This is a genomic window from Salmonella sp. SAL04202, from assembly GCF_046550775.1.
GTDB classification, from domain to species: Bacteria; Pseudomonadota; Gammaproteobacteria; order Enterobacterales; family Enterobacteriaceae; genus Salmonella; species Salmonella enterica.
In genome coordinates this window covers 1-42,392 of the sequence record NZ_JBGDXK010000010.1, presented here as the reverse complement: position 1 = coordinate 42,392, position 42,392 = coordinate 1, and the positions used below count along the sequence as shown (strand labels likewise).

Here is a 42,392-nt window from a genome sequence, read left to right as displayed (position 1 = left end):
GAGCGGTAGTTCAGTTGGTTAGAATACCTGCCTGTCACGCAGGGGGTCGCGGGTTCGAGTCCCGTCCGTTCCGCCACTTATTAAGAGCCCTGAGCATTAGCTCAGGGCTTTTTCTTTGCATGTCATTTAATTATTGCTCAATTCGCAAAAATCCTCTGCATTTCTCGCTCTTCTTCTGCAAAGCGCTGAAGGTCATAATTCCCTCAGTTAACGAACATAGTGATTAAAAAGAGGAATTCTATGACTATCCCTGCATTCGGTTTAGGTACTTTTCGCCTGAAAGACGACGTGGTTATCGCTTCTGTTAAAACGGCGCTTGAACTGGGCTACCGTGCTGTCGACACTGCGCAAATCTATGATAATGAAGCGGCTGTTGGACAGGCGATTGCTGAGAGCGGCGTACCGCGTAGCGAGCTGTACATCACCACCAAGATCTGGATTGAAAACCTTAGCAAAGACAAGCTAATCCCAAGCCTGAAAGAGAGCCTGAAAAAACTGCGTACCGATTATGTCGATCTGACGCTGATCCACTGGCCATCTCCGGGTGATGCCGTGTCTGTCGAAGAATTTATGCTGGCATTGCTGGAAGCTAAAAAACAAGGGCTGACTCGCGAAATTGGCATCTCAAACTTCACCATTCCGTTGATGGAAAAGGCTATTGCCGCGGTGGGCGCAGACCATATCGCCACCAACCAGATTGAGCTATCTCCGTATCTGCAGAATCGTAAGGTGGTTGACTGGGCGAAAGCGCACGGTATCCATATCACCTCTTACATGACGCTGGCATACGGTAAAGCGCTGAAAGATGAAGTGGTTGCACGCATTGCGGCTAAACATAATGCGACCCCGGCGCAGGTTATTCTGGCATGGGCAATGGGGGAAGGTTACTCCGTGATCCCTTCATCCACCAGGCGTGAAAACCTGGCAAGCAACCTGCTGGCACTGGAACTGCATCTGGATGTCGAAGATAAAAATGCGATCGCGGCACTGGACTGCAACGATCGTCTGGTTAGCCCGGAAGGTCTGGCCCCTGCCTGGGATTAATTACCCGATCCTTTGTACCTTTAACCCTCTTTCACAGCTCCTGCGGGGGCTGTTCTTATATATTCGCTCAAAAAGTCGATAAATGCCCGAATGCGTGTGCTGACGGCGCGATCGCTGTAGTAAACGGCGCTGAAAGGCATTTCTACCGGCAGACGTTTATCGGCCAGCAGTTCCACCAGTTCTCCCCGTGCGATCTCTTTATCAATCATATAATCTGAAAGACATGCAATGCCGTTACCGTTCAGGCAAAGCTGTTTTAACGTTTCTCCGCTGTTGGAAGAAATCCCACATTCGATCTCATGGAGCTGCCCGTCGCTACAGGCAATCGGCCAGGTATTGAGCGAAACAGGTTCTGAGAACCCCAGGCACAGATGCCGTTTTAACTCTTCAACGCTCTCAGGCTTGCCAAAGCGGGCAATATAGTCAGGTGAAGCGATAATCTTGCGATAGCTGGTAAATAACGGGCGCGCGCGCAGACTTGAATCTGTCAACGTGCCTGCGCGTATCGCAACATCCACTTTTCGTTCAATAAGATTGATGAACGTTTCTGAGGAGACAAGAGACAACGTTATTTCAGGATACCGTTCACGAAAAGGTTTAATCAGCGGCATCAGGAAATGCAGCATTACCGGCGTTGCCGCATCGATACGCAGTAAGCCGCGCGGGGTATTACGCGACTCCATGATTTCCGTTTCTGCGGCGGCCATTTCTTGCAGTATCTGCTGCACGCGCCTGAAGTATCGCTCTCCTTCTTCAGTCAGGCTCAGCTGTCGGGTCGTACGATTAAGCAGACTGACGCCGAGCTTCATCTCCAGCTTTTTAACTGCCCGGCTGACAGCGGAATTGGCCTGTCCAAGCTGCTCTGCCGCCCGGCTGAAGCTGCCGCTTTCCACGACAGCGACAAAAATTGCAAGTTCTTCGGAGGTGGCTTTCATCTTTGCTCCTGAAGCAAAATTAAATTGATATTTTGGCTATTTTTGTCATTAAAACATCCAGGCATACTGCGTGTCATCTGATTACTGCTGTTATGGAGTTATGTATGCCTCTCGCTTTATTTGCACTGACAATAAGTGCTTTCGCTATCGGTACGACTGAGTTTGTGATTGTCGGCCTGGTGCCGACCATTGCTCAACAACTGGCTATCTCGTTACCTTCCGCCGGAATGCTGGTTTCAATCTATGCGCTGGGTGTGGCTATTGGCGCGCCGGTGCTAACCGCGCTGACCGGACGCCTGCCGCGTAAACAGTTACTGGTCGCGCTGATGGTCTTGTTTACGGCGGGGAATTTGCTGGCATGGCAGGCACCGGGCTATATGACATTAATCGTCGCCCGTCTGCTGACGGGCCTGGCGCACGGCGTGTTCTTCTCGATTGGATCTACCATCGCGACAAGTCTGGTGCCAAAAGAGAAAGCGGCTTCTGCGATCGCTATTATGTTTGGTGGTTTAACGGTAGCTCTGGTCACGGGCGTGCCGCTGGGAACATTTATCGGTCAGCATTTTGGCTGGCGTGAGACCTTCCTTGCGGTATCACTGTTAGGCGTGATTGCGCTGATGAGCAGTCAACTGCTGATCCCGGCCAACATTCCCGGTCGGGCGGCCGCCAGCATTCGTGACCAGGTGAAAGTACTGACTCATCCTCGTCTGTTGCTGATTTACGCCGTTACGGCGCTGGGCTACGGCGGGGTATTCACGGCATTCACCTTCCTGGCGCCAATGATGCAGGATCTGGCGGGATTCTCCCCGGCAGCGGTAAGCTGGATCTTACTGGGGTATGGCGTATCAGTGGCTATCGGCAATATCTGGGGCGGTAAACTGGCGGATAAGCATGGCGCCGTGCCGGCGCTGAAATTCATTTTCGCCGCGCTGTTTGTTCTGCTTATGGTCTTCCAGGTGACGGCCTCCACGCAGTATGCCGCGCTGGCTACCATTCTGGGGATGGGGGTCTTTGCCTTCGGTAACGTACCGGGTTTGCAGGTCTACGTGGTACAGAAAGCGGAACAATTCACGCCTAATGCGGTAGATGTGGCGTCAGGTCTGAACATTGCGGCGTTTAACATTGGTATTGCGCTGGGCTCCGTGATTGGCGGGCAAACGGTGGAGCATTACGGTTTGGCGCAGACGCCGTGGATTGGCGCCCTCATTGTTCTGGTGGCTTTCCTGCTGATGGGTGTCAGCGGACGTCTTGATAAACCTGTACGCATTGCTCTGGAGTAAATTATTGATGTAAGCGCCTACTTACAAAACAAACTGCAATTGTTCGTTGAAAGTGAGTGCTAAAATCCCTATAACAGAAGAACCAGTCCGGTTGAGGACTGGTTGACGTTACAGAGGTTTGAAAGTCAAAAGTGCGAAAAAATACCTATGCGATGCGCTATGTTGCCGGACAGCCCGCCGAGCGGATTTTGCCGCCAGGGTCGTTTGCGAGCATCGGCCAGGCATTGCCCGCCGGGGAACCGCTAAGCAGTGAAGAGCGGATCCGTATCCTCGTGTGGAATATATTCAAGCAGCAGCGAGCCGAATGGTTATCGGTGCTGAAGAACTACGGCAAAGATGCGCATCTGGTCCTGTTGCAGGAGGCACAGACGACGCCTGAACTGGTACAGTTTGCCACCGCTAACTATCTTGCCGCCGACCAGGTTCCCGCTTTTGTACTACCTCAGCATCCGTCTGGCGTCATGACGCTTTCTGCCGCCCATCCTGTTTACTGCTGCCCTTTACGGGAAAGAGAACCGATTTTACGTTTGGCGAAATCAGCCCTGGTGACGGTATATCCCTTGCCGGATACCCGTTTATTAATGGTAGTAAATGTTCATGCGGTAAATTTTAGTCTGGGCGTGGACGTATACAGTAAGCAGTTACTTCCGATCGGCGACCAGATTGCGCACCATAGCGGCCCTGTCATTATGGCGGGTGATTTTAATGCCTGGAGCCGTCCACGTATGAATGCGTTGTACCGCTTTGCACGTGAGATGTCGCTGCGCCAGGTGCGTTTCACTGACGATCAGCGCCGTCGTGCGTTTGGACGACCGCTGGATTTTGTTTTTTATCGTGGGTTAAACGTGAATGAAGCCTCCGTACTGGTGACGCGCGCTTCCGATCACAATCCGCTACTCGTTGAATTCAGTCCCGGCAAACCTGAGCAATAAAGGTGCGTCAGGTCTGCCGTGGGGCAGGCCTCTGCGGGTGCTGCCCTCTATTTTTCTCATAACAGAAGGGCACTACCATGACAACGCATTCCCATCATGACAATGTTGAAAAGCAGTTTGGTTCACAGGCGAACGCCTATTTACATAGCGCCGTTCACGCATCGGGTCGTGACTTAGCGCGGCTGGCGCAAAGGCTGTCTGATTTTTCCCACGCGAACGTACTGGATATGGGATGTGGGGCTGGACACGCGAGTTTTGTCGCTGCGCAACATGCCAACTCGGTCGTGGCATACGATTTATCCGCCAGCATGCTTGAGGTTGTCGCTGGAGCGGCGGAAGAAAGACATTTAAGTAATATTACTCTCCGCCAGGGCTATGCCGAAAAACTGCCCTTTGAAGATGCATCGTTTGAGGTGGTGATTAGCCGCTATTCCGCGCATCACTGGCACGACGTTGGTCAGGCATTGCGTGAGGTTTATCGTGTATTAAAACCCGGCGGCGTGCTGATTATCATGGATGTCATGTCGCCTGGACATCCTGTACGCGATATCTGGCTGCAAACGGTGGAGGCGTTACGCGACACGTCGCATGTCCGTAACTATTCCAGTGGCGAATGGCTGACGATGGTCAATAACGCGATGCTGGTAACGAATACCGTGATAACCGATCGTTTATCTCTGGAGTTTCGCTCATGGGTAACGCGGATGCGTACGCCAGCGCCGTTGGTTGAGGCGATTCGATTATATCAGGCGAGCGCCCCGGTAGAGGTGAAGCGTTATTTTGAGTTGCAGGATGACGGCTCGTTTAGCAGCGATACTATCATGCTGGAAGCGCATAAAGCGGTATAGCAATTTAAAAGGCGCCGGGGGAAGCGGCGCCTTTTGGCTTTTTCGTCGGACAATATCAGGAGTCTGGCGTGCTATTGTCCTTCACAAACAACGTAAGCTGATCGCCCGGTTGTAGATTATCCGTATCATGGTTCCAGCGCATCACATCTTTGATATTCACCCCGTGACGTCTGGCGATACTGGAAAGCGAATCGCCTTTACGGACACGATAGGTAATGCTATCGCTATTGTTTGCCAGTCGTTGTGCGCTGCTGCCAGCGCCCACGGTCAGGCTTTGCCCGATTTTCAGGCGCGAACCACGCAGGTTGTTCCACTGCTGCAAGTCCTTCGTGCTTACGCCAAGCCGCGAAGCAATACCGGAAAGCGTATCGCCAGAGCGCACCTTATAGCTACGGCTATTCAACGGCGTATTGTCGGCGATCAGTTGGGACTGAACGGCGTCAATCTCACCGGAAGCCAGCGACTCACGCAACTGCTCGGCATGCTTTTTGGGCACCATAACATATTGCGGACCGCTTACGCCTAAGGTAGACCCTTTTACACCGGCATTAAACGTCTTCAGCTTGCTGATAGACATGCCCGCCATATCCGCAACCTGGGCCATTTCAACTGGACTGTTTAAACGAACTCGTGCCAGCGCTCGGCTTTCATCTGTTGTTGGCAGACGTACGCCATAGCGTTTGCTGTTTTTGAGAATTTCACTCAATGCCAGCATCTTAGGTACGTAGAGTTTTGTTTCTCTGGGCAAAGAAAGCGACCAGAAATCCGTCGGTTTTCCACGCGCTTTGTTTGCTTTAATTGCCCGCATAACACGGCCTTCGCCGCTGTTATACGCTGCAACGGTTAACAGCCAGTCGCCGTCAAACATTTTGTTCAGACGCTGCATCATGTCTAACGCGGCGGTCGTAGAGGCTACAACATCGCGACGCGCGTCATAATTACGGGTCTGCTTTAAACCATAATTGCGCCCTGTGCTCGGTATGATCTGCCAGATGCCTGCGGCATTGGCGCCAGACGTTGCGTGAGGATCAAAAGCGCTCTCCACTATGGGTAGTAGTACCAGCTCCATAGGCATGTTACGTTTCTTAACCTGCCCCGCTATCCAGTACATATACGGCTCTGCCCGTAAAGTTACATCGTGGAGATAGCTCTTATTGCGTAAATACTTCTGTTTCTGTTCGCGAATCCGGCTGTTTTCCGGAATTCCCATCTTTAGCTCGTCGCCAATGAAAGCCCACAAGTCCTGATCTGGCGCGATAGACGTTCCGTCGTCCATCCATCGTGCCTGACTCGTAAACTTTCCTGCTTCCCCTTGACCAGCTGCAGAAAGGCTCTGTGCGTGCTGTTGGACGTTGCCAGTGTTCTGAGACGTCTGGCACCCCACAAGCAGGACAGAGGCGAGTAATATCGCTTTTGCCTTCATGTGTGTGTCAATAGTTGCTTAAAAGACGACCGATCATAACGGCGAAGTTAGCGAATGACAAGTAAGAATTATCAGAACGTGTCTTTCTTTGACCTTAACCATGCAAAACGCGCTTCTGGTTGTTGCAATATTGTTTCTTTGTTTATTTCGTTAATTAAATCAATATCTTCAGTTCTTAAAAAAAGATTAATCTTACGCTCATTTTTAAGAATAACGGGTAATGTCATTTGTTTTTTTACACGTAACTCTTTAACTTTACGATAATATTCATTTATGAACGAATCGTGCGGAAGTATGCTCAATGCGAACTTAATGTTAGCTAAAGTGTATTCGTGAGCGCAGCAAATGAGCGTGTCGTCAGGCAGAGAATTAATTTTCATAAGTGACTGATACATCTGTGATGGCGTGCCTTCAAACAGTCGACCACAGCCGCCAGAGAACAGCGTGTCGCCGCAGAATAAGTAAGGATGGTTAAAGTAACAGACGTGTCCTAACGTGTGGCCCGGCGTGGCAAAAAGAGTAAATTTCTCGCCTAAAACGCGAATAGTATCGCCATCGCCAACAAGATGGGTTGCTCCCTTGTCTTGCGTTTCCGCCGGTCCATAAACCGTCATTTGCGGGAAGTGTTGCAACAGCTCTTTGACTCCGCCAACATGGTCGTGATGGTGATGCGTCAGAAAAATCGCCTCCGGCATCCACTTATGTTCAGCAATGGCCTTTAAGACGGGGGCCGCTTCGCCGGGATCAACAATCACACAGCGGCCTTCATCATTGGTCAGCACCCAGATGTAATTGTCCTGAAACGCGGGAATACTGTTAAGATTCATATATTACCTCTCAAATAATTAGCGGAAGGTTGCGATGAAACCGGCAAGGCTCTCTCAAACTGTCGTTGCGCCCGGATGTTGGGGTGAGTTGCCCTGGGGCAATTACTACCGTGAGGCGCTGGAACAGCAGCTCAATCCGTGGTTTGCAAAAATGTATGGTTTCCATTTGCTTAAAATCGGTAATTTAAGCGCAGAAATCAATTCCGAAGCGTGCGCGGTCTCTCATCAGGTGAATGTTTCGTCGCAGGGGTCGCCGATGCAGGTTCTGGCCGATCCGCTACACCTTCCTTTTGCAGATAAATCCGTCGATGTTTGTCTGCTGGCGCATACTTTGCCGTGGTGTACCGACCCGCACCGTTTATTGCGGGAAGCCGACCGCGTATTGATTGATGACGGTTGGCTGGTCATCAGTGGATTTAACCCGCTGAGTTTGATGGGGTTACGTAAACTGGTACCCGTTTTACGTAAAACACCGCCCTATAATAGTCGGATGTTTACCCTTATGCGGCAACTGGACTGGCTGTCTTTACTCAATTTCGAAGTGCTACATTATAGCCGTTTTCATGTCTTACCCTGGAAAAAGCAGGGAGGGCGGCTTTTAAATACGCATATCCCGGCGCTGGGCTGTTTACAGCTTATTGTGGCCCGTAAGCGGACCATCCCGCTTACGCTTAATCCGCTGCGACATAATAAAAGTAAAACCCCTATCCGCCAGACCGTTGGCGCCACCCGGCAATATCGCAAACCGGATGGCTAAGCCTCCGTCTGGTAGCCACTATCTTCCTGCGTGGGGTTCATTGCCGCGGCGCGCGCCAGTTCATCACAACGCTCGTTTTCGGGATGGCCTGCATGGCCTTTGACCCATACCCATTTGATCTGATGCTGACCTAACGCAGCATCGAGACGTTTCCACAGATCGACATTTTTTACGGGTTTCTTTTCCGCAGTTTTCCAGCCGCGTTTCTTCCAGTTATGAATCCATTGGGTAATTCCTTGCCGCACATATTGGCTGTCGGTGCTCAATGTCACTTCGCAATGTTCTTTTAACGCTTCAAGCGCGACGATCGCCGCCATCAGTTCCATACGGTTATTGGTGGTCAGCGTGTAACCTTCACTAAACGTTTTTTCATGACCGCGATAGCGTAAGATAGCGCCATAACCACCAGGCCCTGGATTCCCCAGGCAAGAGCCATCGGTGAAAATTTCTACCTGTTTAAGCATCTCTGGTAGACTTCCTGTAATTGAAATCGATAACAAAACGCAAGTCTGACATAAATGACCGATATGAGCACTGCAATTACACGACAGATTGTCCTCGATACCGAAACCACCGGTATGAACCAGATAGGCGCGCACTATGAAGGTCACAAGATTATTGAGATCGGTGCGGTTGAGGTGATAAACCGTCGTCTGACCGGCAACAATTTTCATGTTTACCTGAAGCCGGATCGGCTGGTGGATCCGGAAGCGTTTGGCGTACACGGTATTGCCGATGAGTTTCTGCTGGATAAGCCGGTTTTTGCTGATGTGGTCGATGAGTTTCTCGATTATATCCGCGGCGCGGAGCTGGTCATCCATAACGCATCGTTCGATATCGGCTTTATGGATTATGAGTTTGGTCTGCTTAAACGCGATATTCCTAAAACCAATACTTTCTGCAAAGTTACCGATAGCCTGGCGTTGGCGCGGAAAATGTTCCCCGGCAAGCGTAACAGCCTTGATGCGCTGTGTTCGCGTTATGAGATAGATAATAGCAAACGTACTTTGCACGGCGCATTGCTCGATGCCCAGATCCTTGCCGAAGTGTATCTGGCGATGACGGGCGGACAAACGTCCATGACGTTTGCGATGGAAGGAGAGACGCAACGGCAGCAAGGTGAGGCGACCATTCAGCGAATCGTTCGCCAGGCCAGCCGGTTACGGGTCGTTTTTGCCTCTGAGGAAGAGCTGGCTGCGCATGAATCGCGGCTTGATCTGGTGCAGAAAAAGGGCGGAAGTTGCCTTTGGCGGGCGTAATTTATTCCTTTTTAGGCTATAAAAATCATCCTTCGGGCGATTTTTGCAGCAACTGATTCAAAAGGTGAGAAAAAGCGTTGACGGGCGACACCGCAAACCGTAATATTCGCCTCGTTCCCAGCGGGAACATCACGGAGCGGTAGTTCAGTTGGTTAGAATACCTGCCTGTCACGCAGGGGGTCGCGGGTTCGAGTCCCGTCCGTTCCGCCAGATACAAATCTCAGGGTGTTTTTATACATCCTGTGAAGTAAAAAAAACCGTATCACTGTAAAAGGGATACGGTTTTTTTTTCGTCTTCAAGAAGTTCCACCGCCTATCGTGGAATCTAATGCAAATGGGCCTACGCCTGGATGACGAACAGGATATTACCGCCACTTCTTTCACTGTCATGGCTATTTTGATCCCACTGACATTTAAGGCGCGGCCTCATGGCGGTGCTTAACCGGGATCGGGACATGTTCAGCGCAGTAGCAGACTGCGTAATGTTGATGTCACTCAGATAATTACGGAGAACCGCCAGACATGCGCATCATCACTCCAGGGCATCCCACTTCTCCAGCAACTCCACCGGGATCTCATTGATCACCTCCGAGAACCGTTTTCCCACCAGTCTTTCAGCCTGGCGTAACAGTGGGATGGTTGGGCTGCTGGGTTCACTGCTCTCAAACCAGCGACGAATACACCGCAGGCGTTCCAGCGCATCATTACGATCGCGAATTGGCCCCGGTTCAGCATTGTGTGGGATAGATATACCGGGGGGCGCGTTGACAGGCGGCACATTCTCTGCCCGTGCCGGAATGGCATTATCCATAACCGTGCCTGCGGGGTCTGGCACTGGCGCTGGCGACGGAGGGATTTCCGGTGTGGTTGTCTGTACCACGTCAGGCAGCAGCGCTAACAACTGCCGCAGGCGTGAAAAATCTGGGGCCAGATCGCCTAATGTCTCACGCGCCCACACTTGCAGGCGTTCTGCGCTTTCCTGCGCTTCGCGAAACGCCGCCAGCGGTAATGCCCCACGGGCTTCGAGGTCGGCCAGTTGCTGGCGGACGGATTCGGGGGCCAGCGCATCAGCCGGGCGGGGAGCGGATAACGCGCGCTCGACATCCCGTACCTGCAGGCGCAGGGCGGCGCTGTTTGACAGCGTGATACCGCGAATGTCTGCCATCACGCCTTCGTGATCCAGCAGCGCCGCCAGGGCATTACTGCGCGCCAGCGCCGCATCTTCAATAGATTCTGCGGATGCGCCTTCGCCGGTAAGCAGCTGTGGATGGAGTGCATCGGACCAGATTACGCTCAGTTCTGCCAGTTGTGTGAGCATTTCCGCCAGTCCCTGTGCGCCAGCCTGCTGGATGCGACTGCGCAGCAGCAGGATCAACACCCGGATATCCTTACTGCGCGTGAGCAGACGGCGCGCATCACGCTCAATTTCCGGCCAGTTCACGGCTTCCGGCGTACTGACAAAATCACCATATTGCGCCTCCGCCTGGGGGGCGGCGCGACTGAACAGCAGCAGGTATTCCGGGTCGTACTCCGGATCGGGGCCGCAGGGTTGTTCCGCGCTTACCGGTTTAGTCAGGGACATGTCCATATCATTACTCTCAGTGGGTTAAGCCGTGTTCAGGTTCAAAAATCATGCCGGTCACCGGACGGTCATGCATGGCTTTACCTGCCCAGGCCGTCCAGCCAAGCCGCTGCGCGCCGCCGATCACCGCAGGCGGTGCGGCATGAGGCTTCAACTGCAGCTCAATTTCCCAGCAATATTCAAAACCGATGAACGTACGCACCAGTTCTGTCAGCACGGGCAGATTGTTGCCGCCGGGCAGAAAACGCAGGTAATCCTCCAGCGTAAGCGGGCCGATAATTAGCCGGAATTTGTACTGCATATCCGGTACGGCCTGGCCGATAAGCGCCCCGTTGCCCAGCACCGAAGACTGCGCGGGCGTGCCCAGACGGGTGATTTCATCGTTCGCCACCGTTATCCAGTGCAGGGCGAACTCTTTCACCGCAAAAGGTACGCTGAAATAGTGCGCCAGCGTGGCGGCCAGCCCGTCAGGATTGCGCGATTCGCGTACCAGATGGGCGGAGGCCGCCAGGCGAACATGATCTGACAGCGGGCTTTCGGCGCTTTCCCGTAGATCCTGCCCGCTGAGACTGGCGATATAAAACGCAAAACGGTCGTGTTCCGGTTTGTCCAGCCCGCCACCAGCGGACTGGGCGCTGCGCCATGCCTGCCAGAACTGCGTCAGCCAGCGGTGGTGAAAAATATTGGAAAAATGAACCAGCGTCGGATCGTGACGGCTCTCTGAGCGGTTTAGTGCCAGCTCGGTATAGTGCAGCGGCAACGGGCCGTTTGGCCCCCATAGTCCGAGGCTGTACAGGCTCAGGTGCAGGCGTCCATCCTGCCAGCTGACCTGGGCGATTTCCCGTGGCGCAAAGGTCATCGTCGGCGTCTGTCCCAGACGGAATTTTTCCATCCGTGGCTGCCAGATACTGCCTGCCGGAGTATCACAGAGCTGGGCATCCACGCGCCGCATCAGGTTCAGGAATCCGTAACGCCAGGGGGTTTTCTGCGCCTGGTCGAGAGCGCCGGTCATACGCTCCCCCGTTGCCCGGTTCTGACCGGCCAGGTCATGACATGCCCGCGTTGCATCGAGTGCAGCGTCATCTGCGAGAAGGTATTAATGGAAACATGGCGGGCAATATAGTGTTCCAGCACCAGACCGAACAGGTAAGGACTGATACCGGAAAATCCCTCTTCGTCCACGGTCAGTTCGCAACTGACGCCCCGGCCATAGACCAACAGGCCGGAGCCGGGCAGGCGGCGGGTCACCGGGGTGGTTTTGCAGCCAATCAGGCTGCGCACCTGGCGCGACTGCGGGCTGTCGTGAGCCGGAATAAACAGATTCAGCAGATCGCGCAGCGCCTGGCCGCCGGTGCGGTGATCCAGATCGGCCAGCGGCAGATAATTAAACGACAACTGCCGGATCAGCCGCCAGGCCATTTCGCGTTCAGCCAGCGGCGGCTGCGGCGGGCGCGGCGGTCTGATAAGACCCACTCCCGCCACCGGAATCGCCGCATCTACGGTCAGATCATCCCGGCCATTACGTGGAATAAGGCAGGGCAGATCGCGGTTAGTCACCATTGCCGTGACGGTGATATGGCGCAGATTTTCCGGGTAGGGCGCTTCATGCTGATCAACCAGCGACAGGAAGACTTCCGAGCCGGTATAAGGGGTTCGGGTGCCATAGCGGCGGGCGTTTTCTGACGAGCGGCGCGGCTCACGACGCAGTGAAAAATAACGCCCGTGGTTGCCTTCGTCATTATTACGGGTGTGATACAGCGGACGAAAAATCATCTTCCGTGTGGTTTCCGCTTCCAGGCCTTCGACTTCCTGAACAGAAAACACCTCGTAATCCAGCGGACGGGTACGATCCACCACCAGATGCTGTTCCGTCACGCTGTGAGTGACTTCAATCCGGGTGGTGGTGCGGGGAAACAGGTTGATCACCGGCGTACAGAACAGGCTGAACTGTGCAGCGTCCGTCTGATGAATCAGCCAGTCCGGTGGCAGGCGGTTAAGCAGTATGACAATTTCCGCCACATTGCCCTGCACCTTTTGTAACCCGGCAGACAATCCGGTCGGGGTGAAGAAGTAAAACCGTTCCGGACAGGCGAAAAATTCATGCAGCAGATTATGGCCGTGAAACACGTTCCAGGCGAGCGGCAGCAGCCCCTGCCCTGGCTCCAGCCCTTCGTGCGCCACCGGGTGTTGAAGATTCACATTCAGTTCGCCGTCAAAGTGACCGGGTTCACCGGCCAGTGTGGCGACGGCGCTGGTATGCAGCAGCTCAAACAGGTGTGACGCAATGCGTTCTTCGCCGCAGAGGTAAAAGGGCAGCCGTGCCGGACCGGCCAGCTCGCTGAAAGTCAGTTCCCCGAAGGTTCGCAGGGTGATGCGCAATGCCCCAGCGACATGAATATTAGGCGGCAGATAGCGGTGCAGGGCGGGCATATCCGGCGGCGCGGCGGTCAGGCGTACCTCCTCGATGGACAGCGGCCACAGCGTGACGTCCTGGCTGCTGCGAAACTGGCAGGCGGTATTTTCGCCTTCCGGGATAGGGGAAACGAACGCGGTATCGCGCGGCACGGTGACCCCTTTCGCCAGGTCGCCTTCCTGCGTATCGGGATACAGCTTTACCACTGCCATCGATGGCGTGGGGGTGACGTAATTGGGGCTGACGACTTCCAGTAACCGCTGTGTGAAGCGGGGAAACTCGGCGTCAATTTTTAGCTGAGTGCGGGCGCTCAGAAAGCTGAACGCCTCGATCATGCGTTCCACATACGGGTCGGCAATATCGGTTCCCTGCATCCCCAGTCGGGCGGCAATTTTGGGATGGAGGGTGGCGAACTCAGCACCAGTCTCCCGCAGGTAGCTCAGTTCGCGGTTGTAATACTCCAGTAGCCGTGGATCCATGAATAATGCCCTGTATTAAAAGAACGTAATGCGGCTCAGCTCCATATCCAGCGCGCTGCGTACCAGAAACTCCGTGGGATACGGCTGCGTCAGAATTTGTCCGCGAATTTCAAACTGTAGCGTGTTATAGCTACCCTGCCGGGTTTTATCGAGCAATGGCGTGACCCTGAGTGTGGCGGCGTTCAGCCGGGGTTCGAAACGGATAATGGCGCGCCGGATCGCCTCGCTGATATCGTCCCACTTATGCTCATACATAAAGCTGCCCGCCAGCGGCGGCAGGCCATAGTTGAGCACTGACGCCGCCGCCTGCGGATAGCGCCGGGCGTCGATGTCACCCTCGTGGCTAATGGTATTGAGCAAAAAGGAGAGATCCCGGCGAATGATCTCCTTCAGTTGTACCGGCGTGACGCTGATATCCCGGTCAATTTTCTGATACGGAGCATTGTCACACAGCCGATCAAATAGGGTGGGCAGCAGGTGGTTAGCGGGTGTAAAACGAGACGTGCTCATGCGCCATCGTTTTCCTGAGCATGAAAGGTACAATGGGCCATGTCCAGCAGGCTGATATCGCCGTGGCTGGTCAGCCACACTTTCTGCCCCAGCGCCCGCACGGTGGTTTCGCCGGGGCCGTCCTGCCAGGCGGTTTCCCGGCACAGACGCAGGGCGTCAGATGCACTTTCCGAACCGCTGTAACGGGTAAAGAGCCAGGCGCCGTGCGTATCGCCATTCACCAGGGTGATATTAACGGGTTTCCACAGCAGATCGGTCAGGCGCGCCGGTTGCGGCGATTCCAGCGAGCGTATTTGCGAAAACGGCAGCCAGATATACACGCCGCCGGTGACCAGCTCAAGTACCGGGCCAAGGCGGGAATCGCTGTCGCTCGCCCAGTCAAATGCGCCGCCGTTCCACTGCCCGCCCGTGTCTGTTATGGCTTCCAGTGCGGTATTACGGTGTTTATCAACCTCACCGGTATCGTCATGACAGGCGAGTGCCGCCAGCAGTGACTCCACCCAAACGGGCTGCGGCAGAAGAAAACCGGGTCGTTGTTCACCCTGAAAAACGGTGTGGCGGAACATTTCGCAGCGAACCAGCTCCCGGTACAGCCGGGCCTCCTGGGTATAATTGGCCTCCATCCTGGCGCATAGCTGAAGCTGGTGTAGCGCCCGCGACCAGTCTCCGGCCACACACAGCAACTGAAACAGGCTGTGGCGGCAGAGCGCTTTCGCCGGATTTTCCCGAACCTGCTGCTCCGCCATCTGAATCCCCTCCGCAATAGAGTATTCCTGTAGCAGCGCGGACAGGGTAGCAGGAAGCGTGTCAGTTTTTTTCATGGGCGGTATTTCCATTTTTCTGTGTCGGAGTGATTCGGTAGTGGCTGTCGATGCCAATAATACGATGCTCGCGGCGGGTCAGATCGGGCAGTATCTCGCTATGTGCGGTTTTCCCCGCCAGTTCCGGTGAGAGCAGTTGCAGGATATCGGGCATTGATTCCATCGCCAGCCAGTGCATTTCACCCTCACCGGTCGTGTCCAGCGTATCCAGAATGGCATCAATACCGGGCGCGCCTGCCACCATATCCTGTAACGTGTCGGTGTCGCCCTTTTTATCGTATAACGACGTCAAATCCTGGGTGACAGCGTCTTCATTTCGGGGAAACGGTTTAGCACGGAGGGGCTTTTCCTGCCCGGAGGGCCGCAATGCCTGCTGATATTCCTGGTAAAGCTGGTGTAGCGTGCTATCCGCTTCATGGCCGGTGTAAGAGGGCGCGGTTTCCCGGACGGGAATAATATCGAACGGGTTCTGCGGATTGAGCTGTTGTTGTTTAAACCAGTCCAGATCCAGGTACTCAGCAACGGATTCAGATGACTGAACCAACTGAGGAAACGAAACATCGGGACGGGACTCATCATTGGTGCGGGCAAGGCACCAGGATGACAGACCCCATTCAATCGTATCTCCATCATTCAGCCGCATACGGTGATGAGGTTCCATCACCTGCTCATTGACGGCACAGCACAGTTCATCCGAGTGATTAACAATCCACCACGCCTCTTCGTGGCGAACAAGACTGAGCGCGATATCGTCTTTCCCATGTTGCTCAAAAAGCGGAATGTAGGGGGCGGCGGCAGTAAATACGATGTATGTCCCTGCGGGATACTGTGCGTTATCCGTTATACCCTGCGACTGTATTTTCCGTAATTCCCACATGTCTTGTTTCATTATGTCCCTTAAATGTATTTATTTTTCTGGAGGAAACGTTTAGGGAGTTTTAATTCATAAATAATTTTAACTAAATTCATAGGGAGTCATTATTGATGACACCCTTTTTATTATTTTCGTCGTGAATGCATTGTTGTATGCATAGATGTCTTTTTTGAAATATTATTTCTTTTAATTCTGCAATTGCGATTTTTATCTTGCTGTTCATTGATTATTTAATATTAACGGCTTAGTTGCTAATTAGTCCCTGATCTGTATCATTGTTTTGTTTCGATATTTTTTCGAGGCTATCAATAAAGAATTGTTTATATATTTATATGCATTGATGCATTATTTTTATGAATTTTTATGTCACAAGGCATAACACATGGAAACTCCTGTTTCACGCAGTGCGTTGTATGGAAAACTGGCCGGCCCACTATTCCGGTCGCTGGAATCGGCAACGGCATTTTGCAAACTACGCTCTAATCCCTGGGTTGAGCTGACTCACTGGCTGCACCAGTTAACACAGCAGCCCGATAACGATATTCTCCACGTTCTTCGGCATTACCAGATCCCTCTTTCTGATGTGGAGAAAGCGTTACTCCGGCAACTGGATATGCTGCCCGCCGGGGCCAGCGCCATTAGTGATTTTTCTCACCATATCGATCTCAGCGTTGAAAAGGCCTGGATGCTGGCGAGCGTCCGTTACGGCGATAACAAAATTCGCAGCGGCTGGTTGCTGCTGGCCTTGTTGACCACGCCAGAACTGCGTCGGGTACTGAGCAGTATCTGCGCGCCGCTGGCCACGCTTCCGGTTGATGAACTGACGGAAATACTGCCCTCGTTGATCGAAACATCGCCGGAAGCGCAGGAGCGCCCTTATGACGGCTCCGGCCTGGCATCAGCCATTCCCGGTGAAAGCAGTCAGGCGATTCCCAACGGCGGGCAGGACGGTAAATCCGCGCTGGCAAAATACTGTCAGGACATGACGGCACAGGCGCGCGACGGCAAAATCGACCCGGTGACGGGGCGTGAGCATGAAATCCGCACCATGACGGATATTCTGCTGCGCCGTCGCCAGAATAATCCACTACTGACTGGTGAGGCAGGCGTCGGAAAGACGGCGGTCGTCGAAGGTTTTGCCCTCGCGATTGCGCAGGGGGAAGTGCCGCCCGCGCTGCGGGAAGTACGGCTGCTGGCGCTGGACGTTGGCGCTCTGTTGGCCGGAGCCAGCATGAAAGGCGAGTTTGAATCGCGTCTGAAAGGGTTACTGGAAGAGGCCGGGCGCTCGCCGCAGCCAGTTATTCTGTTTGTCGATGAAGTTCACACTCTGGTGGGCGCGGGCGGCGCATCCGGCACGGGCGATGCCGCTAACCTGCTGAAACCGGCGCTGGCGCGCGGCACCCTGCGGACTATCGGCGCCACCACCTGGAGCGAATACAAGCGCCATATTGAGAAAGATCCGGCGCTGACCCGTCGTTTTCAGGTGTTGCAGATTGCCGAACCGGAAGAGATCCCCGCAATGGAAATGGTGCGTGGTCTGGTGGATACGCTGGAAAAACACCATAACGTTCTGATTCTGGATGAGGCGGTACGTGCGGCGGTACAGCTTTCTCACCGCTACATTCCCGCCCGGCAGTTGCCGGATAAGGCCATCAGCCTGCTGGATACCGCCGCGGCCCGCGTGGCGCTGACGCTGCACACGCCGCCTGCCAGCGTACAGTTCCTGCGCCAGCAGCTAAAAGCGGCGGAAATGGAACGGTCGCTGTTGCAGAAGCAGGAAAAAATGGGGATTCAGTCAGATGAGCGGCGCGATGCGCTGACGGCGCGAATTTTCTCGCTCAACGATGAACTGACTGCATCCGAATCCCGCTGGCAGCGGGAGCTGGAACTGGTACATACGTTGCAGGAACTGCGTCTCGCAGAGTCAGATGCTGATGACAAAACCACGCTGCAACAGGCCGAAACGGCGCTAAGGGAGTGGCAGGGCGACGCGCCGGTGGTGTTCCCGGAGGTCAGCGCGGCGGTGGTCGCGGCGATTGTCGCCGACTGGACCGGTATTCCTGCCGGGCGCATGGTGAAAGATGAGGCCAGTCAGGTGCTGGAACTGCCTGCCCGACTGGCGCAACGCGTTACCGGGCAAGACGGCGCGCTGGCGCAGATTGGTGAACGTATTCAGACCGCCAGGGCGGGACTGGGCGATCCACGCAAACCGGTGGGCGTGTTTATGCTGGCCGGGCCATCCGGTGTCGGTAAAACCGAAACCGCGCTGGCGCTGGCGGAGGCTATCTACGGCGGTGAGCAGAACCTGATTACCATCAATATGAGCGAGTTCCAGGAGGCTCACACCGTTTCCACGCTGAAAGGCGCGCCCCCCGGCTATGTGGGCTATGGCGAGGGTGGTGTGCTGACGGAAGCGGTGCGTCGCCACCCCTGGAGCGTAGTGCTGCTCGACGAGATCGAAAAAGCGCACCATGACGTCCATGAACTCTTCTATCAGGTGTTTGACAAGGGCGGGATGGAGGACGGTGAGGGAACACATGTCGATTTCAAAAACACCACGCTATTACTCACCACCAACGTGGGTTCCGACCTCATCAGCCAGATGTGTGAAGATCCGGCCTTAATGCCCGATGCTACGGGGCTTAAAGAGGCGCTAATGCCGGAATTGCGCAAGCATTTCCCGGCGGCATTTCTGGGCCGCGTGACGGTGATCCCTTACCTGCCGCTGGATGAAACGTCGCGTGGCGTGATTGCCCGTCTGCACCTTGACCGGCTGGTGGCGCGGATGGGTGAACAGCACGGCGTGACGCTGACGTATAGCGAGGAACTGGTCGCACATATTGTGGCGTGCTGTCCAATGCATGAAACGGGCGCGCGGTTGCTGATTGGCTACATCGAACAGCACATCCTGCCGCAACTGTCGCGCTACTGGTTGCAGGCCATGACGGAAAAAGCCGCGATCAGGCAGATTGATATCGGCGTTAATGGTGATGAGCAGATTGTTTTTGAGATCGTTTGCTGAAACCGGCCGTTCGAAGTGTCCGTAGTGCGATTTTAAAAACTGTACCGGTATACCGCTCCCCTTGCGGCAACCAGTTGACTAAAAAGGAAATGAAGGATTATGGCTATCAACAATAGCGCGCAGAAATTCATCGCGCGCAACCGCGCGCCGCGCGTGCAGATTGAATATGACGTAGAGATTTACGGTTCCGAGAAAAAAATCGAGCTGCCGTTCGTGATGGCGGTGCTGGCCGATCTGGCCGGGAAACCGCGTGAAGAACTGCCGCCGGTGACGGATCGCAAATTCCTCGATATTGATATTGATAACTTCAATGAGCGCATGAAAGCCATTGCGCCGCGCGTGGCGTTCGCTGTGCCGAATACGCTGACGGGTGAAGGTCAGTTGATGGTCGATATCACGCTGGAAAATATGGACGACTTTTCGCCGGCACAGATTGCCCGCAAGGTGGACGCCCTGAACCAGTTACTGGAAGCCCGCACTCAACTGGCGAACCTCCAGACCTACATGGATGGCAAGGCGGGGGCGGAAAATCTGGTCAATAAACTGTTGCAGGACCCGACTCTGCTGAAAACGCTGGCGAATGCGCCGAAATCGGCCGCTACCCAGCAAGATGTGTCAGCGGATAATGAATCAGCGGAATAACGTCGAATTTTTAAGGAATTTTCATGGCAAACAGTAATATGCAGGCAACCGACGCGGTTGCTCAGGATACCGCCTCCGCATCCGGTGAATTTGATGCGTTGCTGAATCAGGCCTTCCGACCCAAGACTACCCAGGCGGCAAAAGCCGTGGAAGCCGCGGTGCAGACGCTGGCGCAACAGGCGCTGGCGAACACGATCACCGTCAGCGATGACGCCTATAAAAGCATCAGCGCTATTATTGCGCAGATCGACTTTAAACTGACCGAACAGATCAAACTGATCCTGCAACATCCCGACTGGCAGAAGCTGGAATCCTCCTGGCGCGGTATGGAGCATTTGGTTTACAACACCGAGACCGACGAAAAGCTGAAAATTCGCTTCATGAATCTGTCAAAAGATGAATTGCGGCGCAACATGAAGCGTTACAAGGGCATCGCCTGGGATCAAAGCCCGATGTTCAAGAAACTGTATGAAGCCGAATACGGCCAGTTAGGTGGCGAACCTTATGGCTGTATCATTGCGGATTACTACTTCGACCATACACCGCCCGATGTGGATCTGCTCGGCTCTATCGCCAAAGTCGCCGCGTCGGCCCATGCGCCGTTTATTGCCGGGGCTTCCCCCTCGGTACTGCAAATGGACTCCTGGCAGGAGCTGGCGAATCCCCGCGACCTGACCAAAATCGTCACCCAGAACCTGGAATATGCGCCGTGGAACTCGCTGCGGGCTAGCGAAGACTCCCGTTATATTGGCCTGACGATGCCGCGTTTTCTTGCCCGCCTGCCGTATGGCGCAAAAACCAACCCGGTGGACGAGTTTGATTTTGAAGAAGATGCGGATGGTTCTGACCATACCAAATACGTCTGGAGCAACGCGGCCTACGCGATGGGCGTAAACATCAACCGTTCCTTCAAACACTACGGCTGGTGTACGTTGATTCGCGGTGTGGAATCAGGCGGTGCGGTGGAAAATCTTCCCTGCCATACCTTCCCGACTGACGATGGCGGCGTGGACATGAAATGCCCGACCGAAATCGCCATCTCTGACCGCCGCGAGGCTGAACTGGCGAAAAACGGTTTTATCCCGTTGATCCACCGTAAAAACTCAGACTATGCCGCCTTTATCGGCGCACAGTCGCTGCAAAAACCACAGGAATACTACGATCCGGACGCGACGGCCAACGCTAACCTGTCTGCCCGTCTACCGTACCTGTTCGCCTGCTCGCGCTTCGCTCACTTCCTCAAATGTATCGTCCGCGACAAAATCGGTTCCTTTAAAGAGCGTGAGGATATGCAGCGCTGGCTAAATGAATGGATTATGAATTATGTCGACGCCGATCCGGTGAACTCCTCGCAAGAAACTAAAGCCCGTCGTCCGCTGGCTGCCGCTGAAGTAGTGGTGGAAGAGGTCGAAGGCAATCCAGGTTATTACGACGCGAAATTCTTCCTGCGTCCGCATTTCCAGCTTGAAGGGCTGACGGGATCGCTGCGCCTGGTGACAAAACTGCCGTCAGTGAAGCAGGGCAATGCCTGATATATATTTTGTGAATGTTTAAGCGAGTGAAGTCAGAGAAGATAGAGAATATAAAGAGGGATATGAAGAAAAGAATTTCGTCTCGCCCACGGTCTCGTAAAGGTGGGGTACGTAATGATGACACATATCCGAATGCCAGTAACAATGCCGAAGCTTTTTATATCATTGAGTAGGAAATACATATTATGACCATAAGCCCAACTTTTCATCTGTTACCTGGTATTGTTCTGCTCTTTTCACAATATGCTGTAGCCTGGGAAGTCAGTTGCCCGGCTGTTATTGATACTCAGTCTTCTGCTGTGAGCCTGAAGTCTGATGTCCCAGCGGCGTGGCAGCTTTCTCCCCGATATATGTCGCGTTTATGGTTAAGTAGTATTGGGGTAACGCAGGGTAAACCTGAAAACCTGATGGATCTCAAACCAGAGACTAAAAAAGTAAACGGTGAAAATTGGTCTGTATGGGAAACAGAACGTGGTAGCGATAAAGAAACCGATCGCTATTGGGTTTCGTGTATTTATGGTCATGAACAGATATGGTTGACGCAACCAATACCTGCTTCTTCTACTCGCTGTAAGACTCGTAATTTTGAGGGATCGCCAGAAGACCAGTCTGTATCTTTTATCTGTAATTAGCGATTTGAGACGTGAAAATTTCAGTACAGGTTATGGTTTTTATTATCGGAAGTTATGAAGCATTATTTATATGCATTAAATAATGCAAATTCATAAAATAACTAAATACATTATCGGTACCGGAAAAATATACAGTCCTCTGTTCTCCTGAAGTTATTGGAGAAGGATTCTGTACGGCAATGATTTATCTATAAACAAAAAGATATAGATAAAATCAGGTTTATTTTAAGTAAAACTTAATAAGGATATAAAAATGGCTTATGACATTTTTTTGAAAATTGACGGCATTGATGGCGAGTCAATGGATGACAAACACAAAAATGAAATTGAAGTACTGAGCTGGCGCTGGAATATTCATCAGGAATCCACCATGCACGCCGGTAGCGGCCTCGGCTCCGGTAAGGTCTCCGTCACCAACTTGGATTTTGATCACTATATCGACCGCGCCAGCCCGAACCTGTTCAAATACTGCGCCTCCGGCAAGCACATTCCGCAGGCCATTCTGGTTATGCGTAAGGCTGGCGGCAATCCGCTGGAGTACCTCAAGTATACCTTCACCGACCTGATTGTCGCCGTGGTTTCCCCGAGCGGCAGCCACGATGGTGAAATCGCCTCCCGTGAAACGGTGGAGCTCTCCTTCAGCACCGTGAAGCAGGAATACGTGGTGCAGAACCAGCAGGGCGGCAGCGGCGGCACCATCACCGCAGGCTACGACTTCAAGGCCAACAAAGAAATTTAACGGCTGTTTTTCCGGCCAGATGTTATGTCTGGCTGGTTTTATTGTTTTGATTTTAAAGGAATTTACAGTGAATAAATGGCGTAACCCCACTCGGCGGTTATGTGCGGTAGCTATGCCTTTTGTACTGCTCCTGCTTTCCGGATGCGGCAGTAGCGATTCGCTACCTGACCCCTAATCGCAGCGGCCTGGCTTGAGCGTGAAAGCATTTTACAAGGTGAATTCTGACAATCAGAAGAAAGCGGCGTCCATGAAGATACGTGTTGAGAATTAATGACCTACACAGAATTTTTAGAGGGTAAGCAAAATGAACAGACCTTCATTCAATGAAGCGTGGTTAGCTTTTAGGAAGGTGAATCATTCCGTCGCTGATGTGGGTAGCATTATTGGTGGAAACGTTGGGAAAAATATAACTGGTGGTTATTTTCAAAATGCCTGCCCTATTCGAATGAGCTATGTTTTGAATGCGACAGGATTCCCAATAGCCCGTAACTCTCCGTATGCAAAGGTTAGTGGTGCCGATAATAAATTCTATATTTATCGCGTGAATGATATGATTGATTATCTTACTCATACTATGGGCAAGCCTGATCTTATTGTTAATAATCCGAAACAGAGTGATTTTATAGGGAAGAAAGGAATTATCGTAGTAAAAGGGCATGGCTGGAGCAATGCCAGAGGACACGTTACATTATGGAATGGCAGTATCTGTTCAGATCAGTGCCACTTATTAAATGATCCAGATAATGGACCATTTGTTCCTGAAGTTGGGACTCTGTGGATACTGCCGTGAAATGGTTAATATTAGTTACTTTCAGCATAAGTGGAATGCTGGTATGGCAGCCATCCTTTGCACAAGAAGCATTGACCACACAATATTCACAGTCGGAACTCTTAAAAAATTGGGCGCTGAGTCATTGTCTGGCATTAGTATACAAAGATGATGTCGTTAAAAACGATGCCAGAGCTACGGCCAGTGCTTACCTTGAATATGGTAAACAATCTGTGGAGATTTACCATGAAATTGATGAGATTGCGAAAAAATATTCAGGGTTGAAATATAACGGTTCGATATCATCAGATTTTAATACCATGAAGTGCATAGATTTTATCCATGACAGGGAATTAAATGAATTAATTAAAAGGCGTGTCGAGAAGTAAAATTCAAAGATATTAAAAGCATACGTTCTCTTGCTCTGATGAATTTATGGGTAAGAAAGAGCTGTACAGGAATAGTTAATCTGTTCACCTAATAAAGCAGATAAATCAGGGCTTAATTTAGGTAGTTAAAAGGATAGTAGATATGTCTTATGACATTTTTCTGAAAATTGACGGCATTGACGGCGAGTCAATGGATGACAAACACAAAAATGAAATTGAAGTACTGAGCTGGCGCTGGAATATTCATCAGGAATCCACCATGCACGCCGGTAGCGGTCTCGGTTCCGGTAAGGTCTCCGTTACTAATCTTTCATTTGAACATTACATCGATCGCGCCAGCCCGAACCTGTTCAAATACTGCTCTTCCGGTAAGCACATTCCGCAGGCCATTCTGGTTATGCGTAAGGCTGGCGGCAATCCGCTGGAGTACCTCAAGTACACTTTCACAGATCTGATTATTGCAATGGTATCGCCCAGCGGAAGCCCGGGAGGGGAAATTGCGTCTCGCGAATCAATTGAACTCTCCTTCAGCACCGTGAAGCAGGAATACGTGGTGCAGAACCAGCAGGGTGGCAGCGGCGGCACCATCACCGCAGGCTACGACTTCAAGGCCAACAAAGAAATTTAACGGCTGTTTTTCCGGCCAGATTTATATCTGGCCGGATTTATTATTTTGATTTTAAAGGAATTTACAGTGAATGAATGGCGTAACCCCACTCGGTGGTTATGTGCGGTAGCTATGCCTTTTGCACTGCTCCTGCTTTCCGGATGCGGCAGTAGCGATGCGTTACCTGACCTCGAATCACAGCGACTCGACCTGAGCGTGAAAGCCTCCGATAAGGTGAATCCTGACAATCAGAAGAAGGCCGCGCCCATTGAGATACGTGTTTATGAACTAAAAAATGACGCCGCTTTCACGACAGCTGATTACTGGTCGCTCCATGACAACGACAAATCCGTCCTTACCGACGATTTAGTGCGTCGCGACAGCTTTATTTTGCGTCCCGGCGAAGAGAAAAAACTGCGTCGCCCGCTGAATGCGCAGACCACGGCAATCGGCGTACTGGCCGGATACCGTAACCTGGCCAAATCGGTCTGGCGGGTAACCTACAAAATCCCGGAAGCCCCGGAAAAAGCCTGGTACAGCAGCTTCATACCGGGGAAAGGAAAAGTGCAGTTGGAGGCGGAACTGGAACAAAGCGCCATTGTAATTACGGAACGGGATAAATGAATTATGAGCTGGAATGACCGCGTAGTCTGGAGTGAAGGACAATTTTTACTGCCGCAGATGTTTCAGCAGCAAGAGCGTTATCTGGAACACGTCATGCATTACCGCAGCCTGCCGCTGACCCCCTTTTTCTGGGGATTCAGCCACTACAATATTGATGGCGAAGCGCTGAACATCGGTAAACTGATACTGAAAGAGGCATCAGGGATTTTCCCTGACGGCACGCCGTTTAACGCACCGGACCACACCCCGCTGCCGCCGCCGCTGACCATCCTGCCGGAGCACCTGAACCAGCAGATTTGTCTGGCGGTACCGGTACGCGCGCCGAACAGCGAAGAAACCACGTTTGACAATAACCCGGAATCACTGGCGCGTTTCTCGGTACATGAACACGACATCCGCGACGCCAACTCGCTGGGACGTGGCGCGCAGTTATTACAGCTCAGTCACCTGCGCCTGCGGCTGCTGCCGGAAAAAGCGGTGACGGGCGCCTGGATTGGCCTGCCGTTGACCCGCATCACCGGGTTGAACCCTGACGGGCGGATAGATATCGACCACGACCTGATCCCGCCCATCATTAATTATCAGGCCAGTTCACTGATGTGTACCTGGCTGTCGTGGATCAACGATCTCATCCGGATGCGGGCCGATTCGCTGGCGGAACGGCTGACAGGCAGCGACAACCACGGCCATGAAGCAGCGGAGGTCTCCGATTACCTGCTGTTGCAAATTCTCAATCGCTTTGAGCCGCTGTTGACCCACCTGGCGAAAACGCCGCTGGCCCCGGAAGTGTTGTATCGCTACCTGTCCGAACTGGCCGGGGAACTCTCCACCTATGTGCGTCCACAAACGCGACGGCCCGCTGAATACAAAGAGTACAAACACCTGACGCCCTATGCCGGGTTGAAATCGCTGGTTGATGAGGTGCAGTTCCTGCTGAATGCGGTACTGATCCGGGGCGCGCAGCGCATCGAACTGAAAGAGGGGACTTACGGCATCCTGAATGCGGTGGTGGCTCCTTCCGATCTTGCCGATTTCAGCACGCTGGTACTGGCGATAAAGGCTTCAATGCCGACCGATGTGCTACTGCAACATTTTGCCGCCCAGACCAAAATCGGGCCATCCGATCGCCTGCCGGAACTGATCCGCTCGCATCTGCCGGGGCTGGCTTTGCAGGTTCTGCCTGTACCACCGCGCCAAATCCCGTTTCAGGCCGGATACATCTATTACGACATCCGCCGCGAGGGAGCATTGTGGGAACACATTGCCCGTTACGGCGGGATGGCCATGCATACCGCCGGGGAATTTCCGGGGCTGGAGACAGAACTGTGGGGAGTGCGCGATAAATGACAGACAGTACCCTGACGCCGCCAGCGGCGGACATGATGTCCTTTTTGTCCACCACGCCGGAGCATAAGGACAGTGAATATGAAACGCCGGTACACACCAGCCAGCGCACGGAACTCAATGTCATCGTTGAAGACGGTCCGGACAGCAAACTTCGGCTGGCTGAAATCAGCGCGGCGGCTAACCCGTTGCTCGCCGCTGCCCGGCCTTTATTGTGCGCTCTCGCAGCCATGCCCGCTAAACTGGATGCGGCCCTGGTAGAGCCTTACCGTAATCTGTTGGTACGCGAGATGCATCTGTACCAGACATTATGCGATCAGGCGAACCTGCGGCGCGAGCACGTACTGGCGGTACGTTACTGCCTGTGTACGGCGCTTGATGAAGCCGCCAATAACACAACCTGGGGACGGCGCGGCATCTGGGCCGGAAAAAGCCTGCTGGTAACATTTCATGGTGAAAGCGAAGGCGGGATAAAACTTTTCCAGATCATCGGGCGTCTGGCGGCCAGCTTCCAGGAGCATGGCAACGTACTGGAGGTTATCTACCACCTGCTGGGGTTGGGATTTGAAGGCCGCTACAGCGTGCAGCCAGACGGGCGTAAGCAACTGGACAATATTCGCCAGCAACTGCTGACACAGCTTTCACAGCGTCGCGATCCGGTTATGCCCGCGCTCTCGCCTGACTTTCAGGGGGCGATAAGCGGACGACTGCGGCGGATGCGCCGGGTGCCGGTCTGGCTGAGCGCCGGGATTGCTCTGTTGGCGATGCTGACGCTGTTTGGCCTTTACAGCCACCGGATGGATGTGCAGACCGTCACCGTACAACAGCATATTGATGCGATTGGTATAAAACTGCCGCCGCCGCCCGTGCCGGTTCATAAGCTGCGGCTGAAAATCCTGCTGGCAAACGAAATCGCCCGTGGCCTGCTGACCGTGGACGAAGATGACCAGCACAGTAGGGTGGTCTTCCGTGGCGACGCCATGTTTGTGCCGGGACAGAAAACGGTGAGTGACGCAATCCGGCCAGTGATTAACAAAGCGGCGCGGGAAATCGCCCGCGTGGGCGGCGCAGTCACTGTAACGGGTCACACTGACAGCCAGCCCATTCATTCGGCTGAATTCCCATCCAACCTGGTGCTGTCGGAAAAACGGGCGGCGGAAGTTGCGGCGTTGCTGACCTCCGGCGGCGTACCTGCCGGACGGGTACATATCGTCGGCAAGGGCGATACGGTGCCGGTGGCGGATAACGGCAGTAAAGCCGGGCGGGCGAAAAACCGTCGGGTGGAAATTCTGGTAGTGGAGTGAATGAATGATAAAAAAATCGACCTATGATGTGTCTCATCATTCGGCAATATGTGGCGTGACGGGGGATTATTATCGGATCTCAGCGACATATCACATAAAACGATCTATCCGTGTTTTTTTGATCATTTTATGTTGTTTATTACCCGGTGGCGTTTTTGCCGGGTCCCTGATTAACGCAGGATTCATTTCCCCCGATAATGTCAACCTCAGTATACGGGATTTTCTGGGGTTTTATGCCAGTGATAACTTACAGGAAAAAGATAATACACTGATGTATGTGTTGGGGGTAGCGGATGCCACAGAAGGTAAGACGTGGTGTGGATATGGTCAGGTTGACAGTATAACAATAAACCATACTGTGCTGGCCTGGCTTGATCGGTACTCTGTGAAAAAGCCTGATGCAAGAGCTTCGGTGCTGATAGAGGAAGCATTAGTTAAAAATTTTCCCTGTCAGAGGACAGACTCCTCCATAAAAATTGCTTCCCGGTCATCTCCCATTTTATCCCTGACGCCGGATGCGCTTAATCTTTCAGGTAATGACTTTTTTAAATTTTGGGTGTCTGGTAATCAACGGGATAAACTCAGGGCGGGTGTCTATCTGCTCGGCGTGGAGGATGCGACAGAGAACAAACTGTGGTGTGGATACGCTTTATTTAAGACGCTAACATTAAATGAATTAGTCTATGTTTCTCTTAAAAATAAAACCAATGAGGAACTGAATTCTCGCGCGGCTGAACTTATCATAAATAAATTAATAGAGTATCCCTGTAATATATAAAATCATTCAAGTTGCATCAAGGCGGCAAGGGAGTGAATCCCCAGGAACGTACATTAGTTCGTGACTGGGGTGAGCGAGGAAAGCCAACGCACATGCAGCCTGAAGTATGACAGGTATACCCTGTGATAATGTTATCGCTGCCAGTTCAGATAAGTATTGGTGGTAAAGTCTTGGTAGTAAGGGATTGATATGTTTAAGATAATGGTCTGTCTGTTGGTGGGTATTCCTGCCATTTCTTATGCGCACGATTATGGGTGTGCTACGGTTGGAGCATCAATGGAGTCATCATTATTTGATGCCATAAAAAATGACCTGAATATAGATGTCGCTACTATTATAAAGGATAAAACAAAGGTAGAGATTCTTGATATCTCGCCTGTATCTAAGGTCTATGCAGAATCTCTGGCCAGGATGGATTATGAAAAAGATAAGGCCAAAAATAAAGTGGCAATATTAGATAAAAAATCCTATTTCGATAGTTACTATGAAAATCAGGTTAAATCTATCGTGGCAAAATATACCTATATTAACAAAGATAAAGAAAAAGATATTTTCATTGCATCCAGCTTCATGAATGCTGATGAGTGTTCTGTAAGATTTAATGGTTATATTACTTTATCCAGGGAATTTTAAAATATTGATTATTGGGTGGCGAGTCGAAATATAATGCAAAAATTTCTTAGTCTGCTTTTTTCCCGGCGCGCGCTGGCGATTGTGGGCGTTCTGGTTCTGGCGCTGCTGGTCTGGTTTGTCGGGCCGCTGGTGTCATTTGATACCCTGCGCCCGCTGGCCTCCGTGGGTAGCCGGGTAGTGACCATTGCCCTGTTGCTGATGCTGCTGGTACTGTGGCTGGTCAACTGGTCGATGAGTATCATCGGCATCAGTGTCCTGTGCCTGGCGATTGGCTTCGTCACACCGCTGCTGGCCCTGGGCGATGTCCATCCGTTTGCGCCGCTGTGGGTCCGCCTGACCCTGATTGGTTTCATCCTGCTGATGTACGCGCTGTACGGCCTGTATCGGCTGTGGCGTGCGCTGCGTATGGATGAACAACTGCTGCGTCGCTTCCTGCATCCGCGCGGGGAAGAGGTACCGGTGGCAGGCGAGATCAAAGCCGACCTGCGCACCGTCAACCATATTGTCACGCAGGCCATCCGGCAGCTGCGGCAGTTGCGGGTGGATATGCCTGGCTGGCGTAAAATCTTCGAGGGAAAACGCTTTCTGTATGAGCTGCCGTGGTTCATGGTGGTCGGCAGTCCCGGCGATGGCAAAACCACGGCCCTGCTGAACACCGGATTGCAGTTCCCGCTGGCGGAGCAAATGGAGCAGACCTCGCGTATCCTGACAGTGCCGGGTGGCGGCACGCTACACTGCGACTGGTGGTTTACCAACGAAGCGGTGTTGATTGATACCGCCGGACGCTACGCCCGCCACGATGACGGTGGTGAAGCGAGCGCCGCGCAGCGTAACGCCGGAGAGTGGCAGGGCTTTCTCGGTCTGCTGCGTAAACATCGCCCCGGCGCGCCGCTTAACGGCGTGCTCCTGACGCTAAACGTGGCGGATTTAACCGCACAGTCACCGGCGGAACGCCTGGCGGCCTGCGCCGCTCTGCGGGCGCGACTGGCAGAACTGCGCGAGACCCTGGGGATTCGCTTTCCGGTCTATCTGGTGGTCACCAAAATGGATTTGTTGCCGGGGTTCAGCGAGTATTTTCGCACGCTGACCAGCCATCTTCGCGCACAAATCTGGGGCTTCACGTTGCCGTACAGCCGCAGGCGAAAAGCGGGCGACCCGCAGGCGCTGCATGCCGCCTGCGCGCAGGAGCTGGCGCGCCTGACGCTGCGGTTGGATCAGGGACTGGATACCCGGTTACAGGAAGAGTACGACCTTAAAAGCCGCCAGCGGCTGTATACCTTCCCGCGTGAGTTCGCCGCCCTCGGCGAGCCGTTGCTGGAGGCTATTGAACAGATCTTCCTCGATTCAAAATTCGATGCCACGCAACTGAATAACACGCTGCGCGGGGTCTTTTTCACCAGCGCCGCGCAGGCGCAGGCCGACGCCGTGGCCGACCAGTTGAGTATCTGGCAGCGCTTTGTCCGGGCGATAAAAACCGCCCGTGGCGAATCCTCCGCCTCTCTCCCACACGCTCTGCCGGACGGCAACCGCAGCTACTTCCTGCATGACCTGCTGACACAGTTTATTTTCCGTGAAGCGCACCTGGTGGAGCCAAACCTCCAGTGGGCCTGGCGTTACCGCCTGCTGCGCCTCGGCGGGCACCTGCTGGTACTGGTGCTGGCATTCCTGTTGTGGCAGGGGATGCAGACCAGTCAGCAGACCAACGGCGACTATCTGAATGAAATCAGCGCCCGCGCGACCCGGCTGGACGGTGAAGTGAAAGCCTACACCGGTAAACCGGCGATGGCTCCCGTCCCGGCACTGCTGGACAGCGCAAGGGAACTGTCCGCCTGGCCGGAACTGGACCCGGACGCGCCGCCGCTGACCTGGCGCTACGGCCTGTACAGCGTACCGCCGGTAACCGACAGCGTGGCGTCGCTGTACAACCGCCTGCTGGATCAACTGCTGCTGCCGCCGCTGGTGAAACGGATGGAGTATGTGCTGGCGGACGCCATTGCCCGTCAGGACAGTAAAGCTGCGTATGATGCCCTGCGCATCTATCTGCTACTGAATCTGGATAAAGATCACGAAGATAAATACAACGCGGCGGAGATCCAGTCGTGGGTGATTAACGATCTGGGGAACAGCGACAGCGTGGCCGGGTTCGGCGGGCGCGCCGCCGTGCTGACGCATATCGAAGCGCTGTTTGACGGCAGCCGGGTGGTGCATTCACCGTATGAGAAAAATGAGGCACTGATCCGCCAGGCGCGGGCATTCCTCGACGGTCACACCAGTACCGAGCGTATCTATGCGCGGGCGCTGGCGGCAATGGAGAGCGAAGCGCCGCAGGAGTTCACGCTGGTACGCGCTGTGGGCGCGGATGCGGGAACGGTGTTTGTGCGTAGCAACGGCGCGCCGCTGGATCGGGGCGTGCCGGGTATTTTTACCCGTGAAGGTTACCGGGAGCTGTTCGACAAACGATTACCGGAATTTGTGGCGGCGGCGACGGCGAACGATGGCTGGGTGATGGGCCGGGAGAGTACGCCAAAAAAGCTGACTGACAGCCTGCGCAGCCAGATACCGGGGCAGGAGCAGTCTGTCGCCCGTGAAGTCCGCCGTTTGTACCTGACGGAATATGCCCGCCGCTGGCAGGATTTTCTGGACAGTATCCATAGTATCAACAGTGCCGGGGAAGAGGGCAGTTCCGGCCTGGCCTATGATTTACAGGTGCTGCGCACCCTGGCGTCGCCGGACTCACCGCTGATGCGGCTGGGAAAAGCGGTGGTGGAGCAGACCACGCTGGTGCCGCCGCCGGACCCGCAGGCCAGACAGAAACAACTGGCGCAGCGCGCATCCGGTAACGCGGGGAAAGTGGTACAGACGGCAAAACTGTTCCAGGATATTCACCCGGAAGAGCGGCTGGAAAAAACGCTGGTGGATGATCGTTTCGCCGCGCTGCGCGAGGTCATTGCCGGGCGGGCGGACGGCGGACAGAGCGGTGGTGGGACGATGCAGATCGCTTCGCTGCTGACCATGCTCAACGAGTATTACACCCAACTGACCATTGCTGATAGCGCGCTGGCGGCGGGGACGTTGCCAGCGCGCATTACTGCCGCAGACAAGTTGCAACTGGAGGCGGCGAAACTGCCTGCGCCGCTGAAAAACATCCTGCTGGATCTGACGAAGCAGGGAACGCGCAAAATCAACGCCGGGACCGGCGACGTGCTGAACACCCAGATGGAGGCGATGATGGGCGACGACTGCCGTGACGCCATCGACGGGCGCTATCCGTTCGCCGACAGCCCGCAGGAGGTCAGCGCCGAGGACTTTAACCGCATCTTCGCCAGCGGCGGCGTACTGGATGCTTTCTGGAGCAAACAACTGGCTCCGCTGGCGGACACCGCCAGCGACCCGTGGCGCTACAAACCGACCGAAGGCAACATGACGTTGCAGGGGCCGGATTTAACGCCGTTTCAGCAGGCGAAGCAGATTCGCAGCGTGTTTTTTAACAGCGAGGGCGGGAAAAAATTTTCCTGGTCGATGCAGATTAGCGTGGTGGATATGGACCCGGCCATCACGGAACTGGTGATTGATATCGACGGTCAGGTGCTGCGCTACGCCCATGGTCCGGACCGGCCCCTGAAAGTGACGTGGCCGGGACCGCGCAACGGCTCGATGGCGGAAATCACCGCCAGCCCGCGTATTCGCCAGGACACCTCAACGCTACTGACCGGCGGGCCGTGGGCGCTGTTTCATCTGCTGGACGCCGGAATGGTACAGGAAACGGCGGTGCGGGGGCGTCAACTGGTGGAATATGATTTTGACGGTCGCCGGGTGGTGCTGGAAATCACCGCCGGGCGGGATTTTAACCCGGTCAGCCGGGAGCTGTTGCAGAACTTCAGTTGTCCGGCGAGGGCGTTGTAATGCGTCGGCCAGCGGTGGTATCAGCCCCGGCGATGTTCGGCAGGCTGCCGGACCAGCGCGACTATGTGCGCTGGCGGGTGGGCGCTGAAGAGGGACGAATATGGCAGGACTGGCTGAACCGCCAGACATGGGTGGGCAGCGGGCGGCATATCGTGTTGCCGGAAGGCCAGACGACCGATGAAGAGCGTGACGGCTGGATGCACCTGTCGCCGCGTGGCGAACATGATATGCCCGCGCCGGAACACCATCCGCTGCCGTGGAGCTTTGTGATGTCGCCGGGATTTTTGCCGATGGGTGGGACGACTGACTGGCTGACCGGAGTGCTGATGGCGTCACGGGATAGCGTGGGACGCCCGTGGCCGCTGGTGATTTACCAGCGCTGCGGTCGGGAGTGGCTGGACGAGAGTTTGCAGGAGACGCAGGGCTGGCTGTACTGGCTGGCGAGGCTGGCGGCGCAGCATATCACGCCGGACACGATGCGGCGCGGGCGGCTGACCGAGCAGGTGGACCAGCTATGGGCGATGTGGCAGCCGGGGCCGTGGTGGGCGCAGTGGCTGCGCGGGTTACGACGAACATCGCAGCGCAGCCGGGAACTGACCGGGCTGCCGGATGAAGCACCGGTAGTAGAACTGCCGGGCGTGCGTTATCTGCCGTGGCCGGGCTGGCCGGGTAAGACGCTGGGGCAGGCAACACCGGGGCAAGGCTGGTTCTGGCAGCAGAACAGTGAAGGGCGGTATGTGGATGCGCTGCGACTGGTGGAGAAATAATGAACATGGTGGTTTTAAAAACACCTGCTAAGGAATGAAGAAATGGGTAATTATGATAAAGCGTGTAATAACGTGGGTGCGGTAAGATTTGTCCAGGAGCACATGAAGGTTTGTGAGATAATTGCAAAAGAGCTTGACGTACCGGTAGAGAATATACTGGGTCTTGCTGCTGCCGAAAGTCAATATGGTACAGGTCGTATTGCCAGGGAATATAATAATTACTTTTCTCTCCAGGCTCCTGCATCATTTCAGTCAGGTCGGGTTCATCCAAAGGATAGTAACAAAACTTGGGTGGCTATTTTTTCTTCGTTTTCAGTTTGTGCGCGATCTTTTGCTGTCAAGTATGGTGACGCTGTTCGGGGGAAAAAAGATGCTCTGGCCTTCTCTGAAGCTCTGGTAGCTGCTGGGTTTAATTCAGGATCTCATATTACTGGTGGTACGGATAATTACGCCAGGATAACTGCTGGAATAATTATTATGGTCGGTCGGAGAATAGCATGCCCCGTAAAATAATGCTTGTTTTTTTTCTCTTTATATCTGAGTTCTGTTATGCCCAAACGGTTGTATCTGAATTTAATTTGTCAGATATAAATCGCGGTGGAATGACGAAAGCACAGGCAGAAAAACTACTCATTATTGCACTTAAATATCAAAAATATGATTTATCGCTGGATGGCGTTTTTGTTGACGGTGATTTGCAGGATAAACACGGAAATCCTCCCCATCCGGGATATTATGATTTTAGCCTTGGTTATGATACACCGACTGCCGGAGCAATCGATTATTGGGGACTGTTTTCAGTAAGTTCTCAAACTGGTGATATATGGGAAATAAATAAATGTGAGAGAATTATATTTCCGCAGTTGCAAAAAATACAACAAGAAATAATGAAAAAAACTGGCGCGACATTTGCCAGTGAAGTGGTACAGCGCCGGGGGCTGGGCTGTACAGATGAATAGCGGGATAGTTGGATCTACCGGGCATACGTTACCTGCCAGGGCAAGGCTGGTTCTGGCAGCAGAACAGTGAAGGGCGGTATGTGGATGCGCTGCGACTGGTGGATGAAAAAAATAGAGGTCAGATGCTGTGAAAAAGTACGCTGTAGAGGTTCTGTTTATGTCTGCCTGTGCAGGAATGTTCCTGCCCGTATTTGCCTGGGGCGGAACAGATGTAAACATTGATAACCCGCTGGCGGAGTGTGTGGATATCCATCCCGTTCATCGTCAGGAAATGGATAACCTTACCATTCTGAAAACAACGGTCACACTGAAAAAAAGTACCGGTGAATGTGGCTGTTTCTCAGCATTAATCAGCTATACCAGCTTACTGGCGCAGGATGTTGAGGGTTACGGACGCGGAAGTGCATATTCCCTTCAGGAGGGGAATATCTCACTGGCGAAGATGCAGGGACGTTATCCTTTCAGCTTTGTATTATCGGTGGATAACCAGTCTGTACGGGATCAGAAGCTGGCGCTAATGATACGTTGTACACCACCGCTGTAATACACAGAATAATCAGGGAGAAGATGATGGCGGTAAGACTGACTTTTGACGGGCAAAAGCTGACATGGCCTGGTATCGGGATATTTAAGGCGACCACGGGGTTACCGGATTTACAGTGGCCAGATAAACAGTGTGTGCCGGATGCGGCGATACCGGAAGGGAATTATAAATTGTTTATTCAGTTTCAGGGGGAGGCACCGATAAGAAATGCTGCGGATTGTGATCTGGGACCATCATGGGGCTGGAGTACCATTCCGCGAGGCCAGGCTGCCGGAACATGTGAGATATACTGGGCGAACTGGGGATATAACCGTATCCGGCTGGAATCAGCGGATGAGAAGACCCGAAAAGCCTGTGGGGGCAAGCGGGGTGGTTTTTATATCCATGATTCCACCAAAGGTTACAGTCATGGTTGTATTGAAGTGGAACCGGTGTTTTTCCGTATTCTGAAACAGGAGACGGAAAAAGAAAATGGTGAAAAGACATTTACGGTTAATGTTAAGTATGTTTCTGGTCAGCAAACGAATGGTGGAACAAAACAATAATACCGTTAAAACCGGCTGAAATTATCGTGTCTGAACGTGCTGTGGTTGACAAGGATTACAATGGTGGCCAGATAAGTAATGAGCACCAATGATAAAGTATATGGCTGGCGGTGTGCTGGTTATTAATCAAATTTCTATAAAATGCAATGCGAATCTGGTAAGCGTAATAAAAATAAAATCATAATATTGTTATGTTCATTTCCTTATTTATGTAATTCAGTATTTATGTTATGTGCTAATTTTTGTGTTTTTATTTTCATGGCTCTTGTCAGCAATATACCCTGTTCTTCTGGTAAATATTTAAATATAACAGGCTGGTTGCATTATAAAGTGCGGGGCACTGTTTCCTGACGGTGAGTCTATTTATTTTAATCCGGTATTAAAGGAGTCACTACCATGAGTTTTGTATCCACAAATAATAAATCCGGTATGGGAGGGCTGACGACAACCACGCCGCCGATAACCGGAGAAAGTGGCGGTGTCACCGCAGATTCAGTCGCCGGAAGCGTGGCAGATGCGGCGGAAGCCGCTGTGGAACAGGCTGCGGGATCGCTATTTGGCGCATTGCCGGAGCCATCAGGGCTGGTGAAAGCCGCGGTGGCAGCGGCGCAGGCCGCCGCCGCCGCAGGTATGGCGCAGGATGCGGTATCGGCCATCGTCTCTGCTGTTGCAGGCGGGCCGGGGGCGCATAATGTGACGGTCAGCGGCAGCGCCGTACCGCCGGGCGCATTACTGTTCGCCAGCCTGGACGGCGGCGAAACATTAAGTGAACTGTTCAGCTATGTGGTACAGCTAAAAACGCCCGACACCCTGAATCTGGGCTATGTCTCCCCGGCGGCCAACCTGCCGCTCAAACCGATGGTGGGCAAAGATCTGTGCGTCAACATCGAACTGGATGGTGGCGGTAAACGACATATCAGCGGGCTGGTCACGGCGGCGCGGGTGGTGGGCCATGAAGGGCGTTCGGTTACCTATGAGCTGCGTATGGAGCCGTGGCTGAAACTGCTGACCCATACCAGCGACTACAAAGCATTCCAGAATAAAACCGTGGTGGATATTCTGGATGAGGTTCTGGCGGAATACCCCTACCCGGTGGAAAAGCGGCTGGTGGAAAGCTACCCGGTACGTACCTGGCAGGTGCAGTACGGTGAAACTGATTTTGATTTTCTTCAGCGACTGATGCAGGAGTGGGGCATCTACTGGTGGTTTGAGCACAGCGAGGACAGCCACACGCTGGTGCTGGCGGATGCCATCAGCGCCCACAAAGCATGTCCGGACTCGCCGCTGGTCGAGTGGCACCAGGAAGGGCTGAAGCTGGACAAGGAGTTTATCCACACTATCACGGCAAACGAGAGTCTGCGGACTGGCCAGTGGGTGCTGGATGATTTCGATTTTACGAAGCCACGTTCATTGCTGGCAAACACCGTGGCAAACCCGCGTGAAACCGGTCATGCCACCTACGAGCATTATGAGTGGCCGGGAGACTACTTCGACAAGAGTGAAGGCGAGATGCTGACGCGCATTCGTATGGAAGCGCAGCGCAGCCCCGGCAGTCGGGTGCTGGGGGGAGGGAATATCCGCACACTCATGACCGGTTATACCTTCACGCTGGAAAACTATCCCACCGCCGAAGTCAATCAGGAATACCTGCTGATGCAGACCTTGCTGTTTGTACAGGACAACGCGCAGCACAGCGGGCAGGACCAGCACTTTACCTTTTCCACCCGTTTTGAACTGCACCCCACCCGCGAGGTGTTCCGCCCGCAGCGGACGGTGAGCAAACCTCACACCAAAGGGCCGCAGAGCGCCATCGTCACCGGCCCGGCGGGCCATGAAATCTGGACGGATCAGTACGGGCGGGTAAAGGTACAGTTTGGTTGGGATCGCTACGGCAAAATGGATGAAAACAGCTCCTGCTGGATACGCGTCAGCTACCCGTGGGCGGGCAAAGGCTTCGGGATGATCCAGATCCCGCGTATCGGCCAGGAAGTGCTGGTGGATTTCAAAAACGGCGATCCGGATCTGCCGATCATCGTGGGGCGTACCTACAACCAGGACACCATGCCGCCGTGGGGACTGCCGGGCGCGGCAACACAGAGCGGGATATACAGCCACACTATCGGCGGCGGACCGACCAATGCCAACGCTCTGCGTTTTGAAGATAAACCCGGTAGTGAAGAGGTCTGGCTACATGCTGAAAAAGATCAGCGTATTGAAGTTAATAATAATGAAAGTCACTGGGTGGGGAATAATCGGGTTAAGGTCATTGATCAGTCAGAAATAGCCACTATTGGCGCTGTCCGCGACCATAAAGTTCAGTATGACGATACCTCTCTGGCCGGAGGAAATAAAACCATTCAGACGGTAAAAGAGTTATATCTGGCAGCGGGTGATTCTATTACTCTGAGTTGTGGTGACACCGTTCTGTACATGAGCAGTAAGGGGGAATTTTACGTAACCTGTAAAACGTTCAATATTACTGCAACAGATGCCGATGGTCAGATTAATACTATAAAAGGGCAGCTGGATTTAAATATGGATAAAAGAGAACCCAAAGTGGGAACATTTGGTGAGTCAGAAAAAACAGCAATGGCAGCAGTAATTAAGGAAACTTTCCCACCCAAAGAATAGTTTTTATTTTAGTGCCGGACTTATCAACACTTTCAGACCAAAAAGGATTTTATATAATCATGACGAACTATTATATCAACGAAGCCATCTTGAGTTTCTCCGGTAATATATCCCAGGACAGCACCCTCAATATGATCCGCCTGAGCGATCCGGATGCGGCGCTGATTATCAGCCGCGGCAAAATGCAGGACGGTGATGAACTGGCGTCCCAGGTTGAACAACAGATGAAAAAACTGGAAAAGCAGGTTAAGGAACTGCGTTATACGCCAGCACAGGTTGTCCGGCTGGGTATTGACGGGAAAATGGAAGGGCTGGAAATACAGAGTCAGTTCATCCGGGGTAATGAGCATGTATATCAGTACCAGGCGGTATTTGTGCTACAGAGCAGCCGGGTAATGATGGCCCTGACCTATGCCCGCTCAACAGCGTTAACCGAAGCGGATAGGGTGCGCTGGGCGGATATCAAAAAGAATCTGCGTTTCAGGTTGGACCCGGAAAACACGGCAACCGGACAATAACACAGGGAGTGTGGTATGGGAGAAGCATTCTGGGCGGCAAGGGAAGGCGACGCGCTGCTGCATACGTCCTTTCTGGCAGATCTGGTGGGCAGTGCGCTGGAATTCGCCATCAATGCGGTTATTGATTTTGCGGCACTGGCTGTTGTGGCGCTGGCGACGGGGGCTACGGTGGCAACGCTGGGATGCAGCGCTGTATTACTTGTGGGGACCGTGGTCGGCGCGACGATGTTGCTGAGTGGCGCCGGGGAGAAAATCAGTAAAGCCTGTGAAGACATAGCCAACAGCCTTTTTCCGCCGAAAATTGAGGGATATATCCTGACCGGCTCAGGCGACACCCGGATTAACAGCAAACGGGCGGCGCGGGCGGCGGCAACGGCATTATCACGCCATGATGTGGAAACCCTGGACGCGCAGGCGCAGGCAGAGGCAGAAGAAGAAAAACGCAGGCAGGACGCCAAATCAATGTGGGATGTGGCCGGGGAATATCTGGATGCAGTAAAAGGCCGGGCAGAGAATATGGCTAAGGGCGTCGTTTCCGTGGTGAGCCGGATGGGATCAGCGGAAGGATGGGCCTCGCTGGGAAATGATGCTCTGGCAGAGGCGGGCGATATGCTTTCCGACACGGGCCACTTTATTTCAGAGATGTGGCAGCCCACGGTGGCAACGGCATATCCGGGGTCTGACCCGAAACAGGATGATAAAATCGACTGCCACAAACATCCCTCTTCATTCACCCAGTTTATGGCGCAGAAACTGCAGGCGCTGACGGATGACCCGGTGGGGACGGTACTGGGGGCGATGAACACTTTCGATGTGCTGGAAGCCGGTTTTCAGGCGGCAAGCGCGCTTATCGGCAGCGTGTCGAACCTGTTCAAAGGCGACGATGAGCCGCCCGCAGCAGAATATATCGCCGAAGGGACGCGGGATGTGCGTATCAACAGCCAGCCTGCGGCGCGCAGCGGGGTACGCTGTACCTGCGATGCAAAAGTGGTGGATGAGCCTGAGAACGGCGTACATGTATCCGGTGATGTACGTATCGGCGGGCCGCTTCTGGTGGTACGGGATATCAAAAGCGGTAAGTCACAAATAACCCTGGTGACCACCATTGCGCTGACGTTCATGCAGCCCGGACGGGCGTCAGCTAAAAGTGCCTGCTTTATGATGGGATTGGGCATTAACATGATGGTTCAGAAGGCGGGGAGTGCGCTGAACCGCCCGGTAAACGCCGCCACCGGAGCCAAGTACCTGGCAGGCGATGATGACGTTGATTTCAGTCTGCCCGGCCACTTCCCGCTGGAGTGGCAGCGGACCTACAGCAGCCGTGATGAACGGACGGAGGGGATGTTCGGGCGGGGCTGGAGCGTGCTGTATGAAGTGTGCCTGGAGCGTACGCCGGACAACCCGGATGAAAACTGCATGACGTATGTATCCCCAATGGGACGGCGAATTGACCTGCAGGCGGTGGAGCCGGGGAGCGGTTTTTACAGCCCCGGCGAGGGGCTGGCAGTGCGGCGCAGCGAACAGGGCCACTGGCTTATCAGCAGTGATGACGGCGTGTACAGGCTGTTTGAAGCGGACCCGCTCAGCCCACAGCGTCGGCGGCTGAAAATGCTGGGCGACCGCAACAGTAACTGCCAGCACCTGACCTACGACAACCACGGGCGTCTGGTGGAAATCAGCGGCGATCGGCAGCGCCCCTGCATCCGGCTGCACTATGAGCTGGCAGCGCACCCGCAGCGCGTGACGCGCATCTTCCGCCATTACCCGGAAGGGGAGCCGGAGCTGCTGCGGCGTTACCGCTACGATGAGGCGGGGCGGCTGAACGGGGTGGTGGACAACGCAGGTCAGTATCAGCGCGAGTTTGCGTACGACGACAACGACTGCATGACGATGCACCGGGAGCCGGGCGGCGAACGGTATTACTACTCCTGGGCGTGGTTTGAAGGCCCGGACGATGCGGCGTGGCGGGTGACGGGCCATCATACGGACAGCGGCGAGCAGTACCGTCTGGACTGGAATCTGGCAGAACGTTCGCTGTGCGTGACGGATAGTCTGGGGCGTACGCGCTGCCACTGGTGGGATGCGCAGGGCCTGGTGACGGCGTACCGGGACGAGGCCGGGCAGATGACCACTTTCCGCTGGAGCGATGAAGAGCGGTTACTGCTGGGGATGACGGACGCGCAGGGCGGCAAATGGCGTTATGTCTATGACCGTCTCGGCCACCTGACGGAGACGCATGACCCGCTGGGCCGGGTTGAGCAGACGCAGTGGCATCCGGTGTGGCACCAGCCGGAAACGGAGGTGGATGCCGCGGGGGCGGCGTGGCGTTATGAGTATGATGAGCGGGGCAACCTGCAGGCGGTCAGCGACCCGCTGCACCAGCGCACGGTATACGGGTATGACCGGCACGGCCAGGTGGTGCGGATAACCGACGCGCGGGGCGGAGATAAATACCTGCAGTGGAACGAAGACGGGCAGCTTATGCGCCACACGGACTGTTCTGGCTCGCAGACGGCATGGTTTTATGATGAACGCACGCGGCTGGAAAGGGTGACGGACGCGGAGAGTAACAGTACGCGTTACAGCTATGACGGCAACGGACATCTGACGGAGGTCATGTTCGCGGACGGGCGTACGGAGCGTTACCAGCCGGATGCGGCGGGACGGCTGGTGAAATACACCAGCCCGGCAGGGCAGATAACACGCTGGCAGCGGGACGGCCAGGGGCGGGTGCGCAGGCAGACGGATGCGACGGGTCGCAGAACGGCGTATGAGTACGACGCTTACGGGCGGCTGACCACGCTCACGAACGAGAACGGGGAAAGCTACCGGTTCCGGTACGATGTTCTGGACCGGGTGACGGAACAGACGGACCCCGGCGGCAGCCGCCGGGTATACGGGTATAACGCGCTGAATGCGGTGACGGCAGTGATATACGGCGGGGAGCGCGGGGGCGAAATCCGCCACGGTCTGGAGCGTGATGCGGCGGGGAGGCTGACGGCGAAAATCACGCCGGAGACGCGCACGAAATACCGGTACGACGCGGCGGACCGTCTGCTGGAAATCCGCCGCAGGCGGCATGATGCGGCGGAAGGCGGAGAGCCGGAAGTTATCCGGTTCAGCTACGACAGTGCGGGTAACCTGCTGAGCGAGGAGACGGCGCAGGGCGTGCTGCAGCACCGGTACGATGTTCAGGGCAACCGCACAGAAACGCAGATGCCGGACGGGCGGACGCTGCGGTACCTGTACTACGGGAGCGGCCATCTTCAGCAAATCAACCTGGGGCGTGATGTCATCAGCGAGTTCACGCGCGACCACCTGCACCGTGAGGTGCAGCGGAGCCAGGGGCGGCTGGACACGCGGCGGATGTACGACCGGACGGGCCGGTTAACGCGGAAACTGACCTGTAAAGGAATGCGCGGCGTGGTGCCGGAGACGTTTATTGACCAGGAATATGCGTACAGCGGCCAGGATGAGCTGCTGAAAAAGCGGCACAGCCGGCAGGGGGTGACGGATTATTTTTACG

39 protein-coding genes, 1 tRNA gene and 2 pseudogenes are annotated in these 42,392 nt (G+C 54.0%); 32 read left to right on the top strand and 10 right to left on the bottom strand.

Annotated features, from left to right (window positions below; all coding sequences use genetic code 11):
* Nucleotides 1–240 precede the first annotated feature (240 nt).
* On the top strand, nucleotides 241–1,044 hold the full coding sequence (gene dkgB / locus ACLJQJ_RS22715) for a 2,5-didehydrogluconate reductase DkgB (protein ID WP_063809615.1): 804 nt from the start codon (nucleotides 241–243) through the stop codon (nucleotides 1,042–1,044).
* Nucleotides 1,045–1,064: 20 nt separating this feature from the next.
* On the opposite strand, the gene yafC is transcribed toward dkgB, so the two are convergent.
* Entirely contained in the window at nucleotides 1,065–1,979 is a 915-nt protein-coding gene (gene yafC, locus ACLJQJ_RS22710; protein ID WP_063809614.1) for a DNA-binding transcriptional regulator YafC, read from the bottom strand.
* Between the two features lie 104 nt (nucleotides 1,980–2,083).
* Between yafC and ACLJQJ_RS22705 the strand changes: the two genes are divergently transcribed.
* The 3 genes from ACLJQJ_RS22705 (at nucleotide 2,084) to ACLJQJ_RS22695 (ending at nucleotide 5,039) form a co-directional block, all read left to right on the top strand.
* Nucleotides 2,084–3,259: an MFS transporter gene (locus ACLJQJ_RS22705; RefSeq protein ID WP_001127534.1), complete on the top strand. Its 1,176-nt coding sequence runs from the start codon at nucleotides 2,084–2,086 to the stop codon at nucleotides 3,257–3,259.
* 131 nt (nucleotides 3,260–3,390) lie between these two features.
* Nucleotides 3,391–4,191 (top strand): endonuclease/exonuclease/phosphatase family protein, encoded by an 801-nt coding sequence (locus ACLJQJ_RS22700; RefSeq protein WP_001230970.1) that lies wholly within the window; start codon nucleotides 3,391–3,393, stop codon nucleotides 4,189–4,191.
* Between the two features lie 77 nt (nucleotides 4,192–4,268).
* On the top strand, nucleotides 4,269–5,039 hold the full coding sequence (locus tag ACLJQJ_RS22695; protein WP_000207237.1) for a class I SAM-dependent methyltransferase: 771 nt from the start codon (nucleotides 4,269–4,271) through the stop codon (nucleotides 5,037–5,039).
* 55 nt (nucleotides 5,040–5,094) lie between these two features.
* Here the strand turns inward: ACLJQJ_RS22695 and mltD are convergent, their stop codons facing one another.
* Both mltD and gloB read right to left on the bottom strand, forming a co-directional pair.
* The gene (gene mltD, locus ACLJQJ_RS22690) at nucleotides 5,095–6,462 is read right to left on the bottom strand and encodes a murein transglycosylase D (RefSeq protein WP_000644706.1); all 1,368 of its coding nucleotides are present in this window, start codon (nucleotides 6,460–6,462) and stop codon (nucleotides 5,095–5,097) included.
* A gap of 71 nt (nucleotides 6,463–6,533) precedes the next feature.
* The gene (gloB, locus tag ACLJQJ_RS22685) at nucleotides 6,534–7,289 is read right to left on the bottom strand and encodes a hydroxyacylglutathione hydrolase (RefSeq protein WP_063809613.1); all 756 of its coding nucleotides are present in this window, start codon (nucleotides 7,287–7,289) and stop codon (nucleotides 6,534–6,536) included.
* 34 nt (nucleotides 7,290–7,323) lie between these two features.
* Between gloB and ACLJQJ_RS22680 the strand changes: the two genes are divergently transcribed.
* Nucleotides 7,324–8,046, top strand: coding sequence for a class I SAM-dependent methyltransferase (locus ACLJQJ_RS22680; RefSeq protein WP_000801238.1), 723 nt, complete (start codon nucleotides 7,324–7,326; stop codon nucleotides 8,044–8,046).
* Here the strand turns inward: ACLJQJ_RS22680 and rnhA are convergent.
* Nucleotides 8,043–8,510 carry a ribonuclease HI gene (gene rnhA, locus ACLJQJ_RS22675; protein ID WP_023181862.1) on the bottom strand — a complete coding sequence of 156 codons (468 nt, stop codon included), beginning with the start codon at nucleotides 8,508–8,510 and terminating at the stop codon, nucleotides 8,043–8,045. The two genes, ACLJQJ_RS22680 and rnhA, sit on opposite strands and share 4 nt — an antisense overlap.
* Nucleotides 8,511–8,573: 63 nt before the next feature.
* Between rnhA and dnaQ the strand changes: the two genes are divergently transcribed.
* Both dnaQ and ACLJQJ_RS22665 read left to right on the top strand, forming a co-directional pair.
* Nucleotides 8,574–9,305, top strand: coding sequence for a DNA polymerase III subunit epsilon (gene dnaQ, locus ACLJQJ_RS22670; RefSeq protein ID WP_001670675.1), 732 nt, complete (start codon nucleotides 8,574–8,576; stop codon nucleotides 9,303–9,305).
* 133 nt (nucleotides 9,306–9,438) lie between these two features.
* Nucleotides 9,439–9,515: transfer RNA gene (locus ACLJQJ_RS22665), tRNA-Asp, on the top strand.
* A gap of 322 nt (nucleotides 9,516–9,837) precedes the next feature.
* Here ACLJQJ_RS22665 and ACLJQJ_RS22660 read toward each other — a convergent pair.
* The 6 genes from ACLJQJ_RS22660 to tagK are packed head-to-tail and all read right to left on the bottom strand — an operon-like array spanning nucleotide 9,838 to nucleotide 15,999.
* Entirely contained in the window at nucleotides 9,838–10,893 is a 1,056-nt protein-coding gene (locus ACLJQJ_RS22660; protein ID WP_063809612.1) for an ImpA family type VI secretion system protein, read from the bottom strand.
* A gap of 10 nt (nucleotides 10,894–10,903) precedes the next feature.
* Nucleotides 10,904–11,899, bottom strand: coding sequence for a type VI secretion system baseplate subunit TssG (gene tssG / locus ACLJQJ_RS22655; protein WP_000145239.1), 996 nt, complete (start codon nucleotides 11,897–11,899; stop codon nucleotides 10,904–10,906).
* The gene (tssF, locus tag ACLJQJ_RS22650; protein WP_000371508.1) at nucleotides 11,896–13,779 is read right to left on the bottom strand and encodes a type VI secretion system baseplate subunit TssF; all 1,884 of its coding nucleotides are present in this window, start codon (nucleotides 13,777–13,779) and stop codon (nucleotides 11,896–11,898) included. Before tssF ends, tssG begins: the two co-directional genes overlap by 4 nt.
* 15 nt (nucleotides 13,780–13,794) lie before the next feature.
* Nucleotides 13,795–14,289, bottom strand: coding sequence for a type VI secretion system baseplate subunit TssE (gene tssE, locus ACLJQJ_RS22645; RefSeq protein ID WP_000108007.1), 495 nt, complete (start codon nucleotides 14,287–14,289; stop codon nucleotides 13,795–13,797).
* Nucleotides 14,286–15,110 carry a type VI secretion system accessory protein TagJ gene (locus ACLJQJ_RS22640; RefSeq protein ID WP_001622741.1) on the bottom strand — a complete coding sequence of 275 codons (825 nt, stop codon included), beginning with the start codon at nucleotides 15,108–15,110 and terminating at the stop codon, nucleotides 14,286–14,288. Before ACLJQJ_RS22640 ends, tssE begins: the two co-directional genes overlap by 4 nt.
* Nucleotides 15,097–15,999: a type VI secretion system-associated protein TagK gene (gene tagK / locus ACLJQJ_RS22635; protein ID WP_039589900.1), complete on the bottom strand. Its 903-nt coding sequence runs from the start codon at nucleotides 15,997–15,999 to the stop codon at nucleotides 15,097–15,099. The genes ACLJQJ_RS22640 and tagK overlap by 14 nt, the downstream gene beginning before the upstream one ends.
* Before the next feature lie 367 nt (nucleotides 16,000–16,366).
* Here tagK and tssH point away from each other — a divergent pair, with 367 nt between their 5' ends.
* From tssH to ACLJQJ_RS22510, 25 genes and pseudogenes are all read left to right on the top strand, one after another.
* On the top strand, nucleotides 16,367–19,006 hold the full coding sequence (gene tssH, locus ACLJQJ_RS22630) for a type VI secretion system ATPase TssH (RefSeq protein WP_039519393.1): 2,640 nt from the start codon (nucleotides 16,367–16,369) through the stop codon (nucleotides 19,004–19,006).
* Between the two features lie 99 nt (nucleotides 19,007–19,105).
* Nucleotides 19,106–19,648, top strand: a complete 543-nt coding sequence (gene tssB, locus ACLJQJ_RS22625; RefSeq protein ID WP_000996817.1) for a type VI secretion system contractile sheath small subunit — start codon at nucleotides 19,106–19,108, stop codon at nucleotides 19,646–19,648.
* A gap of 23 nt (nucleotides 19,649–19,671) precedes the next feature.
* Complete coding sequence (gene tssC / locus ACLJQJ_RS22620; RefSeq protein WP_000013881.1) at nucleotides 19,672–21,180, top strand: type VI secretion system contractile sheath large subunit; 1,509 nt, start codon at nucleotides 19,672–19,674, stop codon at nucleotides 21,178–21,180.
* 14 nt (nucleotides 21,181–21,194) lie between these two features.
* Nucleotides 21,195–21,353, top strand: coding sequence for a BPSL0067 family protein (locus ACLJQJ_RS22615; RefSeq protein WP_001584850.1), 159 nt, complete (start codon nucleotides 21,195–21,197; stop codon nucleotides 21,351–21,353).
* Nucleotides 21,354–21,365: 12 nt separating this feature from the next.
* On the top strand, nucleotides 21,366–21,812 hold the full coding sequence (locus tag ACLJQJ_RS22610; RefSeq protein ID WP_001526444.1) for an STY0301 family protein: 447 nt from the start codon (nucleotides 21,366–21,368) through the stop codon (nucleotides 21,810–21,812).
* Between the two features lie 253 nt (nucleotides 21,813–22,065).
* On the top strand, nucleotides 22,066–22,551 hold the full coding sequence (locus ACLJQJ_RS22605; protein WP_000312802.1) for an Hcp family type VI secretion system effector: 486 nt from the start codon (nucleotides 22,066–22,068) through the stop codon (nucleotides 22,549–22,551).
* A gap of 67 nt (nucleotides 22,552–22,618) precedes the next feature.
* A pseudogene (locus tag ACLJQJ_RS22600) lies at nucleotides 22,619–22,813 on the top strand (type VI secretion system lipoprotein TssJ); the annotation flags it as partial.
* Nucleotides 22,814–22,855: 42 nt separating this feature from the next.
* A complete protein-coding gene (locus ACLJQJ_RS22595; RefSeq protein ID WP_001081550.1) occupies nucleotides 22,856–23,341 on the top strand; it encodes a type VI secretion system amidase effector protein Tae4 in 486 nt (161 codons plus the stop codon).
* Entirely contained in the window at nucleotides 23,326–23,709 is a 384-nt protein-coding gene (locus ACLJQJ_RS22590; protein ID WP_000379146.1) for a type VI secretion system amidase immunity protein Tai4, read from the top strand. The genes ACLJQJ_RS22595 and ACLJQJ_RS22590 overlap by 16 nt, the downstream gene beginning before the upstream one ends.
* A gap of 142 nt (nucleotides 23,710–23,851) precedes the next feature.
* Nucleotides 23,852–24,337: an Hcp family type VI secretion system effector gene (locus tag ACLJQJ_RS22585; protein ID WP_063809610.1), complete on the top strand. Its 486-nt coding sequence runs from the start codon at nucleotides 23,852–23,854 to the stop codon at nucleotides 24,335–24,337.
* Between the two features lie 66 nt (nucleotides 24,338–24,403).
* Entirely contained in the window at nucleotides 24,404–24,940 is a 537-nt protein-coding gene (tssJ, locus tag ACLJQJ_RS22580) for a type VI secretion system lipoprotein TssJ (RefSeq protein WP_001007105.1), read from the top strand.
* Nucleotides 24,941–24,943: 3 nt separating this feature from the next.
* A complete protein-coding gene (gene tssK / locus ACLJQJ_RS22575; RefSeq protein WP_000118732.1) occupies nucleotides 24,944–26,287 on the top strand; it encodes a type VI secretion system baseplate subunit TssK in 1,344 nt (447 codons plus the stop codon).
* Nucleotides 26,284–27,588, top strand: coding sequence for a type VI secretion system protein TssL, long form (gene tssL, locus ACLJQJ_RS22570; protein ID WP_000132479.1), 1,305 nt, complete (start codon nucleotides 26,284–26,286; stop codon nucleotides 27,586–27,588). Before tssK ends, tssL begins: the two co-directional genes overlap by 4 nt.
* 4 nt (nucleotides 27,589–27,592) lie before the next feature.
* Complete coding sequence (locus ACLJQJ_RS22565; protein WP_063809609.1) at nucleotides 27,593–28,366, top strand: Rap1a/Tai family immunity protein; 774 nt, start codon at nucleotides 27,593–27,595, stop codon at nucleotides 28,364–28,366.
* Nucleotides 28,367–28,567: 201 nt separating this feature from the next.
* Nucleotides 28,568–28,999, top strand: coding sequence for a Shiga-like toxin A subunit SciR (gene sciR, locus ACLJQJ_RS22560; RefSeq protein ID WP_023166851.1), 432 nt, complete (start codon nucleotides 28,568–28,570; stop codon nucleotides 28,997–28,999).
* Between the two features lie 33 nt (nucleotides 29,000–29,032).
* Nucleotides 29,033–32,902 (top strand): Type VI secretion protein IcmF, encoded by a 3,870-nt coding sequence (icmF, locus tag ACLJQJ_RS22555; RefSeq protein WP_063809608.1) that lies wholly within the window; start codon nucleotides 29,033–29,035, stop codon nucleotides 32,900–32,902.
* Nucleotides 32,902–33,669 (top strand): TagF domain-containing protein, encoded by a 768-nt coding sequence (locus ACLJQJ_RS22550; protein WP_001254130.1) that lies wholly within the window; start codon nucleotides 32,902–32,904, stop codon nucleotides 33,667–33,669. The genes icmF and ACLJQJ_RS22550 overlap by 1 nt, the downstream gene beginning before the upstream one ends.
* A gap of 42 nt (nucleotides 33,670–33,711) precedes the next feature.
* Nucleotides 33,712–34,182: a glucosaminidase domain-containing protein gene (locus tag ACLJQJ_RS22545; protein WP_000528843.1), complete on the top strand. Its 471-nt coding sequence runs from the start codon at nucleotides 33,712–33,714 to the stop codon at nucleotides 34,180–34,182.
* Nucleotides 34,167–34,628, top strand: a complete 462-nt coding sequence (locus ACLJQJ_RS22540) for a hypothetical protein (RefSeq protein ID WP_063809607.1) — start codon at nucleotides 34,167–34,169, stop codon at nucleotides 34,626–34,628. The genes ACLJQJ_RS22545 and ACLJQJ_RS22540 overlap by 16 nt, the downstream gene beginning before the upstream one ends.
* An 8-nt stretch (nucleotides 34,629–34,636) precedes the next feature.
* Nucleotides 34,637–34,759 (top strand): annotated as a pseudogene (locus tag ACLJQJ_RS22535) (cytoplasmic protein); the annotation flags it as partial.
* Complete coding sequence (locus ACLJQJ_RS22530; RefSeq protein ID WP_000759645.1) at nucleotides 34,756–35,172, top strand: DUF2195 family protein; 417 nt, start codon at nucleotides 34,756–34,758, stop codon at nucleotides 35,170–35,172. The pseudogene ACLJQJ_RS22535 and the gene ACLJQJ_RS22530, both read left to right, overlap by 4 nt.
* 23 nt (nucleotides 35,173–35,195) lie before the next feature.
* Nucleotides 35,196–35,717, top strand: a complete 522-nt coding sequence (locus tag ACLJQJ_RS22525; protein ID WP_000968384.1) for a DUF2778 domain-containing protein — start codon at nucleotides 35,196–35,198, stop codon at nucleotides 35,715–35,717.
* A 396-nt stretch (nucleotides 35,718–36,113) separates the two neighbouring features.
* Nucleotides 36,114–38,348: a type VI secretion system Vgr family protein gene (locus ACLJQJ_RS22520; protein ID WP_063809606.1), complete on the top strand. Its 2,235-nt coding sequence runs from the start codon at nucleotides 36,114–36,116 to the stop codon at nucleotides 38,346–38,348.
* Between the two features lie 59 nt (nucleotides 38,349–38,407).
* Nucleotides 38,408–38,866: a DcrB-related protein gene (locus ACLJQJ_RS22515; protein WP_023993995.1), complete on the top strand. Its 459-nt coding sequence runs from the start codon at nucleotides 38,408–38,410 to the stop codon at nucleotides 38,864–38,866.
* A gap of 15 nt (nucleotides 38,867–38,881) precedes the next feature.
* Nucleotides 38,882–42,392 (top strand): DUF6531 domain-containing protein (locus ACLJQJ_RS22510; protein WP_240872418.1); only part of this gene is annotated, 3,511 nt, incomplete at its 3' end.

Bases quoted from the DNA above. Each gene is read 5' to 3' on its own strand.
- ACLJQJ_RS22605 (WP_000312802.1), top strand. From the start codon at position 22,066: ATGGCTTATGACATTTTTTTGAAAATTGACGGCATTGATGGCGAGTCA.
- yafC (WP_063809614.1), bottom strand. From the start codon at position 1,979: ATGAAAGCCACCTCCGAAGAACTTGCAATTTTTGTCGCTGTCGTGGAA.
- tssG (WP_000145239.1), bottom strand. From the start codon at position 11,899: ATGACCGGCGCTCTCGACCAGGCGCAGAAAACCCCCTGGCGTTACGGA.
- tssC (WP_000013881.1), top strand. From the start codon at position 19,672: ATGGCAAACAGTAATATGCAGGCAACCGACGCGGTTGCTCAGGATACC.
- ACLJQJ_RS22705 (WP_001127534.1), top strand. From the start codon at position 2,084: ATGCCTCTCGCTTTATTTGCACTGACAATAAGTGCTTTCGCTATCGGT.
- ACLJQJ_RS22640 (WP_001622741.1), bottom strand. From the start codon at position 15,110: ATGAAAAAAACTGACACGCTTCCTGCTACCCTGTCCGCGCTGCTACAG.
- gloB (WP_063809613.1), bottom strand. From the start codon at position 7,289: ATGAATCTTAACAGTATTCCCGCGTTTCAGGACAATTACATCTGGGTG.
- rnhA (WP_023181862.1), bottom strand. From the start codon at position 8,510: ATGCTTAAACAGGTAGAAATTTTCACCGATGGCTCTTGCCTGGGGAAT.
- tssK (WP_000118732.1), top strand. From the start codon at position 24,944: ATGAGCTGGAATGACCGCGTAGTCTGGAGTGAAGGACAATTTTTACTG.
- dkgB (WP_063809615.1), top strand. From the start codon at position 241: ATGACTATCCCTGCATTCGGTTTAGGTACTTTTCGCCTGAAAGACGAC.
- ACLJQJ_RS22540 (WP_063809607.1), top strand. From the start codon at position 34,167: ATGCCCCGTAAAATAATGCTTGTTTTTTTTCTCTTTATATCTGAGTTC.
- dnaQ (WP_001670675.1), top strand. From the start codon at position 8,574: ATGAGCACTGCAATTACACGACAGATTGTCCTCGATACCGAAACCACC.
- tssF (WP_000371508.1), bottom strand. From the start codon at position 13,779: ATGGATCCACGGCTACTGGAGTATTACAACCGCGAACTGAGCTACCTG.
- ACLJQJ_RS22550 (WP_001254130.1), top strand. From the start codon at position 32,902: ATGCGTCGGCCAGCGGTGGTATCAGCCCCGGCGATGTTCGGCAGGCTG.
- ACLJQJ_RS22565 (WP_063809609.1), top strand. From the start codon at position 27,593: ATGATAAAAAAATCGACCTATGATGTGTCTCATCATTCGGCAATATGT.
- ACLJQJ_RS22545 (WP_000528843.1), top strand. From the start codon at position 33,712: ATGGGTAATTATGATAAAGCGTGTAATAACGTGGGTGCGGTAAGATTT.
- tssE (WP_000108007.1), bottom strand. From the start codon at position 14,289: ATGAGCACGTCTCGTTTTACACCCGCTAACCACCTGCTGCCCACCCTA.
- mltD (WP_000644706.1), bottom strand. From the start codon at position 6,462: ATGAAGGCAAAAGCGATATTACTCGCCTCTGTCCTGCTTGTGGGGTGC.
- ACLJQJ_RS22695 (WP_000207237.1), top strand. From the start codon at position 4,269: ATGACAACGCATTCCCATCATGACAATGTTGAAAAGCAGTTTGGTTCA.
- icmF (WP_063809608.1), top strand. From the start codon at position 29,033: ATGCAAAAATTTCTTAGTCTGCTTTTTTCCCGGCGCGCGCTGGCGATT.
- tssH (WP_039519393.1), top strand. From the start codon at position 16,367: ATGGAAACTCCTGTTTCACGCAGTGCGTTGTATGGAAAACTGGCCGGC.
- ACLJQJ_RS22610 (WP_001526444.1), top strand. From the start codon at position 21,366: ATGACCATAAGCCCAACTTTTCATCTGTTACCTGGTATTGTTCTGCTC.
- tssL (WP_000132479.1), top strand. From the start codon at position 26,284: ATGACAGACAGTACCCTGACGCCGCCAGCGGCGGACATGATGTCCTTT.
- ACLJQJ_RS22615 (WP_001584850.1), top strand. From the start codon at position 21,195: ATGTTTAAGCGAGTGAAGTCAGAGAAGATAGAGAATATAAAGAGGGAT.
- ACLJQJ_RS22660 (WP_063809612.1), bottom strand. From the start codon at position 10,893: ATGGACATGTCCCTGACTAAACCGGTAAGCGCGGAACAACCCTGCGGC.
- ACLJQJ_RS22520 (WP_063809606.1), top strand. From the start codon at position 36,114: ATGAGTTTTGTATCCACAAATAATAAATCCGGTATGGGAGGGCTGACG.
- ACLJQJ_RS22680 (WP_000801238.1), top strand. From the start codon at position 7,324: ATGAAACCGGCAAGGCTCTCTCAAACTGTCGTTGCGCCCGGATGTTGG.
- ACLJQJ_RS22595 (WP_001081550.1), top strand. From the start codon at position 22,856: ATGAACAGACCTTCATTCAATGAAGCGTGGTTAGCTTTTAGGAAGGTG.
- tssB (WP_000996817.1), top strand. From the start codon at position 19,106: ATGGCTATCAACAATAGCGCGCAGAAATTCATCGCGCGCAACCGCGCG.
- ACLJQJ_RS22585 (WP_063809610.1), top strand. From the start codon at position 23,852: ATGTCTTATGACATTTTTCTGAAAATTGACGGCATTGACGGCGAGTCA.
- ACLJQJ_RS22525 (WP_000968384.1), top strand. From the start codon at position 35,196: ATGATGGCGGTAAGACTGACTTTTGACGGGCAAAAGCTGACATGGCCT.
- ACLJQJ_RS22515 (WP_023993995.1), top strand. From the start codon at position 38,408: ATGACGAACTATTATATCAACGAAGCCATCTTGAGTTTCTCCGGTAAT.
- sciR (WP_023166851.1), top strand. From the start codon at position 28,568: ATGGTCTGTCTGTTGGTGGGTATTCCTGCCATTTCTTATGCGCACGAT.
- tagK (WP_039589900.1), bottom strand. From the start codon at position 15,999: ATGAAACAAGACATGTGGGAATTACGGAAAATACAGTCGCAGGGTATA.